The organism is Sphingomonas daechungensis (assembly GCF_039543105.1).
GTDB lineage: Bacteria > Pseudomonadota > Alphaproteobacteria > Sphingomonadales > Sphingomonadaceae > Sphingomicrobium > Sphingomicrobium daechungense.
The window spans coordinates 2657769-2713231 of the sequence record NZ_BAABJC010000001.1 but is presented as its reverse complement, the minus strand read 5'-3'; the positions used below and the strand labels follow the sequence as shown (position 1 = coordinate 2713231).

Genomic DNA, 55463 nt, shown 5'->3' with positions numbered 1-55463 from the left:
TCGCCTCGCATTACGCGGACCCGCTGCAGCGGTCGGTCACCATCAATGCCCCCCTACGTCTTTCGCCGTCTGAGGGAGCGGAGGAAATTGCGGAGCTGGAACCGGAGGATTCGTTCAGCCTGCTGGACGACACTTTGGGCTGGGCCTGGGGCTACGCCGGCCGCGACCGCCTTGTCGGCTATGTGCGCTCGGACGCGTTGAGCGCCTGATCACATCTCGCCGCGTTGGCGGCGGATTTCGTACCATTTCTTCACATTGGCCTGGTGCTGCTCGAGCGTGTCCGCGAAGACGTGCCCGCCAGTTCCATCGGCGACGAAATAGAGCGCATTGGTCTTCGCGGGATTAAGCACCGCGGCAATGCTTTCCTTGCCCGGATTTGCGATCGGGCCTGCCGGCAGGCCGGGCTCCCGGTAGGTATTGTAGCCCGTGATTGCGTTCAGCTCCGACCGCTTGATCCGGCGGCCAAGCGGCTTGCCCTTGGTGATCGGGTAAATGACGGTCGGGTCTGCATCCAGCTTCATGCCGATCCGAAGGCGATTGCAGTAAACCCCTGCAACCATTGGCCGTTCGGACGCCTTGCCGGTTTCCTTCTCCACGATCGAAGCCAAAGTGAGAACGTCCTGCCGGGACGATACGGGGCAGTTGCCGCCTGGCGTCTTCAAAGCCTGGTCAAGCGTCTTGGTCATCGCGGCCTGCATCCGCGCAACAACGGAGGCGCGGGTTTCACCGCGTTCATAGCCATAGCTGTCGGGAAGCACTGACCCCTCGGGTATCGACGGGGTTGTACCCGTCAGGAAGTTGTTCGCGGACAGCTTCTCCTCGACGATGATCGAGGGCATGCCTTCGGTAACGGTGATGAGGCGTTGCATGGGTTTGCCGTGCTGCAACAGGTCGAGGATCGCCGCACCGCTAGCGCCCTTCGGAATCTCGAATTCGCCGGCCTGGACCGGATCGCCACTGCCCATGAAGCGTGCGCCAAGCTTGAAACGGTCGACAGAAGCAACCAGCCCCGCCTTGTAAAGCTGTCCCGCCACGGCGGACACGCTGGAACCCTCCTCGACCGTGAACGTCTGCGCCTTTGTGCTCGGGCCGGGCCCATACCATCCGTAGAGGACCGTCGCCGCGGCGACGCCAACCGCAACTGCCGCCCCCAGCGCCAGCAGGCGCCAGAGAGAGCGCACTAGACGGCCTTCATGATGATCGAGGCGTTCGTGCCACCGAAGCCGAAGCTGTTATTCAGCGCGGCGCGAACGGGCCGCTTCTTCGCCTTGTGTGGAACGAGGTCGACGCCTTCCGTACCTTCGTCCGGATCGTCGAGATTGAGCGTTGGCGGAACAATCTGGTCACGGATCGCCAGGATGCAGAAGATCGCCTCGACCGCTCCGGCACCGCCGAGCAAGTGGCCGATGGCCGACTTCGTGCTGCTCATCGACGCACCGTGGAGGTCATCTCCCAGGACTCGCTTCACTGCTGCCAGCTCGATCGTGTCGGCCATGGTCGAAGTCCCGTGCGCGTTGACGTAATCGATGTCCTCCGGCTGGAGGCCCGCCTTTTTCAGAGCCATGCGCATCGCCAGTTCCGCGCCCCGGCCCTCGGGGTGCGGCGCGGTCACGTGATAGGCGTCGCCCGACAGGCCATAGCCCGCGATCTCGGCATAGATCTTGGCGCCGCGCGCCTTGGCGTGCTCATATTCCTCGAGGACAACGACACCCGCTCCCTCGCCCATGACGAAGCCGTCGCGGCCCTTGTCGTAAGGACGGCTCGCTTGCTCGGGACGGTCGTTGAAGCTCATGTTCAGAGCGCGCGCCTGGGCGAAGCCTGCAACGCCGAGCGGGTTGATCGTGCTCTCGGCCCCACCGGCCAGCATGATGTCCGCGTCGCCGTCCTTGATCATGCGTGCAGCATCACCGATCGAGTGTGCGCCGGTGGAGCATGCGGTCACGACCGAGTGGTTGGGTCCCATCAGTCCATACTTGATAGAAACCTGACCGGACGTGAGATTGATCAGCCGTCCGTGCACGAAGTGCGGACTGACCCGCCCGGGCCCTTTTTCCGCCAGGACCAGGGATTCACTCTCGATGCCCGGAAGACCGCCGATACCGGACCCGATCGAAACGCCTGCGCGCTCCTTCGTTTCGTCGTCCATCTCCGTGAGACCAGCATCCTCCAGCGCCTGGCCGGCGGCATCGATCGCATAGACGATGAAAGGATCCACCTGACGCTGGACCTTGTGGTCGACACGCTTGTCGGGATCGAAGCCGTAGGGGTGATCCTTCGGCTTCACCTCGCCGGCGATCTTCGCCTTCTGGTCCGACGTATCGAAGCGGGTAATCGGAGCGATCCCGCTTTTGCCGGCAATAAGGTTCTGCCAAGTCGTCTCGACATCGCCTCCAAGCGGCGTCACGAGACCAAGACCCGTCACCACGACACGGCGCATCAGTTCACTCCACGATAGTCTTCAAAAGCAAACGGCCTCCCACAGGCTGCGGGAAGCCGTTCGTGCCGCCAGAATACATCCTGCCGGCGGCAGAATTCGGACCCCTTAGCCCTTGTTCTGCTCGATATAGTCGATCGCGTCCTTGACGGTGCTGATCTTCTCGGCGGCGTCGTCCGGAATCTCGACCCCGAACTCTTCCTCAAAGGCCATGACCAGCTCGACGATGTCGAGGCTGTCGGCTCCGAGATCGTCGATGAAGCTCGCGTCCTCGGTGACCTTGTCCTGCTCGACACCAAGATGTTCGACGACGATCTTCTTCACCCGATCGGCAGTCTCGCTCATGGAACCTTCCTCCGTTTTGTCTAATTTTGGCCAGCCCTAGCCCCGCAGTCTTATTCCGGCAAGTAGCGCAAATCGGGGTTCCGCTATCGGCCGTGAACGCTACGTAAAGCCAAGATTGAGGTCCTGAACGCGTGAATGCTCCAAATGCCTCACGTCCCCTGACGAATGGCGAGGTCAAGCTCGCGCGTTCGATCTTCGGCGATGCCATTGATTATGCGGCGGTTCGCCTGATTCGGCGCAAGTGGTGGCCATTGCAGCCGAGGAGCGTCGTCATGGCTCCTACCGGGAACATTCACTTCCACCCGGATGGCGACTTGTGGTCGGAGGACTTCAGTAAGGAGCCCCTGCACCGACAGGGCCTGTTCGTTCACGAACTGACACACGTCTGGCAGGCACAGAAGCGAGGCCGGTTCTACCTGCCGCTGATGCGCCATCCCTTCTGCCGATACCGCTATGAAATCGAACTGGGCCGCCGGTTCGAGGACTATGGACTGGAACAACAGGCGGAGATCGTCCGCCATCGCTTTCTGGCCGACCGAGGGTGGGTCGCGCCCGTCTGTCCGCCTGTCGAATTGCTTCCGTTTTCGGGAGAAATCGGTCTGTAGCGCGAGAGCAACACCAGCGTGACAAAGCTGGAGCGAAAGCATGGGCGCGCTTCCAATGACGCCCGTTCAGAATAATCATTACGCGTTCAGTACAGTTTCGCGCGACCAAAGGGGGCTTTCATGCGCAACACCGCTCTTTTGCTGCTCGGCACCGCCGTCGCAGCTCTTTCGACACCTTCGTTCGCCCAATCGACGGAGGAGCAGACCGCCCAGTCTGCAAATCAGCCTGAAGCGGCGCCAGCGAGCGGGGACGAGATCATCGTGACCGCAACGAAGCGCGCGTCGCGTGTGCAGGACGTCCCGTTCTCGATCAACGCGCAGACCCAGGAAGACATTCAGCGCGCCAACGCGCAGTCGATTGAGGACATCAGCCGCAACGTCGCGGGCCTAACGGTCCAGAACCTCGGGCCTGGCCAGAGCCAGGTGTCCGTCCGCGGCGTTTCTGCAGGTCAGATCGCTCGCGACCAGCCGGGCGTGAAGGAGCAGGTCGGAATCTATCTCGACGAGACGATCACGTCCCTCTCGCTCTTCACTCCTGATTTCGACCTGTATGATTTGAACCGCGTGGAGACCCTCCGCGGACCGCAGGGCACCCTGTTCGGAGCCGGCAGCGTCGGCGGCACGATCCGCTACATTACCAATCAGCCAACCGTTGACCGCATCGAAGGCTCCATTGAAAGCGACGTGAACGTCCTGAAGGGCGGCGACTTCGGCTATGGTCTCAAGGGTGCAGTGAACCTTCCGCTCGGTGATACCGCGGCGGTCCGCGTGGTCGGCTACGGTACGCACTTCGGCGGCTTCATCGATTCCGTCGGTCCGTACAGCAAGGACAACGTCAACGACGGCGACCGCGTCGGCGGCCGAGTGTCGGTGCTCTTCCAGCCGGCCCCGGAACTGAAGATCACGCCGCGCATCGCGTACCAGAAGGTCGAGGCCGGCGGCTTCAACCGCGAGGATCACTACATCCTCTTCGACAACCAGTTCACCACGACGGGCGGCGACCTGATCGGAAAGCGCACGCAATATCTGAACTTCCGCGAGAAGTTCCGCGACAAGACGCTGCTCGCTGACCTCGTCGCAAGCTACGATTTCGGCCCTGCCGAACTGACGTCCGTGACCAGTTACGTCCATCGCGACATCCTGGTGAGCCGCGACGCTTCCGCGCTCACGGACTCGGTCACCATCAACCCGTTCGTCCTTGCCCTAGGAATGAACCCAGCGGCCATTCCGCTCTTCTCGAACCTTCGGGATACGACGAAGCTGAAGCAGTTTACCCAGGAATTGCGCATCGCTTCGACAGGGGCGGGACCGTTCCAATGGGTGTTCGGCGGCTTCTATTCCAAGGTCGACCGCAAGTATGCCCAGCGTCTCCCGACCCCGGGATATGACGCGTATGTCGATGCAGCGTTGGGCACGGGAACCTCGGCTGCCGTTGCGAACGGCTTCCCGGCGGACTCGCCTTACAACGCCGACATTCCTTACGACATCAAGCAGCGCGCGCTGTTCGGCGAAGTCAGCTATGACTTCGGTCAGTTCAAGCTGACCGGCGGCGGCCGCTACTACAACTTCAAGGAAGAGCGCGACTTTGTTTCCGGCGGCATCTTTTCGGACGTCAACACCAACCTTGGTGATCGCACGAAATCGGACGGTTTCTCCCCGCGGGTGATTGCGACCTGGGAACCGACGAACAATTTCAGCGTGAACATCCAGGCCGCGAAGGGCTTCCGCCTGGGCGGCATCAATGACCCGATCAACGTTCCGCTCTGCTCACCTGCCGACCTTGCCACGTTCGGCGGGCTTGGCGCTTATGACGATGAGACGCTTTGGAATTACGAAGCCGGCGTCAAATATTCGAAGAACGGCATCACCTTTAATTCGGCCATCTTCCACAACGAGATCCGCGATCTGCAGGTGACGCTGACTGCAGGAAGCTGCTCGTCTCGCGTGGTCTTCAACGTTCCGAAGGCCCACTCGACCGGCATCGAAGCGGAGTTCTCCGCGAACCCGCTTCCGGGCCTCGAGTTCTCGATCAACGGTAACTACCAGAACGCAGAATTCGATTCGACCGTGGTGGGCGGAAGTCCGGTTGCTCCGATCGGCGGGATCGAAAAGGGCAACCGCCTGCCGACGGTCCCCAAATTCCAGATCGCGGCATCGGCGACCTACGGCCTGCCGATCAGCGATACGATGGACTGGTCGATCACCGGCAGCGTGCAGCACATCGGCAACCGCTTCGGCGAGCCTGGCGACCAGGTTTCCGGTGCCGGCCTTGTCGGCAATGCCTTGTTCTATGATCCGGTCACCGGCGCTTACGGCACCGGCGTCAACGACATCGGCTCCCTGCGCTTGCCGTCGTACACAATCGCCAACCTGTCGATGAACCTGAACCTGGCCAGCGGGCTCGAATTCACGGTCTATGCGAAGAACCTGTTCGACGAAAATCCGAAGCTTTCGATCGACCGCGAGCGCGGTCTTCGCGCGCGCTTCGGATATTTGATCGGCCAGCCTCGAACGATCGGACTGACGGCGCGGTACAAGTTCCGCCAGGTCGACGCACCACCGCCCCCTCCGCCGCCCCCACCCCCGCCGCCTCCGCCGCCGCCGGCGACGCAGACTTGCGCGGATGGGTCGGTCATCCTGGCGACGGACGCTTGCCCGGTTCCGCCGCCGCCTCCGCCGCCGCCGCCGCCGGCGCCGGAACGCGGTTGATCGCAGTATGAGTAGCGGCAAGTCGAAAGCCTCGCCGCACTTGCATGTCACGCGCCGCTCGCTCCTAAAGGGGGCGGGCGGCGCTGCCGTTCTGGCTGCGGGGAGCTCGTCGATGGCAAAGGGGAAAAGCGAGCGCGTAATCGTCCTCGGCGCCGGCGTGTTCGGGGCCTGGACGGCGCATCACCTCCAGAATGCGGGCCACAAGGTGACCCTGATCGACGCCTGGGGCGCCTCCCATAGCCGCGCGTCGTCGGGCGGGGAGTCGCGGCTGACCCGGGCGGGCTACGGCAAGGATGCCATCTACACGCGGTTCGCGACCGAGAGCCTCGGGCAGTGGCAAGCATTGAGCGCAGTCTCGGGCCTGCCGATCCTGATCCCCTGCGGCGTCGTCTTCTTCTCCGCTGTGGAGGACGATTACTTCCGCAGCAGTATCGAGGTTCACAAACAGCTCGGCCTGCCCATCGAGCAGATGGACCGCGCCGCGATGCAGCGCCGATTCCCGATGATTGATTTCGAAGGAATCGAGATCGGCCTGTTCGAGCCGAAATTCGGAGCGCTAATGGCCCGCCGCTCGGTCCAGACCCTGGTCGACCGGTTCGTGCGCGCTGGGGGCGAATATCGTCTAGGGCAGGCAAAGCCCATTCAGGGTGATGAGACGCTAAAGACGGTAAAGCTGCAGTCAGGCGAGGATCTGTCCGCCGACCGCTTCGTTTTCGCGCTCGGGCCGTGGTTGCCGAAGATCTTTCCGGACGTGCTTGGAAAGAAGATCTTCGCGACGCGGCAGGAGGTATTCTATTTCGCCAAGCCGGCGGGAGACAAAAGCTATTCGCCCGAAGCAATGCCGGGCTGGGCGGATTTCAATGCCGGTGACATCTTCTACGGCTTCCCCGACCTAGAGAACCGCGGGGTCAAGTTCGCGCATGACCAGCATGGCGTCCTGATCGACCCGGATACGCAGGACCGGCGGCCGACACAGGCGGCGCTGAACGAAGTCGTTGCCTTCCGTGATCGCCGCTTTCCGGGCCTACGCGGCGCTCCGCTGACTGGTGCGGAGGTCTGCCAGTACGAGAACAGCTCCAACGGCGACTTCTTGATCGACATGCACCCCAGCATGCCGAACGTGCTGCTGGTGGGCGGCGGCTCAGGCCACGGGTTCAAGCACGGGCCGGAAGTCGGCCGCTATGCCGCTGCCCGCCTGTTCGGAGCCGTGAAGGAAGAACCGCGCTTCAGCCTCGCCACCAAGGGCGAAACCCAGCACCGCGAGGTTCATTAGTCCGGCTTCTTCGCCACCCCCACGAGCGCAGGCCGAAGCAATCGGTCCTTGAGCATGTAGCCGGGCTGCATCTCCTGGACGATCGACCCCGGCTCTGCATCGGCGCTGGGGATTTCCATCATCGCCTGATGCTTGTTCGGGTCGAGCGGCTCGCCCATCGCCTCTATGCGGGTCACGCCGTGACGGGTGAACACCTGGTCCAGCTCTCGCGCAGTCGACTCAATGCCCGCGAGGAAATTGCTCGCCACCTTGTCGTTGCGCAGCTCTTCGGAGACTGCGTTCAGCGCGCGCTCCAAATGATCCTTGATCGCCAGCATGTCGCGGGCGAATTGGGTGGTTGCATAAAGACCAGCCTGCTGCTTCTCGGTCTCCAGTCGCCGGCGAACGTTCTGGATTTCCGCGGCAGCATAGAGCGCCTTGCTGTTGGCCTCCTCAAGTTGCCTTTCGAACTCCGCCACGCGGTCATGCTCGGCAACTTCGGGAGCGCCTTGAGCGGTTTCGCGACGAATGTCCTCCGCCTCGTTTTCGTACCTGTCTTCGTTCTCAATCATGCCATCAATCTCGTAAGGGCCTTGGCCGTGAAGTCTACCATTGGGATGACTCGGGCATAGTTCAAGCGCGTGGGCCCGATGACTCCGACAACGCCAACGACGTCACCCTGGCTCCCGCGATAGGGGGCGGCGATGACGGAAGAGCCTGACAAAGCGAACATCCTGTTTTCGCTTCCGATGAAGATCCGGCAACCTGGAGCATCGCGTGCACCTTCCAGCACCCGAGCAATTTCCTGCCTGTTCTCAAGCTCTTCCAGCAAGCTGCGGACGCGTTCGAGGTCGGCGGCTGCTTCATCGTCGATCAGGTTGGCCTGCCCGCGAACGATCAGCACGGGCCGACGCTGATGATCCTCGCTCCACGCCGCCAGCCCCGAAGCAATGAGTGACGCAGCGGCATGGTCGAGCGCTTCCCGCCGATCGCGGATTTCCGCCAGCAAGCGCGCTTGCGCCTCCGCGAGCGTCATTCCCGCCAGGTTAGCATTGACGAAGTTAGTGACCTCGTTGAGCGCATCGGCGCTGGTCGCTCCGTCGAGATTGACGACGCGGTTCTCGATATTGCCGTCCGCGCCGACGAGAACCGCAAGGGCGCGGTCCGGCCCAAGCGGCACGAGGCCAAGCTGCTTCAACCGCATCTCGCTTTTGGGTGCGAGCACGACGCCCGCGGCCTGAGAAAGGCCGGACAGCGCTGCGGAAGCAGCCGCAAGCGCATCCTCGATTGGCTGGTCACGAACGATCTGACGTTCGATCTCGCGCCGCTCGCGAGGATCGGGTGCAGCGACCTGCATGATGCCATCGACGAACAGCCGAAGGCCGATTTCCGTCGGGATTCGTCCGGCGGAGGTGTGCGGATGCGTCAGCAGGCCCCGTTCCTCCAGGTCCTGCATCACGCCACGGATCGACGCCGGCGAGAGGTTGACGGTCCCGGTCAGCGCCTTGGAGCCGACCGGAATACCGCGCTCGAGATAGGCCTCGACCACGTGGCCGAAGATCTCGCGCATGCGATTGCTGAGATCGCCGATATGCTCTGCCATAGGCGCCGATGTATGAAGCCGGCGCGCCGACCTCAACGTTCTTGTGTCGCAGGGCGCGTTTCGACGGGCGCCACAGCCTTGGCAGCATCCTCAACGATCCGGTCGGCGGCAAAGACGGCTGCGCCGAGTTCGGCATCGCGGCCCTTCTCGCAATTGCCGTCGAACGGGAGTGACTGCTCGCCCGACCCGTCATTCCACCGGAACGTGCCGTAAGGACCGTCGGTGCGGCGCAGATCGCAGTGTTCGGGCTGGGCGAGCACTTCCCGGATGCGGACGACCGCAGCGGCCAGTTCCTCTCTTGCGGCCGGTGTCAGCGTCAGCCGACGAAACTCGATCGTCGTATTTGCCGGGTCCTTGCCCGGTTGTCCTCCAGACGAGAATTCGACCCGACCGTCGGCGTCCACGCTCCAGCTCCGCAGGGTCACCCCCCACGATTTCACATCGGCGGCAACCGATTGGAGTTTGTGCGGCGTCGAACTGCTTTCGGCGGAGGGCGTCGGCGCACACGACACCAGAAATGCACTTCCGAGATAAATGAGCGAGCGCATGGCTTGTCCCCCGGTTGAATGATTCCTCTGGCATCCATATGGCCGCCGCAAATCCAAGACGAGAGGAATCACATGCGCCCAAGCGGCCGCGCACCCGACCAGATGCGAGCACTGAGCTTCGAACCCGGCTTCACGCGTCATGCGGAGGGCTCGTGCCTCGTCTCGTTCGGCGACACCCGCGTGCTGGTTACGGCATCGGTCGAGGACAAGGTTCCACCCTTCCTTCGCGGCAAGGGCCAAGGCTGGGTCACGGCCGAATATGGGATGCTCCCGCGCGCGACCCATACCCGCGGCAATCGAGAGGCCGCCAAGGGCAAGCAGTCGGGGCGCACGCAGGAGATCCAGCGCCTGATCGGTCGTTCGCTGCGGGCAGTGGTCGACCTGAAGGCGCTCGGCGAGCGGCAGATCATCGTCGACTGTGACGTGATCCAGGCGGACGGAGGAACGCGGACGGCATCCATTTCGGGTGCTTGGGTCGCGCTTCGGATTGCGGTCGACAAGTTGCTCGCATCGAAGGCGATCGAGAAAGATCCAATCCGTATGCAGGTCGCAGCAGTGAGCTGCGGCATCCACCAGGGCAACGCGGTGCTGGACCTCGACTATGAGGAAGACAGCTCGGCCGGGTCGGACGGCAATTTCGTCCTGACGTCCGACGGCTCGATCGTCGAAGCACAGGTGACGGCCGAGGGCGAAACCTACGACGAAGAGGGATTGCTGAGACTGCTACGGCTCGCACGCATAGGCTGCGGGGATATCTTCGAGGCGCAGCGCAAGGCGACGGGCAAGTGAGGCCGATCGGCGACAAGCTCGTCATCGCCACTCATAATGCGGGCAAACTGCGCGAGATTGCGGCGCTGATCGAGCCGCTCGGCATCCAATGCTTCAGCGCGAAAGAGCTCGACCTGCCGGAGCCGGAAGAGATCGGGAATACCTTCGCCGACAATGCCGACCTGAAGGCGCGTGAGGCGGCAGACCTGTCGGGCCTTCCGGCGTTGGCGGACGACAGCGGGTTGTGCGTCGATGCGCTTCATGGCGCTCCTGGCATCTTTTCAGCACGCTGGGCTGAGGACGAAGAGGGCAACCGCGACTGGATGCGTGCGATGGACCGAGTCTGGCGGGAGTGCGAGGCGACCGAGCCCGACGCTGCTCCGGCAGCGCATTTCGTCTGCGCGCTGGCAATCGCCTGGCCGAACGATGGACAGGCCGAGAATTTCGAGGGTCGTGTCGACGGGACGCTGACCTGGCCACCACGGGGAGAAAAGGGCTTCGGCTACGACCCGATCTTCGTGCCAGCGGGACACGAACTGACGTTCGGCGAGATGGAGCCCGACGACAAGCACCGCATGAGCCATCGCGCGGAAGCCTTCCGAAAGCTGGTAGAAGCGTTGCAGTGACTGCCGAGCCACTGGCTCTCTACGTCCACTGGCCGTTCTGCGTCAGCAAATGCCCTTACTGCGATTTCAACAGTCACGTCCGATCGGGCGTCGACCAGAATGAGTGGCGTGAAGCACTCCTCGCCGACCTCGCACATGAAGCGCGGCTGCTGCCCGGCAGGACGCTGACGTCGATCTTCTTCGGTGGCGGTACCCCCTCCCTAATGGAACCGAAGACGGTCGGAGACATCATCCGCAGCGCGCGCCAGAACTGGGATGCATCCGACGACATCGAAATCACTCTCGAAGCGAACCCGAACTCCGTCGAAGCAGACCGCTTCGCAGATCTCGCCTCCGCGGGCGTCAATCGTCTGTCGCTGGGATTGCAGAGCTTCGAAGATGAGAAGCTCGCCTTTCTCGGGCGTGCACACTCGGCGGCCGAAGGGCAGCGGGCGCTCGACCTTGCCCAAGAGCATTTCGAGCGAGTGAGCTTCGACCTGATCTACGCCCTGCCCGGCGAGACCCAGGCAGACTGGTCCGCCACCCTCGACCGAGCACTCTCGAGGGGCACGTCGCATCTGTCGCTCTATCAGCTGACGATTGAGCCCGGGACGCGCTTCGCGTCGATGGTTGCGAAATCAGAATTTAAGCCGCTGGATTCCGATGAGGCCGCCGAACTCTACGAGGTCACCGCATCGCGAACGCAGGCGGCCGGCATCCCGAGCTACGAAGTCAGCAATTACGCTCGCGCCGGGCACGAGAGCCGGCATAATCTCACCTACTGGCGCTATGGCGACTACGCGGGGATCGGGCCCGGAGCGCATGGGCGGCGCTTGGGCCAGCGCACTGCCCGTCATCGAAAGCCGGAAAACTTCCTGTCGGGATTGAAGCGGAACGGCCACGGCATCGTCGAAGAGGAACCGCTGGAGCCTTCCGAGGCGGCCGACGAGGCGCTGGTCATGGGGCTTCGACTATCGGAGGGCATCGAGCCCGAAAGACTGTCTCTCCGCTTCGGCAGACTGGTGTTCGATCATCGCGCCGTCGAGCGACTTATCGAGAGCGGTCACCTGGAGCAGCACGGTGCGCGTTTGCGTGCCACCCCCGCGGGGCGGCTCGTGCTCGATCGCGTTCTCGCGGAGATTGCGGCTACGTGACCTATTTCGGCGCGTCTGCCGCGTAGTGATCGGAAGCCGTCGCGACAAAGTCCTCCACCTGCGCTTCGGCGTTGGACTCCGACTCCTTTTTCGACATCTTGTTCTTGGAATCGAAGGCCCAGATCGCGGACTTAAATCCGGATTCCTGCGCCGAGCATTTCTGCCGTGCGAAGGCTGAAAATGCGTCCGTGGCCACCTTCTGGTCCTTGGCCTCGGCCGACGCTTGCTTGAGGCAAGCGCGGAACGCGGTGCGTGCATCATTGGCCGCTGCGGTCTGGAACGCCGCCGCCCAGATTGCGGACGACACGAACAAAACGATCATGACCCTCTCCCCAGAGCCTTAAGAGATCGGAGGATGACTCTTTTCCTTCGCCTTTGGAAGTGACTTGCTTGAAGGGTTGCCGGGTTGGCACATCGGGTGCCATTCACGACTGCGAATGACCGAAGATCGCCTTCCGCCCGGCCTCTATATCGTCGCGACCCCCATTGGGAATTTGGGAGACCTCTCGCCGCGAGCAGCGAACACGCTTCGGGGCGCGGATCTGGTGCTCGCGGAAGACAAGAGGGTGACCGCGAAATTACTGTCGCACACGGGCGCCAGGACACGACTCGCAAATTACAACGATCACACGAGCGAGGCGGAGCGGAATGCGATCGTCGCGCGGCTTGGATCGGAGGCGATCGCGCTCGTCAGTGATGCCGGGACCCCGCTCATTTCAGACCCCGGCTACAAGCTCGTTCGCGCTGCCCGGGAGGCCGGTCATGACGTGCACACCGTTCCTGGCCCGTCTGCGGTGATCGCAGCACTCACCCTCGCTGGGCTGCCGACCGACCGGTTCCTGTTCGCAGGCTTTCTCCCGTCCAAGGCGAAGGCGCGCACCGACGCGATCGAGGAAGTTTCCACCATTCGCGCAACCTTGGTCTTCTTCGAAAGCGGTCCGCGCCTGGCCGACGCAATCGCCGCCCTGCGTGAAGGGCTGGGAGATCGCGAGGCCGCCGTCGTGCGCGAAATCAGCAAGCTCCACGAGGAAACGGTCACCGGCTCCCTTGCGGACCTTGTTGAGCGTTACGCAGACAAACCTCCGAAGGGCGAGATCGTTATCGTCGTGGGTCCCCCACCCGAGCGCTCCGAAGCAAGCGATGAAGAACTCGATCTCGCCCTCGACGAAGCTCTCAGGACTCAATCGCCATCGCGCGCGGCCGCCGAAGTCGCTTCATTGCTGAATGTCCCCAAGAAGCGCGCCTACGCACGCGCCCTCGAACGCTCGAAGTGAATCGCGAAGCGGCCGAGAAACGTGGCCGCAGTGCCGAGACGATTGCCTGCTGGTGGCTGCGCCTCCGTGGCTGGCGAATCCTCGCGCGAAGGGCCCGCGTGCCCGGCGGCGAGGTCGACATCATCGCGCGGCGTGGGCGGACGCTGGCGTTCGTCGAGGTCAAAGCTCGAGCGACCGAGCAGGCCGCAGCAATGTCGCTCGATCCCTGGCGAATTCGTCGCGTCGTCGTTGCCGCCGAGCGGCTGGCGCCTCGCTTCCAAAAGCCCGGTGACGACATTCGGATCGACGCGATCTACGTCGTGCCGGGCCGCCTGCCGCGCCATGCCCCGAACATTTGGCAAGGGTGACAAAGGCCTGAGCCTCGCCTAGTCGGCGGCAATGTCGCTGCGCGTCGCCGTTCAGATGGACCCGCTGGAGAGCATCAATATCTCCGGCGATTCGACGTTCGCGATCATGCTTGGAGCGCAGCAGCGCGGGCACACGCTTTACCACTACCTCGCCGAAGACCTGACCTGGCAGGACGGCCGCCTGTACGCCGGCGCGCACGAAGTCACAGTGCAGCCGGTCGCTGGTGCTCACTTCAAGCGCGGCGAGTTCGTGATCCTCGACCTCGGCCGGGACGTGGACGTAGTTCTGATGCGGCAGGATCCGCCCTTCGACCTTGGCTACATCACCGCGACCCATCTGCTTGAGCGGATCAAGGACGAGACCTTGGTGGTCAACGATCCGACCGCCGTCCGGAATTCTCCCGAAAAGGTCTGGGTTCTCGACTTCGCCCGGTTCATGCCGCCGACAATGGTGACGCGCTCGATCGGCGCCGCTCGCGAGTTCCTGAAGACGCATGGCGACATCGTGGTGAAGCCGCTCCACGGCTTTGCCGGCGGCTCCGTCTTCCGCATCGGAGCCGATGGTCGCAACCTCGCCTCGCTGATGGAGCTGTTCAACCGCACCTACCGCGAGCCGCACGTCGTCCAGAAATTTCTCCCGGAGATCTCCGAGGGCGACAAGAGAATCGTCATTGTCGACGGCGAAGTGGCCGGCGCGGTCAACCGCGTGCCCGGCGCCGGTGAAATCCGTTCCAACCTCGCGGTCGGCGGCAAGGGACAAAAAACGGAACTGACAGCTGAGGAACTCGAAATCTGCGCCGTGCTCGGCCCGGAGCTCAAGCGGCGCGGTCTCCTTTTCGTCGGGATCGATGTCATTGGCGGCAAGTGGCTGACGGAGATCAACGTCACATCGCCCACCGGCATCGTCGCAATCGACAAGTTTAACGGTACCGATACCCCTGCGCGCATATGGGATGCGATCGAGGCACGTCTCGAGGCACGGCGGAGCGCGTGATCCTATGAATGACTGGGTCATCCGCCTGATCGAGCAATCGGGCTACCTCGGAGTCGGCTTCCTGATGTTCCTGGAAACCGTTTTCCCTCCGATCCCTTCGGAAGTGATCATGCCGGTCGCGGGGATGGCTGCTGCCGAGGGCACGCTGAGCTATTGGCTGGTCGTCGCCAGCGGCACCGCGGGCGCGATGCTTGGAAACATTGTCTGGTACCTGGCCGCTCGCGCGCTTGGCGTGAACCGCCTGGAGCCGATCATCCGCAAGCACGGACGTTGGGTGACGATGACCTGGCCCGAAGTCGAGAGGGCCCAGGTCTGGTTTCGCCGCAACGGCGTCTTCTTCGTCTTCCTCGGGCGGCTGCTTCCGACGGTCCGCTCGCTAGTCTCGGTTCCGGCCGGCCTCCTGAAGATGCGGTTCAAGACCTTCTTCATCGCCTCTACACTGGGGACGGCGGGCTGGACTGCCCTGCTCGCGACGGCTGGTTACAAGCTGAAAGAGAATTTCAGCGAGATCGACCAATATGTTGGCACCGCGTCCAACGCGATCCTTGCCGTTCTCGTCGTCGGCTACCTCTGGCGGCTGTGGAATCATCGCCATGCGGAATCCGGCGAATAGGCGTTGCAAGTCGCACCGCCGCTCGCCAGCCTAAGGGGGTGAGCGGCAAGACCGTCCTGATCCTCGGTTCCTACGCGCCATCGCTGGTGCATTTTAGAGGCGAACTGATCGCGGCGATCGCGCAGCGAGGCCACAGAGTCGTCGCCGCGGCACCGCAGATTTCGGCCGAAATCGCCGAGCAGCTTCGGGACCGCGGAGCGGAGCCGCGGGAACTTTCGCTAGTCAACGCCAGCCTCAATCCGTTCGCCATGTTGCAATCCTTCCGAGATGTGCGGCGCCTGATCCGCGATGTCGGACCGGATGTCTTGATCGCATATACGATCAACTTCCCAATCAGCCCGTAACGCCCGGTTCCAGCAACCGTTCGACAAAGGGAGACAGGCATGGGCAAGGGCGAAATCACGAAGGCACTCATAGGAGCGATGCTCCTCGCCGCGCCCGCGACCGGCTTTACGCAGACCGGCTGGGTGCCTGGCGCAGAGATCACCGGGCAGTCGGTCCAGGTCGAAACCAACGGAGTCACCAACACCGTCTTCTTCGACCCCGGCGGAGTAGCGCGGATCCAGACTCCTCGCGGCATCATGGTCCCCGGGAGCTGGGCCACCGCAAACGGGCAACTTTGCCTGACGACGGGCGGAGCGCAGGAATGCTGGCCCTACGCGCAGCCTTTCAAGGCCGGTCAGCAAGTCACGCTGACCAGCAGCTGCAACGCGGCATCGCGCTGGACTGCACTCGGCACAAACCAGGCAGCTCCCGAGCAGGCACGCGCCGGCGAGCGCGGTTAAGACTGCGCTAGTTTACGGGCGCGAGTAGCGCGAATTTCGGGATGTCGACATCGAACGCCCCGCCATCCTCATCGACCATCCGATAAGACCCCGCCATCGACCCCGTCGGCGTATCCAGCGGGCATCCGGAAACATAATCAAAGCTCCCGTCGGGAGCGATCAGCGGCATTTCTCCGACGACGCCTTCGCCGTGGACCTCGTGAACGCCGCCGCGGCCGTCCGTGATCGTCCAGCTGCGCGAAAGGAGCTGGACGGAGCGGCTGCCGCCGTTCTCGATGCGGACGTGATAGGACCAGAACCAGCGGTTGATCGAAGGATCCGACTGCTCGGCGAGGAAGCTGACCGCGACGCGCACTGTGATGCCGTTCGTCGTCGCGACGTTCGAAAACAGCATCGCGAGTGTGTCGAGACCGGTCACACGCTTGAGCTAATGCAGCTTGGCCGGGCAAACAACGCCTAGATCCCGCCGGCGCGAAGAATTCGCCCGACCAGTCTCGATCGCGCTTCCCCCAGACCCGAAACACGGCCCGTAAGGATGTCGCGGGACAGGAAATGACCGCTAAGCACAAGCCCGTCGCGGATGTCCTCCCAGCTCGCCGGACCGCCTTCACGAACAAATCTTGGCAAGATGAGCAGCTTGCCCGCATACGGCTCTGCCTCGGCCGCGCTGACCGCCCGCCCCGAACCTGGACTGACCGCGACGAGGCCGTCGTTCGACCCGGTTACCGCGCAAGTCTCAAGATCGAGGCCGAACCCCAATTCCGCCAGCAAGAGCAGCTCGTAGCGGACCAGCAGACTTGACCAGCCAAGCGCGGAAGGAGCGGCTTCGATCAGCGCAAGAAGGGCGTCCAGCGCATCGTAGAGGCGCGGATAGGGCTGTCCCTCGGGAAGCGCGGCTGCGGTCAGCGCCGTAACCCAGTCGATCGCCGCCGCCGGAAGCGGTTCGGTGATCAGTGGTGCGCGGCTGTGTTCCAATTCCACTTCGGCATGGGCGAGCTGTTCCTCGGTCCGCGACCGCAGCCGCGCCTGTACCAGGTTCCCGGGCACCAGCACCGGCCGCATCCGCCGGCCGCGAGCGCCGCGCACGTATGCTGCCTGCAATCCATCCTTCGGCGTCATCAGCCGAACGACCGCGCCATGCTCCGCATGCGTTCTCAATGCGCAGACGATGGCAGGCGTATCGATGTTCACGCGTCAGCCGGCCGGATGAAAATAATCGTAGAGCTGCCGCGCCATTGTCCTGCTGATGCCGGGTGCGCGCTCGAGGTCCTCCAGCGCAGCCCCCTTGACCGCTCGGGCGGTGCCGAAGTGCATGAGCAAGGCGCGTTTGCGGCTCGGGCCGATGCCAGGGACATCATCCAGCGTCGACGTCGTCAGGCTCTTCGCACGCTTCGCGCGATGCGTGCCGATGGCGAACCGATGCGCCTCGTCCCGCAGGCGCTGGATGTAGAACAGCAGGGCCGAGTTCGGGGGCAAGGTGATCTCACGCCCACCTGGGAAGTGAAATACCTCGCGGCCCTCGCGCCCGTGATGCGGGCCTTTGGCGACACCGACGACAGGCACGTCGTGAACGCCGGCATCCTCCATGACTTCACAGACTGCGGATAGCTGTCCCTTGCCGCCGTCGATCAAGAGCAGGTCGGGCCATTCGCCGCTCTGCCGGTCAGGATCCTCCTTCTCCAGCCGGGCGAAGCGCCGCTCCAGCACTTCACGCATCATCGCATAGTCGTCGCCCGGCTGCGTCTCGGCCCGCTTGATGTTGAACTTGCGGTAGCTGTTCTTGCGGAACCCTTCCGGCCCGGCGACGATCATCGCACCGGTCGCGTTGGTGCCCATGATGTGGCTGTTGTCGTAAACTTCGATGCGCTTGGGGATGTCGGCCAGCTCGAACGTGTCGGCAAGCTCGCGCAGGATTTTGCCCTGCGTCGTGGTCTCCGCGAGCCGGCGATCCAGGGCTTCCTCGGCGTTGCGACGGGCTTGGTCGAGTAGCTTCTTGCGGTCGCCGCGCTTGGGAATTTCGATGGCAATGCGGCGCCCTGCCCGCTCCGACAGCGCTTCTTCCAGCACTTCGAAGTCGGCCAGCTCGCGATCGACCAGGATGCGCTTGGGTGGCGGCATGTCCTCGTAGAACTGGACCAGGAAACTCGACATGACCTCCTCTTCCGGGACGTCGCTGGTGTGCGCCGGAAAGAAAGCGCGGTGTCCCCAATTCTGGCCGCCACGGATGAAAAAGCCCTGGATCGACACGGTTCCCGCCTTGCAGGCCAGCGCGAACACGTCCGCATCGCCGAGACCCTCCGCGTGCACGGTCTGTGAGCCCTGGATGTAAGTCAGCGCCCGCAGCCGGTCGCGGTAAACGGCGGCCAGTTCATAATCCTGCTTCTCGGCGGCTGCCGCCATCTGCTTCGAAAGGCGCGCCTGGACGCCCGTCGACTTGCCGGAGAGAAAGTTCTTCGCGTCCTCGACCAGCTCACCATAGTCGGTTTCGCTGATCCGGCCGACGCAAGGCGCCGAGCAGCGCTTGATCTGATAGAGCAAGCACGGCCTGGATCGATTCTCGAAATAGCTGTCCGAGCAGCTCCGCAGCAGAAACAGTTTCTGCAACGCGTTGAGCGTTCGGGTGACGGATCCGGCGCTGGCGAACGGTCCGAAATACTGACCCTTCGTCCGCCTAGCGCCGCGATGCTTCTGGACCCGGGGGAACGCGTGATCCTCACGGAGCAGGATGAAGGGGAAGCTTTTGTCATCGCGAAGAAGGACGTTGTAGGCGGGCCGGAAACGCTTGATCAGCTGCGCCTCCAGCAGCAGCGCCTCGGCCTCGGTTCGTGTCGTGACAATGGTCATCGACCGCGTCTGCGCGACCATCCGCTGCAGCCGTTTCGGAAGGCGAGCCACCTGCGTGTAGTTCGTGACCCGGTTCCGTAGCGCGCGCGCCTTGCCGACGTAGAGCACGTCGCCCCGAGCATCCTGCATCCGGTAGACGCCTGGTCGGACCGGGAGGGTCTTCAAAACCTCGCGGATTGCTGCGACGCCTTTTTCGAGGTCCGGCTGGTCAGCTCCTCGAACGGCATACGTCGCCTGGTCCTCATTGAAGCGTTCGGCCGCGCCGGGATGCTCAGGTCGATCGGCGGGCGTGCGATTCATGTTTCCGACTTAGTGCGTGACCTCTCCGCTTGCGAGGGCATCGTTGGCGGACGCGGTGGCAAGCCCTTGCACCGACAGCCTGCGGTTCGGCGCGGCCTCGAGCGCTCTGCTGAACGCCGCTGCGGCCTCGGCTTTCCTGCCGTCGGCGAGGAGCTCCTCTCCGAGCATTTCGGCGCTTGGCTTGGCAAGTACTGGCGGCCCGAACGGAACCGGCAATCGGGATTCGGCAGCAGCGGCTTCGCGTAGGAGCCGCAGACCTTTCTCGCGCTCGCCTCGCGAGAGCGCGACGGCGGCCTCGCCTTGGGCGATTGCGCGGTCGAACCACGGTAGCGATTCGTCGTCGTCGGGCCATTCTGTCTTGATCGCGGCGGCGATGGACTCTCGCTGGGCCTTCATTTTTCCCAGCGCAGTTTCGGCCCGAGCAGGCGATCTTCTTGCAGCAAGCAGGTCCGCATAGGCCAGCGTGAACCGTGCAACCGCCAGTTTATCGCCGACTGGCAAAGCGGTAGCTGGCCAGCGACCGGTATCCACACCGTGGCGCGTGGCGATCTGCGCCCAGTTGGTGATCAGGTTCCGAGAACCACCTAGAACCGACTTGTCGGCGACGGACGACTGATCGCCCAACGCTTCCGCCTTGCACGCATCGACCAGCGTCTGGCTGTCCTTACCCTGCTGGTCGAGCGCGTAGGCGAGCCATTCATTGTAGTGCCCGCACGACGTCGCGGGCTTCCCTTGCGCCGCGCGCTGGCCGTTGACGACCGCCATCGCCTGCCGGTTGGCAAGTTCGACTTGCGGCCAACGTCCAAGGGCCAAATAGATGTGCGACACCATGTGCTGGGCATGACCTGCATCGGGCGCAACGAGCGCATATCGGCTGGCCGCACGTTCTCCGAGCGGCGCATGGGCCGGGTCATCGTACGTGTGGATCAGGTAATGAACGACGCCGGGGTGATCGGGGTGAGCTGGAAAGGCCTCCTCGAGCAAGGCCGCGGCCTGCATATAGAGCCCGATGTCGCGCCCGTTATGGGCCGTGCCCATGATCGACAAAGCGTAGAAGGATCGCGCGTCGATGTCGTTCGGGTCGGCGTCGAACACGACCTTCATCCTGTCGGCGTAGGCGAAGTCCCGCTCGTATTTGGAACCGTTGCCGTACAAGGCCTCGACCGCGTCGAGCCACTGCGCTTCGCGAGGGCTCCTCGCCTTTGCCTTGCGAGCGGCGGGCGTTGGACCAAGGCGCGTGAGTACCGCGCGCGCCGCCGCCGCATCCTGTTCGGCCCAGAGCGGGTGGTTGTAAGTCATCGCTTCGCCCCAATAGGCGAGCACGAAATCAGGATCGGCAGCCTGGGCCGCGCGAAATGCTTCCTCCGCGGACGAATACTCAAAGTTGTGGAGCAGCGCGAGGCCGCGGAGAAAAGGCGCCTGCGCAGCGGCATTGCCCTCGTTTTTCATCTTCACCGAGCCGACTCTTGCGGAATTCGTCGAGGACGCCGCGTGCTCGTGCTGAGCAAGACCAGGAGACGCGGCAATAAGCAATGCCGCGCCTGCAAGCAGAATTATTCGCATCGGCGCCCCCTTTAGATCGCAGGCTAGTTGCCGACCGACCGAAGGGCAAATCGCCTAAGCGGCGGCGCGCGCTTGCTCCGCTTCCTCGAGCATCCATTCGACCGCCGCACGGGCGTGAATGGCAGCGGTGTCGTAGACCGGAAGGACGTTGGCGCGCGTGTCGACGGCGAGCGCCAGCTCGGTGCAGCCGAGGACGACGGCCTGAGCCTTGTGCTTGGCGAGCTCGGTCATCAGCGTCTTGAGCTTGCGCTGACTGTCGCGGACCACGCGTCCTCGGGCAAGTTCCTCAAAGATAATCCGGTCAACTTCGGCGATCCACGCGGGATCGATCGTAACGAGATCGATGCCGCGCGATTCAAGGCGACTGCGGACGTATGGCTCTGTCATGGTGAAGCGCGTGCCGAGCAAGGCGACGCGCCCGATGCGATCCGCCGCGAGCCTATCGCCGGTCGGATCGGCGATGTGCAACACCGGAATGTCGACGTTTGCGGCGACGGCGTCATAAACCTTGTGTGTCGTGTTGCAGGCCATCAGCATGCCCTCGGCGCCGGCTGCCTGGAGGCGTTGTGCAGCGTCGATGTTGAGCTTGGCGACGCCGTCCCAATCGTTAGCATCCTCGAGCGCGATCAGGTCCGCAAAGTCGACGCTTTCAAGCACCAGCCTCGCACTGTGGAAGCCGCCGAGCCGCTGGGCGACCGCGCGGTTGATGTGATTGTAATATAATGCGGTCGACGACCAGCTCGTCCCGCCGATGATTCCCAGCTTGCGCAAAGCCGCTGCCCCTTCCCCACTATCTTGAATGGAGCAGACGCGACACCTGGCTCCCGTTGACGATTTGCCGTCGGAAAACCAAGCTTGGCAAGACGTAAATTACTGATTTACCGGAAAATTAATCGGGGGTGCGGCCAGCAGTTCTTGCCGCGAGTCAGCCGATGTTCTTGACGATCTCTTCCACCATCTTCTTGGCGTCGGCGAGCAGCATCATCGTGTTGTCGCGGTAGAACAGCTCATTGTCGACGCCGGCATAACCGACGCCGCCCATCGAGCGCTTCACGAACAGTACCGTGCGGGCCTTTTCCACGTCGAGAACCGGCATGCCGTAGATCGGCGAGCTCTTATCCGTCTTCGCCGCCGGATTGGTGACGTCGTTGGCGCCGATAACGAAGGCGACATCGGTCTGGGCGAACTCGCTGTTGATGTCCTCCAATTCGAACACCTCGTCGTAAGGCACGTTGGCCTCGGCCAGCAGAACGTTCATGTGGCCGGGCATACGGCCCGCGACCGGGTGGATGGCGTATTTGACGCGAACACCCTGCTCCTTGAGCAGGTCCGCCATCTCACGGAGCGCATGCTGCGCCTGGCTGACGGCCATGCCGTAGCCCGGAACGATGATGACCTGGTCGGCCTGGCTCATCAGGAAAGCCGCGTCCTCGGCCGAACCCCGCTTGTACGGACGGTCGATGACTTCGCCGCCGCCAGCCGCCGCAGAATCCCCGCCGAAGCCGCCGGCGATGACCGAGATGAAGCTGCGGTTCATCGCACGGCACATGATGTAGCTGAGAATCGCGCCCGAACTGCCGACGAGCGCACCGGTGATGATCATCGCACTGTTGTGGAGCGTGAAGCCCATCGCCGCCGCGGCCCAACCCGAATAGCTGTTCAGCATCGAGATCACGACGGGCATATCGGCGCCGCCGATGGGAACGATCAGAAGGAAACCGATGGCGAAGGCAAGCGCCATCACCAGCCAGAAATCCATCGGCGATTGCGAATGCCAGAAGCCAAACGAGAAGAAGGCAATCGCCACGACGATGGCGAGATTGATCCAGTGCCGCGCGGGAAGGAGGATCGGCTTCCCGCTCATATTTCCATTGAGCTTGAGGAAGGCGATCACCGAGCCGGAGAAGGTGATGGCGCCAATGGCCACGCCGAGGATCATCTCGATACGACTTGGCCCGAGGATGGCACCCGCAGAATCAACGATGCCGAATGCTGAAGGGTTCAGGAATGCCGCGGCACCGACGAGCACTGCCGCCATGCCGACAAGGCTGTGAAACGCCGCCACCAACTGCGGCATCGCCGTCATCTGGATCTTCCGGGCGGTTACGAGACCGATCGCGCCCCCTACCATCACAGCCGCAAGAATCTGGCCTGCGACGGCCCAATCGACGTTTAGATTGTGCAGATACTCGTCAGGAGCTGTACCGCTTATGCGGGGCGCATGAACGACAATCGTCGTGACCACCGCGATCAGCATGCCGATCATTCCTGCGCGATTACCTCTGCGGCTGCTTTCCGGGCTCGACAGCCCTCTTAGCGCGAGGATGAAGCAAACGCCGGAGATGAGATAGGCGAGAAGCACCCAGGCGGGAGTGGCGTGTGCGGCCTCCACGCTCTAACGCTCCTTCTTCTTGTACATCGCGAGCATTCTCGCGGTGACTGCGAAGCCACCGAAGATGTTCACGCTGGCGAGCGCAACCGCGACTAGGCCCAACCACTTCGATGAAGCGCTGCCCGCGGCCGCGGCTGCGATCAGAGCACCGACGATGATCACTGAGGAAATCGCGTTCGTGACGCTCATCAGCGGCGTGTGGAGCGCGGGGGTGACCGACCAGACCACATAATAGCCGACAAAACAGGCCAGCACGAAAATCGACAGGATCGAGATAAAGTCCATCAGCGCCTCGGCTCGAATGTTCCCAATGTTCGCACTAACGCACGTGGTTTGGCCACAGCGCCAGTGTTCATCGCCGAGCGCACAATGCACAATTCAGGGCTGTAGGACAGTCACAAAGCGAGCGAGATTTTCCGCTGTTAACCGCGTTACGGTTTCCGATTTGATAACCTTTATGCGGCAAACCGGCAGCACCAAGGCTGAAGGAAAAGTGCTCGGTGCGCTTGCGAAGGTCTCAGAAGGGAGAAGGATCCCACTGGAAACTGCTGTTGTGGACAGCGGTGGCCTCGCTCGTGTTCGGCCTGATCAGCTTCGGCGAACCGGTCGAGCATATCCTCCGGGTCGCCCGCAATCGCCTTCACACACATGACGCCAGCGGAGATATCGTGCTCGTCGCCATCGACGAGCGCTCCATCCGGAAGGTCGGCCGTTGGCCCTGGCCGCGGAGCCAGCATGCAAACCTCACCAACCGACTGGCCGAAGCGGGCGCAAAACGAATTTTCTTTGACATTCAGTTCAATGGGCAAAGCAATCCCGCGGACGACGTGCAGTTCACCAAGGCACTTGCGAAGGCCGGCAACGTCACCATTCCGGTAAGTGCAAAGTCGAATGTGGGCTATGCCGACAAGGAGTTCCTGACGCCAACGATCGCCAGCAAGCATGCGGACCTTGGGCTGATCGGCGTTGAATATGATTATCAGAATACCGTCTGGAGCCTGGACTACGCGAGGACAATCGCGGGCCGTGACATCGAAACTTACGCAGCCAAGCTGGCGAATGCCAAGGGACCGGTCGGGAAGACTTTCACCCCGGATTATTCGATCGACCCGAAAAGCATTCCGCTGATTTCCGCCGCGGATCTCCTGGCGGGGCGTACGAAGCCCGAGGCGATCAAGGGCAAGGATGTCGTCATTGGAACAACGGCCGAGGGCATCGACCAGTATTACATCCCTGGCGCCGCGAAGATGGGTGGCGCCTATGTCCAGATCATTGGCGCCGAGACGCTGAAATCCGGCAATCCCGTTTCCTACGGGTGGATCCCTGCCCTGCTTCTGGCCCTGGCAGCTGCCTGGGCCGCAGCCACCCGCCGGTCAGCAATTCAATCGAACCTGATCCTTGTGGCGGCGACTTCGGCATTCCTCTCGGTACCTGCCGTTCTCGAGACTTACCTCATTACGGTCGAGATAACGCCCGGACTGTTCTCCCTGATGATCGTCGCCACGGCCTTGACTTGGCAGCGTTGGCGCCAGCGCGGTCTGGTCAACACGGTCTCCGGTCTTCCGAATCTGAGCGCCCTGCGCGCGAACAAAGCCGGCCGCGAGCAAGCCCTGATTGCAGCGAGGGTCCTGAACTACGCCGAAATCTCTGCGGCGTTGCCGCCAGAACAGGAGCGACTGCTCGTCGATCAGATCGTTTCGCGGCTACGCGTCGGCTCACCGCAGCGCACGCTCTACGAGGGTGATGGCGGCATCTTCGCCTGGTTCGAAGATTCGCAGGCGCCGTTCGCAAATCACATTGAGGCGCTTCACACACTTTTCCGCAATCCGGCGCGGGTCGATGGTATGTCCATCGACCTTGCGGTCAGCTTCGGGATCGAGCTCGGAAGCGGACGTTCGCTGACCAATCGCCTGGCGAGCGCGCTCGTCGCTGCCGACGAAGCCGCGCACGATGGCCTCAAGTGGAAGTACCACGATCCCGAGACGCTCGAGGACGCGTCCTGGAAGCTGTCCATGCTCAGCCAGCTCGACGACGCCGTCGACAAGGGCGAGGTTTGGGTCGCCTACCAACCGAAGTTCGACCTGCGCACGCGCAAGGTCGTTGGAGCGGAAGCGCTGGCGCGCTGGACGCACCCCGAAAAGGGTCCGATCTCAGCCACCGAATTCGTGTCCGCGGCCGAACAGCACGACCGCATCGGCAAGCTTACCGACTTCATCCTGGAGCAATCGATTTCCGCCGCCGCGAACGTGAACCGAAAGCATCCTGGCTTCGGCATCGCCGTCAATCTTTCCGCGCGCCTGCTGAGTGACAAAGGACTTGTTCTTCGACTTGGGGCCATGCTTGCACGGCACAAGCTGCCGGCCGAGTTGCTGACGCTGGAGCTGACAGAGACCGCCGAGCTTGGAAGCAGCGGTCCGGCGCTCGACATGCTGGCCTCGCTGCGTGACCTCGGCATCACCATTGCAATCGACGACTACGGCACCGGGCTGTCGACGCTCGAATACTTGAAGAAGATCCCTGCAAGCGAGATCAAGATCGATCAAAGCTTCGTGAAGTCGATGCTCGATAACCGCAGTGACCTCGTGATGGTTCAGTCGACCATCGCCCTTGCCCACTCACTCGGTCGCAAGGTGGTCGCGGAAGGCGTGGAGCATCAGACGGTACTCGACGCACTGGTCGACATGGGCTGCGATGTTGCCCAGGGATATATCATCGGCAGGCCGATGAGCATGGACAGCCTCGTCAAGAGACTGTCGAACGACCGCCGCTCCAGCGTAGCCTGAACCACTCCAGATTCGAATAGTTTGCAGGGTGCCAAGTTGCGCCCAAGTAACGCGTGCGCGTTAATAAAGGTTAACGAGTTGCTAACCATTTCTATTAAGGTTAATGTCCTCCTCATCTGCCGAATCAAAGTTCGAAGCACAGGGGTAGGATATGAAGAAGGCAACTCAGACCAAGGTCGGTTTCTGGACCTGGCTCCTTGGTGGCGGCACCGGCAACACGGGCGCCCAGGGCTAACAGTTAACGGTCGCCTCTGGCGGCCGTTTTCTTTTGTGAATTCAAGAGCATGCTAAGCGCCTGCATGATTGCGGGTGCTTTCGTGCGTCTGGTTCCCGTACCGCTTTGGATCTCGGGTAAGGGTTCTCGGCGCATGCCGATTCCGAGGTGTTTGGGGGCTGTGAGCCGGGGCGCGAATCGGCCGTAAGCCTTAACCATTCCGAGTCGCTGGAATCCGGTAGATTGCCGGATTAGACGCGCTTCATGCTTCGACAGTCACTTGGCGCACTCCATGTCATCGCTCCTCTCCCGGGCCTTCACGACATCAGCAAGGACGTGGAATCCTGGGTTCGCGAGCAGTCGATTGGCGATGGATTGCTGACCCTCTTCTGCCGTCACACGTCTGCTTCGCTGCTGATCCAGGAAAATGCCGCGCCTGCCGCCAGACGCGATCTAGAAGCCTATTTCGCGCGCATCGCTCCCGAAGATCACTCGCTATACACGCACAATGACGAGGGCTCCGACGACATGCCCGCGCATTTGCGCGCAGCTTTGACCTCAACCCAGCTGTCGATCCCGGTCCGTGGCCGCCGAACGGCGCTCGGCACCTGGCAGGGCATCTATCTGTTCGAGCATCGCCGCGAGCCCTCCCGCCGCGAGATCGCGCTTCACCTGGTGGGCGAATGAGCCTGGAGTCCGTCCGCGCCTGGCTCGCGCAACATGCGCCCGAGCTTCCGCTGATCGGGGTCGAGGAGAGCACGGCGACGGTGGACACGGCGGCCAAGGCACTGGGCGTCGAACCCGGCCGGATTGCGAAGACGCTTGCGGTCCGGGCTGGCGAGCAGACGTTCCTTCTGGTCGCGAGGGGGAATGCGCGCCTCGACAATGCGAAGTCCAAGGCCGAGTTCGGCGCCCGCCCGCGGATGCTCGGCGTCGAGGAAACGTTCGCGCTGACCGGGCATCCAGTCGGCGGGGTGTGTCCGTTCGGCCTTGCGACGGATCTGCCGGTCTATCTCGATCTGTCGCTGAAGGCGTTCGACGTGGTGTATCCGGCCGGAGGCTCGCTCAACACGTCGGTGCGGGTGGAGACGGAGCGGCTTTTCGAGCTGGTCGGCGACAGGTGGGTCGACCTGACCCGCCTATCCGAGGAAACGGACGGGACTTAGCTCATCGGGCGTGACAGCTCCGATTGGCCATGGCGTCCCCGCAATCAGAGATTCCGCGACTTTGGCCATTATCGGCGATGTCTGGAGACCGTAACCGCCCTGCCCGGCCAGCCAGAAGAAGCCCTCGGAACGAGGGTCGAAGCCGGCAACGAGGTGGCGGTCGGGCGCGAAGGTCCTCAGCCCCGCCCAACGGCTGTGAATGCGGCCAACCTGCATCGTGGTCCGCTCCTCGACCCGGTGTGCCGCGAGGGCAACCTCGTATTCGTCGGGCTGAGCGTCGCAGGGCTCCGTTGGCACTTCGTCCATGGGGGAGGCGAACAGGCGGCCGGATTCGGGCGCAAAGTACAAGGCGTCCCCAACGGTCTTGGCAAAGGGCCAGCCCGCAGTGTCGACGCCCGCCGGGCCGTCGAAGGTGATGATGGTCCGGCGCAGTGGAGCCAGGCCGATCGGGTCGAGCCCTGCCGCCATGGCGAGTGTATCCGCCCAGGCGCCCGCCGCGTTGACGATCAGTGGCGCGGCAAAGGCATCGCCGCGCGCGGTCATAAGGGTCCAGTGCCCGCCATCGCGACGAAGATTCGCCGCCGGGGCGCCGAGGACCAGCTCGCCGCCATTGGCCCGAAGCGCATGGACGTGCCCCTGCAGCAGGGCGTGGGTGTCGAGCCGGATCCCGTCGTGGTCAACGAGAGCTGCAACAGCACCGCCTTCACCCGTGCGGATCGCGGGGCAGAGTTCGCCGATCCCGGTCTCGCCGACGCGTTCAAGAGCGGCGAACGGCGCAATCGCCTCGGTCAGGGCGTCGAGTTCACCCAGTTCATCTTCTCGTGCGTGGACGAGCACAGGCATTCGGTGGCCGAGCGGAGCGTCGGTGAAGCCGGGCTGCGGATCTTCGAAGAAGGTCCGGCTTGAGAGCGTCAGCGCACGAACGTGCGGATCGCCGAGTGCGTAGTGCAGCATCGTCGCGCTGCGCCCGGAAGAGTGGTAGCCGACCGCCTCCTCCGCTTCGAGAACGGTGACTTTGGCGTTTCGGGATAAAGCGGCCGCGGCCGAGAGCCCGGCAACGCCACCGCCGATGACGATGATGTCGCTCGATCTCAACTGACGCTCGTGAGCCTCTCGTTCACGACCCTGCCACCCTGTGTCAGGCGGATGGCTTTGACGATCTCGTCATCATCCGGAAGCACGAGCTTGCCCTGGTCCTTGTCCCAGAAGGCCGAGAGGAAGTTGAAAAGGTTGCGCGCGAACAGGGCCGACGAATCCGCCGCAAGGCTCCGCGCCAAGTTCGAAGCGCCGATGATCGTGACCCCATGCTTCACGACATTCTCACCCGGGACACAGCCTTCGACGTTGCCTCCGGCATCGGCGGCGAGATCGACCACGACGCTGCCCGCCCGCATGGTGGCAAGCTGAGCGTCGCTGATCAGCCGCGGCGCGGGACGACCGGGGATGAGGGCCGTTGTGATGACGATGTCCTGCTTAGCGATATGGCTTGAGACCAGCTCCGCCTGCGCCTTCTGATAGTCCTCGGACATTTCCGTGGCGTAGCCGCCGCTACCCTCGCCTTCGATACCGGCAACATTCTCAACGAAGATCGGCTTCGCGCCGAGCGACTGGATCTGCTCCCTGGTTGCGGAACGCACGTCGGTCGCGCTGACCTGGGCGCCGAGGCGGCGCGCGGTCGCGATCGCCTGAAGACCGGCCACACCGACGCCCATGACGAAGACGCGGGCGGCGCTAATCGTGCCTGCCGCCGTCATCATCATCGGAAAGGCACGGCCGTACGCCGAAGCGGCATCGACGACCGCCTTGTAACCGGCGAGGTTCGATTGAGACGAGAGGATGTCCATCGATTGGGCGCGGGTGATGCGCGGCATCCATTCCATCGCCAGTGCATCGAGGCCCGCAGACCCATAAGCATCCACGGCTTTGCGGCGGCGCAGGGGGTCGAGCGCTCCGATCAGCAAGGCGCCGGCCTTGGCCCCCTTGAGCGATGCCGCGTCCGGGCCGTTAATGCAGAGGATCGCATCGGCGCCGTCGAGGACCTTGGCACAAGTGGCGACTGTTGCACCGGCCTGCTCAAAATCCGCGTCCGAGATTGAAGCGGCTTCGCCCGCCCCCGCTTCCACAGCAAGCTGCGCGCCGAGGGCCGTCAGCTTCTTGACAGTTTCCGGCGACGCGGCGACGCGGGTTTCCCCGGGAGCGGTTTCCCGAACGACGGCGATCTTCATCCTCGCCAGCGCCCTTAGGTGATGATCTGGATGACGAGGAACGCGATAATCAGGCAAATGATCGCGCCCCACTTAAAGAGCCGGATGAATCCCTCATAGTCGCGAACGTGATGCGCCATTTCCTGGGTCGGCGGATTATCCAGAAGCGGCTCGTCGTGGGCCATGTCTCTCCCCTTTTGATGAGAATGCGTTGAGCCGTTCCATAACAAGGGCATTCGCTGGCCCCAACCCCCGAAGTCTTAAGTCGGCATTTACTCCTTTCGACGTAGGGTTGCCCTTGGAAGATCATGCGCGAACAAGAAACGAAATCCCTGCTGGTTGTGGAGGCCGATCCGGCCGAGCGCCGCCTCGTGTCCGCCGTAGCCACACGCGCGGGTTGGATCACCGTTGGCGCCGACTGCACCGAAATGGCGGTCAGCCTGCTTCAAGGGCCTCATGGCCGTGAGGTGCAGGCTGCGCTGATCGCAAACTGGGACGAAGAGAGCGGTGCGGCGAGCATTGCTGCCCTTCGCGAACGCCGTTCCAACCTGCCGGTCATCGTCGTCGCCAAGAGCGATTCCGTGGCCGAGGCCGTCGCCGCAATGCGTGCCGGAGCGACCGATTTCCTATCGCGCCCCGTGGCTCCCGAGCGGCTGGTCGAAGCGCTCGCAGCCAATGGAGACCGCCGTAAGCCTGCAGGCGAGCTGATTCCGGTTTCTGAAAAGCTGTCCCCGGAGCTGTCGCTCGAACAGTTGATTGGTGCGGCTCCCGAATATCGCGCCGCACTCGCCGTTGCCGCGAAAGCAGCGCGCAATCGGCTGCCGATTCTCATCGTCGGTGAACCCGGAACGGGCAAGGAAACTGTCGCTCGCGCGATCCATGCTGCAAGCCTCCGCTCGCGCGGGCCGTTCGTCATCGTCGATTGCAAGGCTGTGCCGGCAAATGTGGTCGACAGCGAATTGTTCGGTCACGTCAAAGGTGCGTTTCCCGGTGCGTTTTCAGAGAAGTCGGGCCGGATGCTGGAAGCGGACATGGGCACGCTGGTACTCGACGAGATTGCCGCGCTCCCCCATTCGACGCAGGAGACGCTCGATCGCGTCCTCGCGACCGGCGAAGTCCGCCCGGTGGGCTGCAACGGAAGTTCGTCGATCGACATCCGCCTAATTGCGACATCGAGCGCGCCGCTACCCGAAAGCTTCAATCAGATGCTTGGCGAGCGGGTCTGCACGACTGTCGTCAATCTGCCGCCCCTGCGGGAACGCAGCGGCGACATCCCCATGCTCGCGCGGCACCTGCTCCAGCGTTTCGCCGAGCAGGAACTGTTGCCGCCGCTGTCGATCGGCAACGACGCCTTGGCAGTGTTGATGCGCTACGGCTGGCCGGGCAACGTCCGCCAGCTTGCCAGCGTGCTGTTCCGCGCTGGGCTGCAGTGCGATCGCGGCGGACTGACGGCCGAAGATTTCCCGCACATTGCCTCGCAGTCGCGGTTCACCAATCGCAAGAGCGACTTCGCGACCAACATCAGTGCGCAATCTAGCGAAGCGGCCATGAGCGCCGGCAATGGCGTGACCCTTTTCACCAGCGAGGGGCACCTTCGGACTCTCGAAGAGATCGAAGCCGACATCATTCGCCTGGCCATCGGCCATTATCGCGGGCGGATGACCGAAGTCGCTCGCCGCCTCGGCATTGGCCGCTCCACGCTCTATCGCAAGCTCAGCGACATCGGCATCGACACCGCCGCCTGATGCTCTAGCCTCGCCGCGTGCGAGCTTTCTTTCTCTTTCTGCTGATCACGGCGTGCTCCAAGCCGGACGCTTCTACGCCTGAGGAGCAGTCAGCCTGTCATTCAAAAGTGTTCGAAGAAAGCCGCTTTACGGTGTGCGACCCTGCTGGCGGTACCATCGAGCTGGTCGCAGCCGGGCCTTCGGAGCAGCCGGTGCGCCGTCTTGCCGAGTTGGAAGCCAGCCTTGGACCGCGTGCTCGCGGCGTTGCGTTCGCGATGAATGCCGGGATGTACGACGAAGGCGGTCGCCCGATCGGATTGGCCATTGCCGATGGTGTGCAGAAGCATCCGATCAACCGGCGCAAGGGCGGAGGCAATTTTCACCTGATGCCCAACGGCGTCTTCCAGGTCTTCAACGACGGACGCTCCGCAGTCGTTGCGAGTGATCAATGGACGCCCTCACCCGCCATCCGGCTCGCGACGCAATCTGGACCGATGCTGGTTATCCACGGCAAGCTGCACCCGGCTTTCGATGCTGACGGCACGTCCCGCTATGTCCGCAACGCTGTCGGCGTCGGTGCGGACGGACGAGCGATTTTCGTCATCAGCGACGGGCCGGTATCGTTTGGCAAGCTCGCTCGCTTCTTCCGTGACGATCTGAAAACCCCGAATGCGCTCTTCCTGGACGGTGCGGTCAGCGCGCTGTGGGATCCGGCCGTCGGGCGAAGGGACCTGACCAAGCCGCTCGGTCCCATGATCGTTGTCTACAAGGCCACGTAGCGCTGCTTAGGCCATCCGCGGGGTGAGCGCCTGGTCGCGCAAGCCGCGCCAGACCCGCAGTGCCTGAATCGTCTCCGGAATGTCATGGACCCGGAGAATTTGAGCGCCCTGCTCCACCGCCTTCAGTGCGAACGCAAGACTCCCGCCGAGGCGTTCGTCAGCCGGCGCTTCGTTCGACAGGGCGCCAATCGTCCGCTTGCGGCTGGCGCCAACGACCAGCGCGCAGCCGAGCGAATGGAACAACGCGAGGCCGTTCATAAGCTCTAGGTTGTGAGCGACGGTTTTGCCGAAGCCAAAACCGGGGTCGATCAGGATGCGAGATTTCTCGATGCCGGCAGCTTCGGCCGCTGCGATGCGCTCTTCGAGCCACAGGTAAACTTCCACGAGGACGTCATCGTAGCGCGGGTCCTGTTGCATCGTTTCCGGCGGACCCAGATGGTGCATCAGGATGACGGGGGCGCCCGCGGCGCTGACCACCTCCGCGGAGCGCGGATCGAAGGTCAATGCGGAGACGTCATTCACAAGCCGTGCGCCGGCCTGCAGCGCCGCGGTCATGACCTCACTCTTGCGGGTGTCGACGGACACAGCTGAACCGCCCGCGGAAAGGCGCTCTATGACCGGACGAACGCGTTCGATCTCGTCCTGCGCCCAGACGGATTGCGCGCCGGGACGCGTAGATTCGCCGCCCACGTCGAGGATTGCAGCACCTTCGCTGGCCATTCGAACGCCGGCTTCGACTGCCGTCATCGGATCGCCGAAGCGACCGCCGTCGGAAAAGCTGTCAGGAGTGACGTTGAGGATCGCCATGACCTGCGGCTGGTCGAGCCGAACGATGCGCTCGCCCAGCTGCAGCGCGGCGCGGCTGCCGGTCAAGACGTGCCACTGCGGCGCGAGGCTGTCGTCGAGCCGAGATTCCAGCGCTTCCACCGAGAGAAGTTCGGTCGAGGCGCGGCGATTGCCGTCAATGTGAAGTAGTTCCACCGAGGCGAAGAAGGTCATGCCGCCCGCGAGGCGCGCGACCTTTCCGTCGTAGCCGAAGGGAGCGTCGACGAAACCGGTCGGGCGAATGAGGGTGCGGGTTGCCATGTCGCGGTAGTGTCCCGCGCGGTGACCTTGTTCAAGCCCCCGCCCGCGCGACGGCGTCAGAAGCTGCGATAAGCCTCATTGCCGACGAACCCGAGGCGCCTCACGTCCGCCCTCTTTGCCGCGACGAAGACATCGTTGACGACCTCGTAGCGCGCTGTCGGGTCAGGCTGGACGTGCAGCTCAGGCTGCGGATCGATGCTCGTCATACGGATGAGATTGTACTTCAGTCCATCCAGAGTGACGGGCGTTCCATTCCAGACGATCTGCCCGTCCTGGGTGATAACGACCTTGTTCTTGAGATTGTCGATCGTCCCGCAAGTCGAGCAATCCCTTGGAAGATCGAGTTTCACCGCATGGGTCTGGAGTGGAATGGTGATGATGAACATCACGAGCAGGACGAGCATGACGTCGATCAGCGGAGTCATGTTGATCTCGCCCATCGGGGCGGAGCTGGACGCAGCGGAAATGGCCATGCACACCTCCTCTTTGGATGTTACAACATCTCATACCAGATATCGGGCGTCAAGACAGCGGTCGGAAATCGCCAACGAGAAAGGGCGGCCCCGAAGGACCGCCCTTAAGAGGAATACGGATATTCCCGCTTAGAAGTTCATGTAGGCTTCGTTGCCGACGAACCCCATCTTCTCGACGTGGGCGCGCTTGGTGATCGCGAGCACTTCGTCGACGAGCTCGTAGCGGGCATCCGGTTCCGGCTGCAGGTGCAGTTCCGGGATCGGCTGGATCTGCTGCGAAAGCTCCAGGTACTGGCGCAGCTGCTGCTGGTTGACCGGGCCGCCGTTCCAGAGAATTTCACCACCTGCCGTGATGACGACCTTGTTCTTGACGGGGTCGATCGGCGGCGGCGGGGTGTTCGTCTGATCGACGGGAAGGTCGAGCTTCACCGCGTGCGTCTGGATCGGGATCGTGATGATGAACATGATGAGAAGCACGAGCATGACGTCGATCAACGGCGTCATGTTGATGTCCATCATGGGCTCGCCACTGGTGTTGTCACTGGTGGTTTGCATCGCCATGGCGATAAGCTCCTAAATTACAGGCGCGTCGTGACCTGGCCCGCCGGCGGCTCCGAAATGAAGCCGACGCGAGCGAAGCCTGCACGCTGCATCGTGAACACCGCGCCGCCAATGCAGCGGTAGGGCGTGTTGATGTCACCGCGGATATGCGCTTCCGGCATGTTCTCCTCGGTGATGTTGTCGACGCCGCCGACAGCGGTGATCGTGTCCTCAAGCTTCTTGACCGCGCGGTCCAGCAGCTCCTTTGAATCGACCTTGGTCAGGTTCCAGTAAACCTCGCACTCGCCACCGGGGCCGGCCTTGACCGAGAGGTTGACGTTCTCCGGCTTCGTCGTGGTCGCTTCGTAGCGGACCTTCGGAAGCGAGACCGGAACCGTCTGCAACACGACCGGAACCGCGATCAGGAAGATGATCAGAAGCACGAGCATGACGTCGACGAGCGGAGTCACGTTGATGTCCGACATGGGGACGTCTTCGTCGCCGTCCTGTGAAACACCCATTGCCATACGGTTTTGGCCTTCTTCAGTTCAATGTCGTCACGGATTCCGTGCCGGGGACGGATCGCCCGACACGGATTTCCGCAAACGGGTTACGCGTTCGTGGTCGGACGCGTCGGCTCCTGCGTGCGAGCAGCCGGAGCGGCAGCGCGAGCAGCGTCGGCCTTCGGAGCCGGACCGCCGATGCGCGGCTTCACGCGACCTTCGGACATCAGGTAGCCGTGGAGGTCGTTCGTGAAGGCCGCGAGGTCCTCCATGATCGACTTGTTGCGGCGAACGAGCCAGTTGTAGGCAAGCACGGCCGGAACGGCGACGACGAGGCCGAGAGCGGTCATGATGAGCGCTTCACCGACCGGGCCGGCGACGACGTCGATCGATGCCTGACCCGACGCACCGATCTTAATCAGCGCGCGGTAGATGCCGATAACGGTACCGAACAGACCGATGAACGGAGCGGTCGAACCGACGGTCGCGAGGAAGGCCAGGCCTTCGCCGAGACGGGCGCCGATCGCACCCTGGCTGCGGGCGAGGCTGTTGCCCATCCAGTCGTGGCGGTCGATGGGGTCGGTCAGCTTGTCGTGCTGCTCCTGGGCGACCAGCGCATCGTCGACGATTGCGCGATAGGCGCTGCGCGACTCCAGCTTCTGGGAAGCCTCACGAAGGTTCGGCGAGTTCCAGAAGGACGCGCGGACCTTGCGGCCCTGGGCGATGATCTTCTGCTGCTGCATCAGCTTGGTGAACAGGATGTAGAATGAGAAGATCGACATACCGACCAGGATGATGAACACCGACCATGCGATGATACCACCCTGCTCAAGGGCCTGGAAAAGGCCGTAGGGGTTTTCGCCCGCGGCTGCTGCCGGGGCCGCAGCGGCTGCCGCGGTAAGTGCGAGAATTGACATATCCGTCTACTTTCCTCTCGAAAAATTCAGTTCAGTTCGACGTTGCTGGGCTTAGCCCTCGAGACGCCAGGTAATTGTCTGCGGGAAATTATCGGTGGTCGCCTGACCGTTGCTGAGCTTTGCAGGCGTGAACCGTGCGCGGCTCTTCAGAATGCGACATGTCGCGCTGTCGAGCGAACGTGAGCCGCTGGACTTCGTAACGCTGCAGTTCGTCACACGTCCATCCGTCCCGATCGCCAAGTTCACTCGAACAGAACCCTGCTCGTCGTTACGCTGCGCGTCGGCCGGATAGTCGTCACCGCTGATCAAGCCCTGAAGGTTGCCCTTCACGCTCGACGCCTTGGTCACCACGGCTGGAGCCGGCGGCGCCGGAGGCGCCGGAGGCGCGGTCGGCGTGATCACCGGCGGCGGGGCCTGTTGAACCGTCTGCACGATCGGCGGCGGAGCAACGTTGGTGCGAACCAGCGGCGGCGGCGCAACGACCTGCGGCGGCGTTTCCGGCTGATCCGGCGGCGGGGGCGGCGGCTCCTCGGGGGGCGGCGGCTCCTCCTCGACGTCGAAGGTCTTCAGATCCTCGGCGGCTTTCTTGATGACGTTGTAGGCAAGGCCCGTAACGATCGCATAGCCGAGCGCTGCGTGAAGCAAAGCGACAATCACGATCGCGACCGTACGGTTGCCACTAAGCTCTTTGTGTTGGGCGTATGACATTAACGCGCAATTCTCCTCGACACCGCAATCCACTGGTTCAGGCCACGCGTCACCCCTGCGCAGGGCCTGAGGAAGGGAGCTACTCATGTACTATGGTTACATCAGCAGCAAGCGCGCCTCCTTATATTCGCTCCAAGTGCCGCGCAATCGATTTTGTTCCAGCCAAGTTACATTGTGGCGACATCGGGTACGCAGCCCTTGAAAGAAGCTAATTCAACGCCGACCGCTTTGGCATCGGGGTAAATATCAGGTTTTGCGGTGAGCACGCGCAACGCACGGACGCCGCGAAGGCCCGCGATTCGGTCATAAATGGCGTGAGCGAGCGATTCCTGGAGGTTGTACCGTCTCGCCTTCGCGAGCGTTTCGACCTGTTCGCGGATGAAATCATAATCCCACGCGAACGCTGGATCATCGCAGTCGGCGGGCGGAATATGGTCGAGCCAGATTTCCACCGTAACGGACAATCGTTGCGGAACACCGATTTCGAATTCGTGGAATCCAATGTCCGCCATCACGTCCAGCGAATCGAGGAATATTCGCGCGCTTCGCGGCCGCAGGTTTTCCGGGACCATTCCCGTCAGTATCGGGAGAGCGTCGCTCATTCATCCTCCAGGAATTGCACGTCACGTTGCGGCGGCGAGAAGCGCTGACCGCCGTCGATCACTATAATCTCTCCGGTCACGGAACGCGCCGACACCAGATATCGAATAGTCGAGACAACGTCTTCCGGCTCGACGCCCCGGCCGAGCGGGTTGCGGTCATGCATGCGCGCGAAATTTTGCTCGCTCTGGCCTGGCGAGCGAAGCATCAAGGCGGGCGCGATTCCGTTGACGCGGATTCCCTGCGGCGCAAGCGCCCTCGCGGCCAGATCGGTAAATCCTGCAAGCGCCTGCTTCGACAATGTGTAGCTGAGAAAATCCGGGTTGGGCGCGACCAGCTTGGAGTCGAGCACGTTGATGATCAAGCCGTCCATTCCCGAGCTATGCCGCCGCGCAAACTCTTCGGTGAGCAGGATCGGAGCACGGAGATTGACCGCCATGTGCGCATCGAGTTCGGCCTGTGAGAACGCGCCAAGACTATCGGGCGCAAAACGTGACGCATTATTTACGAGCAAGGCGACCGGAGGGAGTCTTTCGGCGATCGCGAATATTTCCTCGGCGCACGAAGCATCCTGGAGTTCGGCGACGACCTTCGTCGAGCCTGCCGGAGCATCGTCATCCACATGGTGGACGTGCGCGATTACGGACCAGCCATCCCTCAGCAGCTCGGCAGCAACTATCGCGCCAACGCGCTTGCCCGCGCCGGTAACGATCGCTGTGCGTTGAAACTCGCTCATTGGAGCCTGTTGTCATCGCGCGCGCGGGGAAGCAATGACGTCCGATGCCCGAAAGCCGTCCATCACTGGAGTTGCAAGGCGTCAGCATGTCCGATCTTCAGCGAATGATCGACGAGCGCCGTTTGCCGCCCGTAGACCAATGGGATCCGGAGCTTTGCGGTCACAGCGAGATGCGCATCGCTCGCGACGGCACCTGGTATCATCAGGGCAGCCCAATCAATCGGCCGGCCATGGTTCGGCTCTTCTCATCGGTCTTGAGGCGCGAATCGAATGGAAGTCATGTCCTTGTCACACCGGTCGAAAAGCTTGAGATCGACGTCGAAGGGACCGCTTTCAGGGCCATCGAAATGCAGAGCGACGGCACGGGAAGCGATCGGCAAATTGCCTTGAAGCTGGACAGCGGCGACGCAGTGATGCTCGGGCCGGTCCATCCTCTCACAATGGTCGATACCGTCCGCGGCCCCTCGCCCCGCGTCCTGGTCCGACATGGGCTGGAGGCCGAGCTTTCGCGGTCCATCTACTACGAGCTGGCGGGAATCGCTTTGTCCGAGGAGCATGATCCGCCGGGCGTGTGGAGCAATGGCGCATTCTTCGCTCTCGAAGTCGCCGAGGACGCGTGAACCTCGCTCACCGCCTGCGCAGGATGCTCGACGACGAGCCTGCGGGACCATTGCTGACAGGCGATCTCGTTGAGCAGGCCGGGACCGCCGATGTTCCGGCCGCCGTGCTCGTTGGCATTACCGATCGAGCTGAACCGGGACTGATCCTGACTGTGCGGCGCGAGAACATGCGTACCCACGCCGGCCAAGTGGCTTTCCCAGGGGGACGGCTCGATCCTGGCGAAGACGCCACTGCTGCGGCCCTTCGGGAGGCTTGGGAAGAGCTCGGCCTCGATCCCGCGGCAGCGGAGGTAGTGGGCGAGATCGATCCTTACCGTACGATTACTGGTTACAGGGTTTCGCCAGTGCTGGCGGTCGTCAGGCCGGACCAGGCCTTGTCGCCGCACGAGGAGGAAGTCGCCGACTGGTTCGAAGCTCCGCTTGAATTCGTTCTCGATCCGGCGAACCAGCAGCGAAAGAGCGCGCTGTTCCAAGGGCGCGAGCGCCACTACTACGAGATCCTGTGGAACGGCCGGAGAATATGGGGGGCGACCGCCGCGATGCTCGTGAATTTGTCGCGAAGGATCCAATGGAACTGAGCATCGACGCACCGAAGTGGCGCCGGCTGCGAGGCGCCGCTCGGCTGCTCGACGCTCTCGGCGCCAGCGAGGGGCAAACCCGCTATGTCGGTGGCGCGGTACGCGACCAACTGCTCGGCATCCCGGTCAACGACGTCGACCTTGCTACGAAGCTGAGGCCCGACGAGGTCATCTCGCGCCTGGAATCGGCCAAGATTCGTGCGGTCCCGACCGGAATCGAGCACGGGACGATCACCGCGATCAGCAATGGTCATGCGTTCGAGGTTACGACCTTGCGCAAGGACGTTTCCACCGACGGCCGCCGTGCGACAGTCGCCTTCACGGACGATTGGCAGGAAGATGCGGCGAGGCGAGACTTCACGATCAACGCTCTGTCAGCCGATCCGAATACCGGCCAAGTGCATGACTATTTCGGTGGCAAGGACGACCTGCTTGCGCGGCGCGTGCGTTTTATTGGCGACCCGCTCGAACGGATTGCCGAGGATCACCTGCGAATCCTGCGCTACTTTCGCTTCCACGCCCGCTTCGGCCAAGGCGAGATGGACACAGCGGCGCTTGACGCGTGCGAGACGCGCGCAAACGACCTCATGGCGTTGTCCCGCGAGCGAATTGCCGATGAGTTGCTGAAACTTCTCTCGGTTGCCGATCCGGCGCCGACGGTTGCGGTCATGCTGGATCGGTCAATCCTTCTGCCCGTCCTGCCGGAGATTCAGCCAGGCGCGATCGGTCGACTCCGTGCCCTCGTGGAGGGAGAGCGAGCCGCCGGGATCGAGGGTGATCCGCTGCGGCGGCTCGCCTCGCTCCTCCCTCGGGACGCTGCCTCCGCAGAACGGGTTGCTGCAAGGCTGAAGCTGTCGAACAAGGCGCGGAAGCGTCTTGGATTTGCGGCGGGCGGAGGCGGTGAAGAGAACGCCATGGCGCTCGCCTATTTCTCAGGGACGGAGCCCGCGGTCGACCGGCTTCTCCTGAATGGCCAGCCAGAAGCAGCAGCGGAAATCGCGGTATGGCGAGCGCCACGGCTGCCGATCAGCGGCGGCGGGCTGATCGAGCGCGGGCTGACGCCCGGTCCCGCCGTGGCAAAGGCTTTGCGAGCAATCGAGGAGCGCTGGGTTGCGAGCGGCTTTCCTAAGGACAGCGGGTTCGACACCATCGTCAATGACGCGATCCGCTCCGCACTTCCCTGATCTTGGCGTGGCGCAATTACAACACACGTGACCGAGAACGGTCGCGATGTTGAATACGGAATTAATCCGATGCATGAGCGGGATAACCGCACTTGACCAAAGAGGGGTCCTTACATGCGTAATATTCTACTTGCCGCGGTTGCTGCCGCTGCAATTGCCTCGCCGGCAGTTGCTCGCGATGGCTCCGGCTATGTGGGTGTCGAGCTCGGGCCGATGCTCGCCGAAGACACCAAGCTCGATTACGACGACGGCGTAAACAGCTTCACCGACACGGTTGCCGTCGATTACAACACCGGCTGGGACCTCGGTCTCTACGGTGGTTACGACTTCGGCATGATCCGTACGGAAGTCGATCTGTCGTACAAGCGCGCAGGTGTGAACGAGGTCGTTCTTGACGCGCCGCTCTGCTCGACGATCACGAACTGCATTCAGGACGCTGACGGACACGCCAGCGTGCTGTCCGCAATGGGCAACCTCTTGCTCGACTTCGGTGACGACAATGGTCTCGGCGGCTACGTCGGTGCCGGTGTCGGTTTCGCTAGCGTCGATCTCGATGCCACTGCAGCCGGTGGCGGATCGGTCGACGATAAGGACTCGGGCGTTGCCTGGCAGGTCCTCGCCGGCCTTAAGTTCCCGGTCAGCGCCAACATCGACGCCGGTGTGCGCTATCGGTTCATGAACACCGCACGCATGAAGTTCAGCGATGGCACGGAGTCCCTGGAAGGACGCTGGCGCTCGCACAGCCTGCTGGCGACGCTGACGTATAACTTCTATTCGCCGCCGCCGCCGCCACCCCCTCCGCCGCCGCCCCCGCCGCCTCCGCCGCCTCCGGCGACGCAGACGTGCCCGGACGGTTCGGTGATCTTGGCGACCGAAGCCTGCCCGGCTCCGCCGCCTCCGCCTCCGCCGCCGCCGCCGGCGCCAGAGCGCGGTTAATCACCGGCACACAAGAAAAGAGCCGGTCCGGGAACACCCGGGCCGGCTTTTTCTTTGCCTGCGCAGCGAATTGACGCAGCTTGCGGGGGAAGCGCCCCGCTGAGTCAGGCTAGCGTGCGGCTGCGACCGGGCTCACGTAAGACGAGGCAATCTGCGCTCCGGGCTTGTCCCAGCCGTAGATGTCCTTCGCGAACGTTAGGCTGCTACCGTCCGCGGATGGCTGGGCTGTGATGTATGTGATCACGATCGGCACACCCTGCGGCATCTGCACCGGGATCTCCGGATCGGTGCCCGGTGCAACGGGTTCACGACCAAGCAACCAGCGGCCGAAGCGCTGCGCGTCTTCCAGGCGGACACAGCCGTTGGAAACGTCGCGCGAGGCAAGCTTGAACTTCTCCTTCGCGGGAGTGTCGTGAAGGTAGATATCCTGCGAGTTCGGGAAGGTGAACTTCAGCAGCCCCATGAAATTGTCTTTGCCAGGCTTTTGCCTGATGCGCGGAGGAGGCGCCTTGCCTGTGGACACGGCTTTCCAGTCGACCGAATCTGCGGGAAGAACCGCGGAGTTCGCGGTCCAGTCCGCCATGACTTCGTACCCCATGTGATCGAAGTACTTCATTCCGCCCGCAAGCGTCTTCGTGGCAATCGGGCCCTTCACGAGGTGCACAGGCGCGTTCCACTGCGGATTGAAAGTCACGTAATACATCACGCTCGAAATCAGCGGAGTCGGCATGGTCGGCATCCCGACCACCACTTTCATCGAATCCACGGGGATGCCGTTCTCGTACATGAACAAGCGCTGCGAAGCGGAGTCCACCAGTATGAAGCGGCCCTTCGAAGGGATCGACCGGACTCGGTCCAGGTTCGCCACAACCCGGGGGTCCGGAGTAGAGCTGCCGGTCGCCTGCATCCGCTTCCATTCGGCATCCCGGATGCTCGAATAAATTGGATTCACCGCGGCGACGGAGCTGACATGCGCCTCAAGCGAGGGCGCGGACGACGCACCGAGCAGGATCTGATCGGGTCGGGTGCCCTGGGGCTTGAGCACGTCGTAAGCGTAGACCATGCCGGAGGTCGGACGCCGGATCGTCTGAACATATAGCACCCACGCCGACGACATCAGCTGCTCGGCCTGCGAAATTGCGGTCGGGTTTGTCGCGCCCGCCACTGCCGCGTCGATCTGATCGGCCAGCTGGGGACCACTGCCAAGACCGTCGAGCGGAGCACGCCGCAGAATCTGGGTCAGCTGCGTAGCTGCGACCGTTGGCGCGCCGTTCTTGAACCAGATCGGCTTGAGCTTGTACTGATTGTACAAGGCCGCGACCGAGCCGGCACTCGGCAGGCTAATCGCCTGCACACTCGCGGCGGGAACGGGCCCCTGCTCCGCTGCAACTGCCGTTGCTGGTCCGCTTAGCGCCATGACCGATGCCATGGCGATCGTCTTCAGATGATGAATGCTCACGTTGTCCCTCTACCCAGCTCTGGCTGAACAATGCCCGTACGACCGCAGAGGTTCAACCTAGGGACGACCCGTAGGGCTTCCAAGCCCGAAATGTGTGGTCGAGAACACAGTTTTCACAAGGACTTGCGTAAGGCGGGCCTTCGCGAGGCCGGTCAAAGGCGTTTGCGGGACTTCCAATACTCAAGCGCGGCTTCGGCTTCGAGCGGCTTGGCGAAGTAGAAGCCTTGACCGCTTGCACACCCGAGTGTGGCTAGCGTGGTCGCGAGCTCCACGGTCTCGATGCCCTCCGCTGTGGTGGACATTCCAAGCGCGTCGGCAAGACTGAGGACCGCCCGGACGATCGCAACGCTGTCCGGGTCGATCATCATGCCGGTCACGAAACTGCGGTCGATCTTGAGAACATCGATCGGCAGACGCTGAAGGTAGGCGAGGCTCGAATAGCCGGTCCCAAAGTCGTCCATCGCAACCGTCGCTTCGAGCGACTTCAGGGCGTCGAACACCCTCGTTGCGCGGGCCGGATCCTGGACAATCGAACTCTCGGTGAGCTCCAGGGTGAGGCGGTCGCCCGTCAAACCGCTCGACTTCAGGGCGCTCGAAACAACGGCTGCGATATCGTCGCGAGCGACCTGAATGGCGGAAAGGTTGACGCCCACGTAGCACGGCAGCGGTTCACCGGCCTTACGGTCCCATTCTGCGAGCGTGTCGGCGGCCCTGTGCATGGCCCAGCGGCCGAGCTGCAGGATGAGACCGGACTCCTCGGCAACCGGAATGAACTCGGTCGGGCTGATTTCGCCGCGATCCTCGTGTTCCCAGCGGGCGAGCGCCTCAAAGCCGGCAACTTCGCCGGATTTCAGATCGATCAGCGGCTGATAGAAGAGCTTGAGCTGGTCCTTATCGAGCGCCCGGCGAAGCTCGGTCTCAATGGAAAAACGGCGGCGGGCTTCGCTAGCCCGCTGCGGTTCGTAGACTTGAGGCTTACCCGCCTGCTTTGCCTGCTTCACTGCGAACTGGGCATTGCGGAACAGTTCTTCCGCGTCCTGCCCGCCCGTCATCAGGGCCAAGCCGATTGCGCATTCGACCCGGATTTCGAGGTCGGAAAGCTTGAATGGCGCGGCGAGCACCTCCTGGATGCGCTCGGCCGCGGCCAAAGCGTCCGTCTTGCCGCGCCGCAGGCTGACGAGGACGCCGAACTCGTTCCCGCCGGTCCGGGCCAGTACGTCGCCACCGCGGAGTGCCGACATCAGGCGGCGCGCGAAGGTGATGAGAAGCTCGTCGCCGGCAAGACTGCCCATGCTCTCGTTGATTCGCGAGAAGCGCAGCATATCGACGATGAGCACGGCGTGCTGGATGTCGCCGGATGCGCTCTGGTCCAGCTGCTCGATCTTCTCCGTGAACGACAGTCGATTGGGAAGGCCGGTCAGGCTGTCGCGAAGCATCTCCGCGCGGAGCGTGCGTTCGGCCTGCGCTTCAACCGTGCGATCGACAAGGCTCAGGAGGCAGCGCGCCATGCCCTGATCTCCGAGCGGCAACGGTGCGAGCTTCAAACGGAAGTAGCGCGCGGAGACCCCTTCGCCGTCGCGAAAATCGAGCTCGCCGTCCGGACCGGAGCCGGAGAAATAGGAATTGAGCGCGTCGGCAATCTTGCCTTCCTTCAGGCAGGCCGCGTCGTCCCAGTTAAGTGCCGTGCAGGTCGAGAGCTCGATCGTATCGCGGAAGCGTTCGTTGAAGGAGAGGACCTTGGCGCCCTCAGAAGAGCTACCGATGATCGCTGCGGCGATGGGCAGCGCGCCAAGCAAGGCTGCATCGTCGGCCATCGCAGGGCCGATATGGTCATGTGATTTTGCCCCCTGCTGAACGGAAACGTCGTTCAGCTGGCGGTTAACGGCAGCCTGCATGACGCCGGTTTACAGCCGCTAGGTTAATTCCAAGTATCTGCCACAGAGGGAAAACGGCTTAATCTTGGTTGCTATTGTCGTTTAGTCGAACTTATTCGAGCGGGGGAATCCAATCGGTGGCATGCGACCAGCGGCCCCTCGCGCGGCCCGCCAGGCAGTCAGGTCTGTTTCAGTTCTTGTTCGCCCGCTGTCGCCGCCGAGCGCCCAGCTGATCCCATCCGCAAGTCTGAAAGCCTTGGCGTCGGAGAGTCCGCCATCCCGGTAGCGCTGCAGCGTCACCCCTTGTCCGCGTGCGAGCTCTGGCAGCTCAGCGAGCGGAAAGATGAGCATCTTTCGGTTCTCGCCAACGACGCCGACAGTGTCGGCGCCCTCTTCGATCACTCGGATGACAGCAACGTGCGCGCCGGTGCGGAGATTGACGAGTTGCTTGCCCTTGCGCGTTTCAGCCAAGGTCGCCACCCCGCTTGTGACAAAGCCCTTGCCGTCGCTCGATGCGATCAGAAGCTTCGTGTCCGGCCGGACAACCATCAGGGCCACGATCTCCACTTCGGCATCGAGGTCGATGGAAAGGCGCACCGGCTCGCCGAAGCCGCGGCCGCCAGGAAGCTTGTCGCCACCCAACGTGTAGACCCTCCCATTCGCCGCAAAGAGCGCCAGCCGGTCGGTTGTCTGCGCGTGGAAAATCGTGTCGAGCGCGTCGCCCTCGCGGAATTTCAGCGTCTCGGCGTCGTCTAGTGCGACATGGCCGCGCATGGCCCGGACCCATCCGCGCTGCGAGAGGATCACCGTGATCGGCTCCTTCTCGATCATTGCCGACCAGTCGATCTCGCGGGTCGCGGCGACTTCCTCGATGCGCGTGCGGCGGTCGTCGCCGAACTGGTCCTTGATCGCCGCAAGGTCGCGCTTCATCCGCGTGCGCTGGCGCGCCGGACTCTCGATGAGCTTTTGAAGCTCGTCGCGCTCCTTCGCCAGCCTCTCCCGCTCGCGGCCGATCTCCATCTCCTCGAGCTTGCGAAGGCTGCGCAGGCGCATGTTGAGGATGGCTTCAGCCTGCCGGTCGGAGAGCTTGAATTCCTCCATGAGCACCGGCTTCGGTTCATCCTCGCCGCGGATGATCTCGATGACGCGATCGAGGTTGAGATAGGCGATCAGGAACCCGTCGAGCAGTTCGAGCCGGTCGTCGATCTTGCCGATCCGCACCTGCGATTTGCGGACGAGGACCTCGAATTGGAATTGCAGCCAGTTGCTGAGCGCCTCCTTGAGGCTCATCACCAGCGGCGTCCGGTTCGCGTCGAGGACGTTGAGGTTCAGCGGAAAGCGAACCTCGAGGGCGGTCAGGCGGAACAGGCTTTCGAGCAGCAGGTCCGGGTCGACGGTGCGGGCGCGAGGCTCGAGGACGATGCGAAGGTCTTCGGCGCTTTCGTCGCGGACGTCGGCGAGGATCGGCAGTTTCTTGTCCGCGATCAGCGTCGCGATCTGCTCGATCAATTTGCCCTTCTGGACGCCGTACGGAATCTCGCTGACCAGCAGGTGGTAGCCGCCTCCCTTTTCCTTCTCGACGCTCACCGAGGCACGAAGGCGGAAGCTGCCGCGGCCCGTGGCATAGGCGTTTGCGATGCTTTCGCGGCTGTCGACCAGCACGCCTCCCGTCGGAAAATCAGGGCCGGAGACGAAATCCATCAGCGCCGAATCTTCGGCCTTGGGATCGTCGATCAGGTGGGTGGCCGCTTCGATCAACTCGCTGACGTTGTGCGGCGGAATGCTCGTCGCCATTCCGACGGCGATGCCGCTGGCGCCATTGGCCAGCAGGTTCGGGAACAGGCCGGGAAAGACTTCCGGCTCTTCCTCCTCGCCATTGTAGGTCGGGCGAAAGTCGACCGCGCCTTCGTCGATGCCCGACATCAGCGCCATGGCTACGGGTGTCAGCTTGGCTTCGGTGTAGCGGTAGGCAGCGGCGTTATCGCCGTCGATGTTGCCGAAGTTCCCCTGCCCGTCGACCAACGGGTAACGAAGCGCGAAATCCTGGGCGAGGCGGACCATCGCGTCGTAAACCGACTGATCGCCGTGCGGGTGGTACTTGCCGATGACATCGCCCACGACGCGGGCGCTCTTCTTGTAGGCGCCGGCCGGGTCGAGCCGCAGCAGCCGCATCGCCCACAGCAGACGCCGATGAACCGGCTTCAGCCCATCGCGAACGTCCGGCAGCGATCTCGCGGTGATCGTGGACAACGCGTAGACTAGGTAACGTTCGGATAAGGCAGCGTCGAAGGGCGTGTCGATGACGGACGATTCAGTCGGATCCATGGCGCACGCTTAGCAATGCGAAAGCCCGCTCGTCACCGCCAAAAAGGCGTCCGCAGGCGCTTAGGCTATCCTTCGATCGCGGCAGGCGGCGTCGCGTCGTTGTCCGCTGTGTTCGGGCGGCCGGCTTCCTCCATCACCGCCAGCAACCATTCGCGGAAACGCTTCACCTTGGGCACCATGCGCCGCTCCGGCGGAAGGCACAGCCAATAGGCCCAGCCCCGGGCCGAGACACTCTTCGGGAAGGGAATGGCAAGGCGCCCGGCGGCAACATCCCCTTTCCACAGGAAGGGGGTCAGAAGGGCGAACCCCTGCCCGGCCATCGCCGCATGACCCTCGTTCGCCTGGTTGTCGAGGCGAACGCCGGGCCGCCGGAGGACTTCCTCGTCGGCGGCGACCCCGTTGTCGCAGAACCATTGCTGCCACCAGTCGTCGCCCGGATTGATGATGTGCAGGCTGGGCATGTCCGACTGCTCCAGCTTGCGGCCGAGCCTCCGCTCTTCGGCGGCGATGCAATCCGGGCTGGCCATCGGAGTGAATTCGGATTCAAACAGCTTGATGCACTCGAGGCCCGGCCAGTTTCCGGGTCCCGCGCGGATCGCGACGTCTGCGTCGCCTGCCTTCAGGTCGACCACGTCGTTGCTGGTCGCCATCCGCACCGCGAGTTCAGGATGCGCCATCTGAAACGCGCCCAGCCGCCAGGCGAGCCAGGTGTTGGCAAACGTGTGGGTAGTCGTCACCGTCAGCAGGCTTTCGTCCTCCTCACGATGGGTTGCGAACGCGGCCTCGATGGAGTCGAAGGCCTGGCTCAAGGTTGGAAGCAGGCGATGTCCGAGGGGCGTCAGCCGGGCACGCCCCCGCTCCCGCACGAACAGCGGGGCGCCGAGCCGCTCTTCAAGCGCCTTCACCTGGTAGGAGACGGCAGCCTGCGTCAGTCCCAGCTCCGCCGCTGCGGCGGTGAAGCTTTCGTTCCGGGCCGCGGCCTCGAAGGCACGAACGGCAGCGAGAGGAGGCAGGCGTCGCATCGTTCTACATAAGTGCAGTTTATGACCTTTGTCGAGGCTTTGATTGGCCCCGTAACGATCGAATCAGTAGATAGATCACAAGCCGCCGCCGGACAAAAATGGGATCCTCTCCCCAGCCCCCCGAACCGGCGGCGGCGAAACCAAAAGGAGGTAAACATGGCTTATGGACTAGACCCGCGCCTGTTCCTCGAGAACGGCCCGGCAAACCATGCCGCCGCAGCGCATTCGCGGAAGACCAGCGCTTCCTATCGTGCGTGGGCGGGATTGGACGCCGACCACCGGCTCGAGATGATCGAAAAGGCGCTCCGCGGCGCGGCGAACGACAGTGCTCGCCTGCCGATCGCACTCTGACACGACGAGAAAAGGGATGATCACCATGATCGATGAAATCGTCGACCGTCAGTATCAATCGGGTCGCTCGCAACTGAACGCGGGTATCGAGCAGCTGTTCAGCTCGATCGGCCGCGAACTTGGGAAGAGCCTGTCAGCTGTCCATCGTTTCGAATGGAACGCTCCCTGGGCGAACTCCAGGAAATCCATCAAGAAAGGTGCACGCCTGGCATGACGACAGGTGCCTGCACCCCTCGAGGGCGGTGACGAGAGCACGCACGCCGCCCCCGATTTCCTCCCTCAATTGCGCCTTAACTGCACCTCCCCTATAGCCGCCGCTCCCTGACCAACCACATGGAGTAGAGCGACCCAAATGGCCCGACGCCGACAGATCTACGAAGGCAAGGCCAAGATCCTCTACGAGGGTCCCGAGCCCGGAACGCTCATCCAGTATTTCAAGGACGACGCGACCGCGTTCAACGCACAGAAGCGCGGCACGATCAGCGGCAAGGGCGTCCTCAACAACCGGATTTCCGAGCATATCTTCCTCGCGCTTCAAACGATCGGGGTGCCGACGCACTTCATCCGCCGGGTGAACATGCGCGAGCAGCTGATCCGGCAGGTCGAGATCGTCCCGATCGAGGTCGTCATCCGCAACGTGGCGGCAGGATCGCTGACCAAGCGCCTCGGGATCGAGGAAGGCACGCAGCTGCCCCGAACGATCATCGAATATTATTACAAGGACGATGCACTCGGCGATCCGATGATCTCCGAAGAGCATATCGCCTGTTTCGGCTGGGCCAGCCAGGAAGAGATGAACGACATCGCCGACATGGCGATCCGCGTGAACGACTTCCTCAGCGGCATGTTTGCCGCGATCGGCATCCGGCTCGTCGACTTCAAGCTCGAGTTTGGCCGGGTTTGGGACGGCGATTACGCCCGCATCATCCTCGCCGACGAGATCAGCCCCGACGGCTGCCGCCTGTGGGACATCAAGTCGAACGAAAAGCTCGACAAAGACCGCTTCCGCCAGGACCTCGGCGGCGTCGAGGAAGCTTACCAGGAAGTCGCCAGGCGGCTCGGGCTACTCCAGGGCGACGAGGAGAATGCGGTTCTCGACTTCGACCAGCACCGCAAGAAGCGGGGCAAGTAGCCTTCAGGCCCCGAACACCTCGAAGTGCTCTACTTCGGGCTCGAGCTCGAGGAGGTAATCGGCGTCGAAGTCGTAGTATCTAGCCTTGAGAAGATCGTCTCCGGCAAAGCGGCGGATCGCGGCTTCGTCGTCCCAAAGCGTGAACATCTCCACGTGCGTGACCTCGCCGTCGGTGCGGTGCAGGCACCAGGCCCCGCGATTACCTTTTGTCGCCCGGTAATCAGCCAAACCCGACTGTTCCATCAGGCGCAGATATTCCACGGCCTTCGCAGCAGGCACTCTCCCGTGCCAGCGTCTTGCAATCATCGGACTAGTCCCCTTGTTAGAGGGCCTCGTCCCTCAGCCCGATCGAACCCTTAACCGATGAACCGCGCCCGTGTCGTCACCCTGAATGCAGCGCTTGGACCGCTCGATTATCGCGTGCCCGCGGACATGCATGTCGAGGCCGGGACGGTCCTGGTCGCCCCGCTCGGGCCGCGCCAGCTGCTTGGAGTGGCGTGGGAGCCGGAACGGCTGCCGACGGAAGAGGTCGGCGATAATCGCCTGAGGCCGATCGTCGGGACATTGGACGTGCCCCCAATCGCCGCGCCGCTCCGGCGGCTCGCCGAGTGGACGGCGGATTATTATTTGTCGCCGCTGGCCTCGGTGTTGCGAATGATCTTGCCATCCTCGAGCGCGCTCGAAGGACCGCGGCAGCTGACGGAATACCGCCCTACGGGCCAAGTTCCGGATCGGATGACTCCGCAGCGGCTGAAGGCCCTTGCAGCGATCGAAGGTCGGCAGGGAACGGTGCGCGAGCTCGCCGACTATGCGGACGTCAGCGACGCGGTGATGCGGGGCCTTGTGAATGCAGGCGCGCTTGAGGCCGTGACCGTCGAAGCCGACCGGCCCCTGCCCTGCCCCGATCCCGATTTCGCTCCGCCTGATCTTAGCGAAGAGCAGAAGGAGGCCGCGGAGAGCCTGTCGACTTCGGTTGGACGCGGGTTCGACCCCGTCCTGCTCGACGGCGTCACCGGTTCCGGCAAGACCGAAGTCTATTTCGAAGCGATCGCCGAATGCCTCCGTCAGGGGAAGCAGGCGCTGGTCCTCCTGCCGGAGATCGCGTTGACGGAGCCGTTCCTGAAGCGCTTCACCAACCGCTTCGGATGCGAGCCGACCGCCTGGCACTCCGATCTTCGATCGTCGCAGCGCCGCCGAGCCTGGCGAGCGATTGTCAGCGGTGAGGCAAAGGTCACGGTCGGCGCCCGCTCGGCGCTGTTTCTTCCATATTCGAACCTCGGCCTGATCGTCGTCGACGAGGCGCACGAGCCAAGCTTCAAGCAGGAAGAAGGCGTTCAATATCACGCACGCGACGTCGCAGTGATGCGGGCAAAGTTCGAGGACATTCCAGTCATCCTCTCCTCGGCGACGCCCGCCATAGAGACGCGGCACATGGTCGAAATCGGCCGATACCGGGAGGTCACTCTCAGCCAGCGCTTCGCCGGCGCGAGCCTGCCGGACATTCGGGCAATCAACCTGACTGAGGATCCGCCTCTCCGCGGCCGCTGGCTGGCACCAAGCCTGGTCGCCGAGCTAGAGGCCAACCTTGAGCGCGGTGAGCAGTCGCTGCTGTTCCTCAACCGTCGAGGGTTCGCCCCGCTGACATTGTGCCGTCACTGCGGGCATCGCTTTCAGTGCCCGAATTGCACAGCGTGGATGGTTGAGCATCGGCTGATGGCGCGGCTCGCCTGTCACCATTGCGGTCACGTCATGCCGCCGCCGAAGGCCTGCCCTGAATGCGGCGAGGAAGACAGCCTGGTCGCCTGCGGGCCCGGTGTCGAACGGATCGCGGACGAAGTCGCTGCACTCTTTCCCGAGGCGCGAACGGCAATCGTGACCTCGGACACGATCTGGTCCCCTGCTCGCGCCGCCGAGTTCGTCGCGCAAATGGAAGCCGGCGCAATCGACATCGTGGTCGGCACCCAGCTGGTAACAAAGGGCTATCACTTTCCGAACCTGACCTTGGTCGGCGTCGTGGATGCTGATCTCGGGCTCGCTGGCGGCGACCTCCGCGCTGCCGAGCGAAGCTTCCAGCAGATCCAGCAAGTTGCCGGCCGGGCCGGGCGCGGCGACAAGCCCGGACGCGTCCTCGTCCAGACCCACGAACCCGATGCACCGGTCATTGCGGCGCTCGTTTCGGGAGACGGGCCCGGCTTCTATTCGGCCGAAACCGATGCCCGGCGCGAGGCCGCTATGCCGCCGTTTGGAAGGCTCGCCGCCATCGTCATTTCGGCGGAAGAGTCTTCCCAGGCAGAAACGACCGCACGGCGCATTGGCAATGCTGCACCGGAGGTTGAAGGAATGGCCGTCTTCGGACCTGCCCCGGCCCCACTAGCCATGCTGCGCGGGCGCCACCGGCAACGCTTGCTGGTTCACGCCGCCCGAAGCCTCGACGTCCAGGACGTCATCCGTGAATGGTTGTCCGAGATCGAATGGAGCCCCAAGGTTCGGGTGACTGTCGACGTCGACCCTTACAGCTTCCTCTAGACTCCCGTTGCAGCAACGGTACTTTCTCCCTCGTATCGAGGGGAATCATCAATGTTTCTAAGGGTTACTGCGCTGGCGGCGCTCGTTCTCGTGCCGTCCCAGGCCTTCGCGAGATGGAGCGAAGCCAGGACCAATCACTTCATCATCTATTCGGAGCAGTCACCTGAGGTGTTGCGCAAATATGCCTCGGACCTGGAGCGGTTCGACAGCGGAGTTCGCGCTGTCCGGCAGATGAAGGACCCTCCGCCTACGTCCACCAGCCGCGTGACTCTCTTCGTGCTTCGCGACTCCGGCGTGGTTCAAAACGTCACAGGGATCGGCGGAATCGCGGGCGTCTATTTTGGTCGAGCGTCCGGCGCGACCTCGTTTGCCAGCGGCGAGCCGAAGCGCAACCGCTGGGACCTCGACGGGCGAACCGTGATCTTCCACGAATATTTGCACCATCTGATGCTGCAGGACGCTGCCAAGGCATATCCAACGTGGATGACTGAAGGATATGCCGAGTTCTTCGCGCCTGCGGAGTTCCTGGCGGACGGTTCCGTCGAGTTTGGTGAGCCGCCTGATTATCGTGGAGCCGAACTGCGCCTCCTTCGCGGGATGACGCTGCCAGACATGCTTGGCGGCATCTATCACCAGACGACGGGGCAGGAATGGGTGTCGCAGTACAGTCGCGGCTGGCTGCTTGCCCACTATCTCGCGTTCGAGCCGTCGCGTCGTGGCCAAGCGTCCAAATATATCGACCTGATCCAGAAAGGTGTCCCAGCGCTAGACGCGGCAAAGCAGGCGTTCGGCGACTTGCGGCAACTCGACAGGGAGCTCGAGAAATATCACGAGCGAGACACTCTCCCGACGCGGATTATCCCTGCGTCGATGATTAAGATCGGCCCCGTCGAAGTCCGCCCATTGCCGGAAAACGAAGAAGCCGTCGTTCCGCTCCGGATGAAGCTCGAGGCACGGATCGAAGATTCCGCCACTGCTCGTGGCGTAGTCAGCGCGGCAAGGTCAGTCGTCGCGCGCTATCCGCAAAGCGCTGCGGCAGCCGAGGTTCTTGCCCAGGCCGAGCTCCAGGCGAAGAACTATGCCGAGGCGTCGGCGGCGGCGGACAAGGTCCTGGCCATCGAGCCAAAGTCACCCAAAGCCCTGGTCTATAAAGGCCGGGCCGAGCTGGAACTCGCCAAGAAAAGCCCTCAGTCGGCGAACTGGTCCGCCATCCGCGGGTGGTTCTCGAAAGCGAACCATCTGGATCCCAGCGCGCCGCAGCCGCTGATGTATTACTACGACACCTTCGTCGATCAGGGGGTGACGCCACCGGCTCAGGCAGTCGATGGGCTGCTGTTCGCAGTAGAATTGGTCCCGCGCGGCTTCGACCTCCGCAGGACGGCCGTTCGCCAACTGCTGAAGGAAGGCGATTCGGCCAACGCGAAAGAAATCTTCGGGCCGATCGCCTACAGTCCCCACTTCCCCAAGGAAAAGCGCCGCAACCTCGAGATCATGGACAAAATCAGCACCGGCGATACGGCCGGTGCCCTGAAAATGCTCGATGAGGATGAGAAGAAGCGCCAGCGGGAAAGCTAAAGGGGGTCGAATGCGGACATTGCTGACTGCTGCCGCCCTCCTTGCGGCGGGCCTCGCTCAACCCGCGCACGCAGCATGGCAAAAGGTCAGCACGCGTCACTTCATCATTTACGCGGACGATGATCCGGAAAAGCTGACGACCTTCGCGACACGGCTCGAGAAGTTCGACAGGGCCGTTCGGCTCGCGCGCAAGATGAAGGACAGCGAAGTCGGCGATGGCAACCGGCTGACCGTCTATGTCGTCAAAGACATGGAGCAAGTGGCGAAGCTGATCCGCAACCAGAACGCGGGCGGCTTTTACATCGGGCGAGTGAACGGTCCGCTTGCCGTCGTACCGAAAAACGGCGGGTCCACGTGGGAAGTCGAGTTCTCTGCGGAGACCATATTCTTCCACGAATATGCTCACCACCTGATGTTCCAGGGGCTGAATGCACCGCTACCCGAATGGGTGATCGAGGGCTTCGCCGAGATGATGTCGACGGCAAGCTTTGAAAAGGATGGCGCAGTCTGGCTCGGTCGGGTGGCCCAGCATCGTTCGATGGGGCTGTTCTGGGGTGAGAGCATGCCGCTCGAGATGCTGCTTTCGGCCGATTACGGACAGGTCAGCGACGGCCTGAAGGAATCCGTCTACGGCCGCGGCTGGCTGCTGACCCATTATCTGACCTTCGCACCGGAACGAAAAGGTCAGCTGGAACGGTACATCAGCCTGATCGGCAGCGGGGTACGTCCGCTTGATGCCGCCAAGCAGGCATTTGGAGACTTGCGGGAGCTCGATCGCAACCTCACGGCGTATCGGTTGCAGCGGAAGGTTAGCGTCCTTCAGATCCCGCCCAGCTTCTTTCCGAAGCCGCAAATCACCATCACTCCGTTGTCACCGGGCGCGGCGGCGGTGATGCCGCTTCGCTTGCAGTCGAAGGTCGGCGTCAACCAGGACACGGCGGAGCCGCTGGCGGTCAAGGTCCGACAAATCCGGGCTCAGTTTCCCCACGATCCCCTGGTTGAGATCACTCTTGCCGAAGCGGAGCTGGATGCCGGACATTTCGATGCGTCAGAGGCGGCGGCGGACCGGGTGCTAGCGAACGACCGCGGCTCCGTCGACGGGATGATATACAAGGGACGAGCGCTCCTCGCGAAGGCGGGAGCGGACAAAAAGGTGGATCCCAAGTTGATTGCAACCGCCCGCGAGTGGTTTCTGCAGGCGAGCTCCGCCGACCCGCAGGACCCTGAGCCGTTGTTCGAGTATTTCCGCACCTATGCAGTGGCTGAAGAAGCCCCGAGCGCGAGGGCGATCGAAGCTCTCCACCGAGCATCCGTTCTCGTGCCGCAAGACGCGAGCCTGCGCCTGATGTCCGCCTATCAATATCTCCGGGACAAGGACCCGAAGATGGCGCGGCAGACGATGGCACCCGTCGCCTACGACCCGCACGCGACACGGTCGGCCGAGCTGGCCCGCAAGATGATCGAACGCATCGACGCGAATGATCTTCAGGGCGCGCTAGAGGCCGGAAAGTCGAAGAAGGACGAACAGCCCGCTGGCAGCTAGATCAACAGCGGGTCGGCTCCCTCGGCCGACAGCAACTTGCGTTTCCGGTCGAGCCCGCCGGCATAGCCTCCTAGTGAGCCATCCGACCGGATCACGCGATGACAGGGAACCAGCACTGCCACCGGGTTCGATCCGTTCGCGGTCCCGACGGCGCGAACGGCGTCCGGCTGTCCCACGGCCTTTGCGATATCCGCATAGCTCCGCGTCTCGCCGAGCGGGATCCGGCGGAGCTCGCGCCAGACAGCTTCCTGGAAGGCCGTCCCCCGAACGTCGATCGGAAGCTCCGGCGCTGAATGCGGATGCTCGATCGCTTCCAATGCCCCTTCCACCCAGGCCGAGATGGTCCCGTCGTCGGGTATGATCGTCGCGTTGGGGAAGCGGTAGGCCAGCGCGCTTTCGTCTTCGTCGAAGGTCAATCGGCAAATGCCCTTTGACGTCGCCGCGACGAGCAATGGACCCAAGGGACTTTCGGTGACGACGTATCGAATGGTTTCACCGCGCCCGCCATCGCGCCAAGCCGACGGCGTCATTCCCAGACGATCCTTCGCGTCCGCATAAAATCGGCTGGGGCCGGAATAGCCTGCCTCGTAGATCGCCTCGGTGACCTGGCTGGTCTCGGCGAGCGCGTCGGCGGCGCGCTTGGCGCGGAGGCCACGCCAATATTCCGCAGGAGACACGCCGAGGTCGCGCTTGAAGATGCGCTGGAAGTGGTGCGGCGCGTAGTCGACCGCTGCCGAAAGGGCGGTGAGGCTCGGAGCTTCTTCCGCCGC

At 63.1% G+C, this 55463-nt stretch carries 59 protein-coding genes (2 of these 59 cut by a window edge); 28 read left to right on the top strand and 31 right to left on the bottom strand.

The window, feature by feature from the left end; translation table 11 throughout:
* Nucleotides 1-209: the 3' portion of a hypothetical protein gene (locus ABD928_RS14010; protein WP_345169787.1), read on the top strand. It extends 133 nt beyond the left edge of the window; 209 of the gene's 342 nt are visible here — the last part of the coding sequence; its start codon lies off the left edge, out of view; it ends in the stop codon at nt 207-209.
* On the opposite strand, the gene mltG is transcribed toward ABD928_RS14010, so the two are convergent.
* From mltG to ABD928_RS13995, 3 genes are all read right to left on the bottom strand, one after another.
* Entirely contained in the window at nt 210-1181 is a 972-nt protein-coding gene (mltG, locus tag ABD928_RS14005; protein ID WP_223276350.1) for an endolytic transglycosylase MltG, read from the bottom strand.
* Nucleotides 1181-2437: a beta-ketoacyl-ACP synthase II gene (fabF, locus tag ABD928_RS14000; protein WP_187714784.1), complete on the bottom strand. Its 1257-nt coding sequence runs from the start codon at nt 2435-2437 to the stop codon at nt 1181-1183. Before fabF ends, mltG begins: the two co-directional genes overlap by 1 nt.
* Before the next feature lie 105 nt (nt 2438-2542).
* Entirely contained in the window at nt 2543-2779 is a 237-nt protein-coding gene (locus ABD928_RS13995; RefSeq protein ID WP_187714785.1) for an acyl carrier protein, read from the bottom strand.
* 131 nt (nt 2780-2910) lie between these two features.
* On the opposite strand from ABD928_RS13995, the gene ABD928_RS13990 reads away from it, so the two are divergent.
* The 3 genes from ABD928_RS13990 to ABD928_RS13980 all read left to right on the top strand — a co-directional run bounded on the left by ABD928_RS13990 (nt 2911) and on the right by ABD928_RS13980 (nt 7366).
* Nucleotides 2911-3384, top strand: a complete 474-nt coding sequence (locus ABD928_RS13990) for a vgr related protein (RefSeq protein ID WP_223276351.1) — start codon at nt 2911-2913, stop codon at nt 3382-3384.
* 120 nt (nt 3385-3504) lie between these two features.
* Nucleotides 3505-6093 carry a TonB-dependent receptor gene (locus ABD928_RS13985; RefSeq protein ID WP_345169782.1) on the top strand — a complete coding sequence of 863 codons (2589 nt, stop codon included), beginning with the start codon at nt 3505-3507 and terminating at the stop codon, nt 6091-6093.
* A gap of 112 nt (nt 6094-6205) precedes the next feature.
* Nucleotides 6206-7366: an FAD-dependent oxidoreductase gene (locus tag ABD928_RS13980; RefSeq protein ID WP_187714787.1), complete on the top strand. Its 1161-nt coding sequence runs from the start codon at nt 6206-6208 to the stop codon at nt 7364-7366.
* On the opposite strand, the gene grpE is transcribed toward ABD928_RS13980, so the two are convergent.
* Genes grpE through ABD928_RS13965 form a run of 3 tightly spaced genes read right to left on the bottom strand, consistent with a single transcriptional unit; the run spans nt 7363 to nt 9496 of the window.
* A complete protein-coding gene (gene grpE, locus ABD928_RS13975; protein ID WP_187714788.1) occupies nt 7363-7917 on the bottom strand; it encodes a nucleotide exchange factor GrpE in 555 nt (184 codons plus the stop codon). The genes ABD928_RS13980 and grpE overlap by 4 nt on opposite strands.
* Complete coding sequence (gene hrcA / locus ABD928_RS13970; protein WP_345169779.1) at nt 7914-8948, bottom strand: heat-inducible transcriptional repressor HrcA; 1035 nt, start codon at nt 8946-8948, stop codon at nt 7914-7916. The genes grpE and hrcA overlap by 4 nt, the downstream gene beginning before the upstream one ends.
* Nucleotides 8949-8980: 32 nt before the next feature.
* Nucleotides 8981-9496 carry a hypothetical protein gene (locus ABD928_RS13965; protein WP_345169776.1) on the bottom strand — a complete coding sequence of 172 codons (516 nt, stop codon included), beginning with the start codon at nt 9494-9496 and terminating at the stop codon, nt 8981-8983.
* 72 nt (nt 9497-9568) lie between these two features.
* Here ABD928_RS13965 and rph point away from each other — a divergent pair, with 72 nt between their 5' ends.
* From rph to hemW, 3 genes are read left to right on the top strand one after another with little or no spacing between them, the layout of a single operon-like run.
* A complete protein-coding gene (gene rph / locus ABD928_RS13960) occupies nt 9569-10285 on the top strand; it encodes a ribonuclease PH (protein ID WP_187714790.1) in 717 nt (238 codons plus the stop codon).
* Nucleotides 10282-10890, top strand: coding sequence for an RdgB/HAM1 family non-canonical purine NTP pyrophosphatase (gene rdgB / locus ABD928_RS13955; RefSeq protein WP_223276353.1), 609 nt, complete (start codon nt 10282-10284; stop codon nt 10888-10890). Before rph ends, rdgB begins: the two co-directional genes overlap by 4 nt.
* Nucleotides 10887-12023 carry a radical SAM family heme chaperone HemW gene (hemW, locus tag ABD928_RS13950; protein ID WP_345169773.1) on the top strand — a complete coding sequence of 379 codons (1137 nt, stop codon included), beginning with the start codon at nt 10887-10889 and terminating at the stop codon, nt 12021-12023. The genes rdgB and hemW overlap by 4 nt, the downstream gene beginning before the upstream one ends.
* A 1-nt stretch (nt 12024) precedes the next feature.
* On the opposite strand, the gene ABD928_RS13945 is transcribed toward hemW, so the two are convergent.
* Entirely contained in the window at nt 12025-12345 is a 321-nt protein-coding gene (locus ABD928_RS13945) for a hypothetical protein (protein ID WP_187714791.1), read from the bottom strand.
* A gap of 115 nt (nt 12346-12460) precedes the next feature.
* On the opposite strand from ABD928_RS13945, the gene rsmI reads away from it, so the two are divergent.
* From rsmI to ABD928_RS13915, 6 genes are read left to right on the top strand one after another with little or no spacing between them, the layout of a single operon-like run.
* Complete coding sequence (gene rsmI, locus ABD928_RS13940; RefSeq protein ID WP_187714792.1) at nt 12461-13297, top strand: 16S rRNA (cytidine(1402)-2'-O)-methyltransferase; 837 nt, start codon at nt 12461-12463, stop codon at nt 13295-13297.
* Nucleotides 13294-13644, top strand: a complete 351-nt coding sequence (locus ABD928_RS13935) for a YraN family protein (RefSeq protein ID WP_187714793.1) — start codon at nt 13294-13296, stop codon at nt 13642-13644. The genes rsmI and ABD928_RS13935 overlap by 4 nt, the downstream gene beginning before the upstream one ends.
* A gap of 31 nt (nt 13645-13675) precedes the next feature.
* Nucleotides 13676-14638, top strand: a complete 963-nt coding sequence (gene gshB / locus ABD928_RS13930) for a glutathione synthase (protein WP_187714794.1) — start codon at nt 13676-13678, stop codon at nt 14636-14638.
* Between the two features lie 4 nt (nt 14639-14642).
* On the top strand, nt 14643-15251 hold the full coding sequence (locus ABD928_RS13925; RefSeq protein ID WP_187714795.1) for a DedA family protein: 609 nt from the start codon (nt 14643-14645) through the stop codon (nt 15249-15251).
* A 38-nt stretch (nt 15252-15289) separates the two neighbouring features.
* Complete coding sequence (locus ABD928_RS13920) at nt 15290-15595, top strand: glycosyltransferase (protein WP_187714796.1); 306 nt, start codon at nt 15290-15292, stop codon at nt 15593-15595.
* A gap of 39 nt (nt 15596-15634) precedes the next feature.
* Nucleotides 15635-16036 carry a hypothetical protein gene (locus tag ABD928_RS13915; protein WP_187714797.1) on the top strand — a complete coding sequence of 134 codons (402 nt, stop codon included), beginning with the start codon at nt 15635-15637 and terminating at the stop codon, nt 16034-16036.
* Between the two features lie 7 nt (nt 16037-16043).
* Here the strand turns inward: ABD928_RS13915 and apaG are convergent, their stop codons facing one another.
* From apaG to ABD928_RS13880, 7 genes are all read right to left on the bottom strand, one after another.
* Complete coding sequence (apaG, locus tag ABD928_RS13910; protein WP_345170215.1) at nt 16044-16430, bottom strand: Co2+/Mg2+ efflux protein ApaG; 387 nt, start codon at nt 16428-16430, stop codon at nt 16044-16046.
* Nucleotides 16431-16492: 62 nt separating this feature from the next.
* On the bottom strand, nt 16493-17227 hold the full coding sequence (gene recO / locus ABD928_RS13905; RefSeq protein WP_187714798.1) for a DNA repair protein RecO: 735 nt from the start codon (nt 17225-17227) through the stop codon (nt 16493-16495).
* 3 nt (nt 17228-17230) lie between these two features.
* Nucleotides 17231-19180, bottom strand: a complete 1950-nt coding sequence (gene uvrC / locus ABD928_RS13900) for an excinuclease ABC subunit UvrC (protein ID WP_345169769.1) — start codon at nt 19178-19180, stop codon at nt 17231-17233.
* A 9-nt stretch (nt 19181-19189) separates the two neighbouring features.
* Nucleotides 19190-20743, bottom strand: coding sequence for a tetratricopeptide repeat protein (locus ABD928_RS13895; RefSeq protein WP_345169766.1), 1554 nt, complete (start codon nt 20741-20743; stop codon nt 19190-19192).
* A gap of 54 nt (nt 20744-20797) precedes the next feature.
* Nucleotides 20798-21514, bottom strand: coding sequence for an aspartate/glutamate racemase family protein (locus ABD928_RS13890; RefSeq protein ID WP_345169764.1), 717 nt, complete (start codon nt 21512-21514; stop codon nt 20798-20800).
* Between the two features lie 154 nt (nt 21515-21668).
* Nucleotides 21669-23135 carry an NAD(P)(+) transhydrogenase (Re/Si-specific) subunit beta gene (locus ABD928_RS13885; protein WP_345169760.1) on the bottom strand — a complete coding sequence of 489 codons (1467 nt, stop codon included), beginning with the start codon at nt 23133-23135 and terminating at the stop codon, nt 21669-21671.
* A 3-nt stretch (nt 23136-23138) separates the two neighbouring features.
* The gene (locus tag ABD928_RS13880) at nt 23139-23420 is read right to left on the bottom strand and encodes an NAD(P) transhydrogenase subunit alpha part 2 (RefSeq protein WP_187714800.1); all 282 of its coding nucleotides are present in this window, start codon (nt 23418-23420) and stop codon (nt 23139-23141) included.
* Between the two features lie 290 nt (nt 23421-23710).
* Here ABD928_RS13880 and ABD928_RS13875 point away from each other — a divergent pair, with 290 nt between their 5' ends.
* The 3 genes from ABD928_RS13875 to ABD928_RS13865 all read left to right on the top strand — a co-directional run bounded on the left by ABD928_RS13875 (nt 23711) and on the right by ABD928_RS13865 (nt 27298).
* Nucleotides 23711-25918 (top strand): EAL domain-containing protein, encoded by a 2208-nt coding sequence (locus tag ABD928_RS13875; protein WP_345169757.1) that lies wholly within the window; start codon nt 23711-23713, stop codon nt 25916-25918.
* Between the two features lie 478 nt (nt 25919-26396).
* Complete coding sequence (locus ABD928_RS13870; RefSeq protein WP_187714802.1) at nt 26397-26819, top strand: secondary thiamine-phosphate synthase enzyme YjbQ; 423 nt, start codon at nt 26397-26399, stop codon at nt 26817-26819.
* Nucleotides 26816-27298: a YbaK/EbsC family protein gene (locus ABD928_RS13865; protein WP_345169755.1), complete on the top strand. Its 483-nt coding sequence runs from the start codon at nt 26816-26818 to the stop codon at nt 27296-27298. The genes ABD928_RS13870 and ABD928_RS13865 overlap by 4 nt, the downstream gene beginning before the upstream one ends.
* On the opposite strand, the gene ABD928_RS13860 is transcribed toward ABD928_RS13865, so the two are convergent.
* Genes ABD928_RS13860 through ABD928_RS13850 form a run of 3 tightly spaced genes read right to left on the bottom strand, consistent with a single transcriptional unit; the run spans nt 27272 to nt 29687 of the window.
* Nucleotides 27272-28393 carry an NAD(P)/FAD-dependent oxidoreductase gene (locus ABD928_RS13860; protein WP_345169753.1) on the bottom strand — a complete coding sequence of 374 codons (1122 nt, stop codon included), beginning with the start codon at nt 28391-28393 and terminating at the stop codon, nt 27272-27274. The genes ABD928_RS13865 and ABD928_RS13860 overlap by 27 nt on opposite strands.
* Nucleotides 28390-29523 carry a Re/Si-specific NAD(P)(+) transhydrogenase subunit alpha gene (locus tag ABD928_RS13855; protein WP_187714803.1) on the bottom strand — a complete coding sequence of 378 codons (1134 nt, stop codon included), beginning with the start codon at nt 29521-29523 and terminating at the stop codon, nt 28390-28392. The genes ABD928_RS13860 and ABD928_RS13855 overlap by 4 nt, the downstream gene beginning before the upstream one ends.
* A gap of 14 nt (nt 29524-29537) precedes the next feature.
* The gene (locus tag ABD928_RS13850) at nt 29538-29687 is read right to left on the bottom strand and encodes an aa3-type cytochrome c oxidase subunit IV (RefSeq protein WP_223276356.1); all 150 of its coding nucleotides are present in this window, start codon (nt 29685-29687) and stop codon (nt 29538-29540) included.
* A gap of 123 nt (nt 29688-29810) precedes the next feature.
* On the opposite strand from ABD928_RS13850, the gene ABD928_RS13845 reads away from it, so the two are divergent.
* Entirely contained in the window at nt 29811-31247 is a 1437-nt protein-coding gene (locus tag ABD928_RS13845; protein WP_187714804.1) for a sigma-54-dependent transcriptional regulator, read from the top strand.
* Between the two features lie 107 nt (nt 31248-31354).
* Nucleotides 31355-32005 carry a phosphodiester glycosidase family protein gene (locus ABD928_RS13840; protein WP_345169749.1) on the top strand — a complete coding sequence of 217 codons (651 nt, stop codon included), beginning with the start codon at nt 31355-31357 and terminating at the stop codon, nt 32003-32005.
* A 6-nt stretch (nt 32006-32011) separates the two neighbouring features.
* Here the strand turns inward: ABD928_RS13840 and folP are convergent, their stop codons facing one another.
* From folP to ABD928_RS13800, 8 genes are all read right to left on the bottom strand, one after another.
* Nucleotides 32012-33091 (bottom strand): dihydropteroate synthase, encoded by a 1080-nt coding sequence (gene folP / locus ABD928_RS13835; RefSeq protein WP_187714805.1) that lies wholly within the window; start codon nt 33089-33091, stop codon nt 32012-32014.
* Nucleotides 33092-33147: 56 nt separating this feature from the next.
* Nucleotides 33148-33564, bottom strand: coding sequence for an ExbD/TolR family protein (locus ABD928_RS13830; protein WP_187714806.1), 417 nt, complete (start codon nt 33562-33564; stop codon nt 33148-33150).
* Between the two features lie 129 nt (nt 33565-33693).
* Nucleotides 33694-34125, bottom strand: a complete 432-nt coding sequence (locus ABD928_RS13825) for an ExbD/TolR family protein (protein WP_395622951.1) — start codon at nt 34123-34125, stop codon at nt 33694-33696.
* A gap of 17 nt (nt 34126-34142) precedes the next feature.
* Nucleotides 34143-34631, bottom strand: coding sequence for an ExbD/TolR family protein (locus ABD928_RS13820; RefSeq protein ID WP_345169746.1), 489 nt, complete (start codon nt 34629-34631; stop codon nt 34143-34145).
* A gap of 83 nt (nt 34632-34714) precedes the next feature.
* Entirely contained in the window at nt 34715-35524 is an 810-nt protein-coding gene (locus ABD928_RS13815) for a MotA/TolQ/ExbB proton channel family protein (RefSeq protein ID WP_187714807.1), read from the bottom strand.
* A 51-nt stretch (nt 35525-35575) separates the two neighbouring features.
* The gene (locus ABD928_RS13810; RefSeq protein ID WP_345169743.1) at nt 35576-36232 is read right to left on the bottom strand and encodes an energy transducer TonB; all 657 of its coding nucleotides are present in this window, start codon (nt 36230-36232) and stop codon (nt 35576-35578) included.
* A gap of 167 nt (nt 36233-36399) precedes the next feature.
* Nucleotides 36400-36834, bottom strand: a complete 435-nt coding sequence (locus ABD928_RS13805) for a dihydroneopterin aldolase (protein WP_187714808.1) — start codon at nt 36832-36834, stop codon at nt 36400-36402.
* Complete coding sequence (locus ABD928_RS13800; protein ID WP_187714809.1) at nt 36831-37568, bottom strand: SDR family oxidoreductase; 738 nt, start codon at nt 37566-37568, stop codon at nt 36831-36833. The genes ABD928_RS13805 and ABD928_RS13800 overlap by 4 nt, the downstream gene beginning before the upstream one ends.
* An 86-nt stretch (nt 37569-37654) precedes the next feature.
* Between ABD928_RS13800 and ABD928_RS13795 the strand changes: the two genes are divergently transcribed.
* The 4 genes from ABD928_RS13795 to ABD928_RS13780 all read left to right on the top strand — a co-directional run bounded on the left by ABD928_RS13795 (nt 37655) and on the right by ABD928_RS13780 (nt 40886).
* Nucleotides 37655-38188, top strand: a complete 534-nt coding sequence (locus ABD928_RS13795; RefSeq protein ID WP_223276358.1) for a DUF1285 domain-containing protein — start codon at nt 37655-37657, stop codon at nt 38186-38188.
* Complete coding sequence (locus ABD928_RS13790) at nt 38185-38766, top strand: CoA pyrophosphatase (RefSeq protein ID WP_223276359.1); 582 nt, start codon at nt 38185-38187, stop codon at nt 38764-38766. Before ABD928_RS13795 ends, ABD928_RS13790 begins: the two co-directional genes overlap by 4 nt.
* Nucleotides 38757-39950 carry a CCA tRNA nucleotidyltransferase gene (locus tag ABD928_RS13785; RefSeq protein ID WP_187714811.1) on the top strand — a complete coding sequence of 398 codons (1194 nt, stop codon included), beginning with the start codon at nt 38757-38759 and terminating at the stop codon, nt 39948-39950. The genes ABD928_RS13790 and ABD928_RS13785 overlap by 10 nt, the downstream gene beginning before the upstream one ends.
* Nucleotides 39951-40064: 114 nt before the next feature.
* A complete protein-coding gene (locus ABD928_RS13780) occupies nt 40065-40886 on the top strand; it encodes an outer membrane protein (RefSeq protein WP_345169737.1) in 822 nt (273 codons plus the stop codon).
* A 109-nt stretch (nt 40887-40995) separates the two neighbouring features.
* Here the strand turns inward: ABD928_RS13780 and ABD928_RS13775 are convergent, their stop codons facing one another.
* From ABD928_RS13775 to ABD928_RS13760, 4 genes are all read right to left on the bottom strand, one after another.
* Nucleotides 40996-42345, bottom strand: coding sequence for a L,D-transpeptidase family protein (locus ABD928_RS13775; RefSeq protein ID WP_345169735.1), 1350 nt, complete (start codon nt 42343-42345; stop codon nt 40996-40998).
* Nucleotides 42346-42497: 152 nt separating this feature from the next.
* Nucleotides 42498-44240 (bottom strand): putative bifunctional diguanylate cyclase/phosphodiesterase, encoded by a 1743-nt coding sequence (locus ABD928_RS13770; protein WP_345169733.1) that lies wholly within the window; start codon nt 44238-44240, stop codon nt 42498-42500.
* A gap of 81 nt (nt 44241-44321) precedes the next feature.
* Nucleotides 44322-46544, bottom strand: coding sequence for a DNA topoisomerase IV subunit A (gene parC, locus ABD928_RS13765; protein ID WP_345169731.1), 2223 nt, complete (start codon nt 46542-46544; stop codon nt 44322-44324).
* 65 nt (nt 46545-46609) lie between these two features.
* Nucleotides 46610-47566 carry a LysR substrate-binding domain-containing protein gene (locus ABD928_RS13760; RefSeq protein WP_345169728.1) on the bottom strand — a complete coding sequence of 319 codons (957 nt, stop codon included), beginning with the start codon at nt 47564-47566 and terminating at the stop codon, nt 46610-46612.
* A gap of 156 nt (nt 47567-47722) precedes the next feature.
* Here ABD928_RS13760 and ABD928_RS13755 point away from each other — a divergent pair, with 156 nt between their 5' ends.
* From ABD928_RS13755 to purC, 3 genes are all read left to right on the top strand, one after another.
* The gene (locus tag ABD928_RS13755; RefSeq protein WP_187714816.1) at nt 47723-47917 is read left to right on the top strand and encodes a hypothetical protein; all 195 of its coding nucleotides are present in this window, start codon (nt 47723-47725) and stop codon (nt 47915-47917) included.
* Between the two features lie 25 nt (nt 47918-47942).
* Nucleotides 47943-48131, top strand: coding sequence for a hypothetical protein (locus ABD928_RS13750; RefSeq protein ID WP_345169726.1), 189 nt, complete (start codon nt 47943-47945; stop codon nt 48129-48131).
* A 138-nt stretch (nt 48132-48269) separates the two neighbouring features.
* Nucleotides 48270-49049, top strand: a complete 780-nt coding sequence (purC, locus tag ABD928_RS13745) for a phosphoribosylaminoimidazolesuccinocarboxamide synthase (protein WP_345169723.1) — start codon at nt 48270-48272, stop codon at nt 49047-49049.
* 3 nt (nt 49050-49052) lie between these two features.
* On the opposite strand, the gene ABD928_RS13740 is transcribed toward purC, so the two are convergent.
* Complete coding sequence (locus ABD928_RS13740; protein WP_345169722.1) at nt 49053-49310, bottom strand: hypothetical protein; 258 nt, start codon at nt 49308-49310, stop codon at nt 49053-49055.
* A 102-nt stretch (nt 49311-49412) separates the two neighbouring features.
* On the opposite strand from ABD928_RS13740, the gene ABD928_RS13735 reads away from it, so the two are divergent.
* Genes ABD928_RS13735 through ABD928_RS13725 form a run of 3 tightly spaced genes read left to right on the top strand, consistent with a single transcriptional unit; the run spans nt 49413 to nt 54693 of the window.
* Nucleotides 49413-51575 carry a primosomal protein N' gene (locus ABD928_RS13735; protein ID WP_345169719.1) on the top strand — a complete coding sequence of 721 codons (2163 nt, stop codon included), beginning with the start codon at nt 49413-49415 and terminating at the stop codon, nt 51573-51575.
* Between the two features lie 51 nt (nt 51576-51626).
* Complete coding sequence (locus ABD928_RS13730; protein WP_345169716.1) at nt 51627-53150, top strand: hypothetical protein; 1524 nt, start codon at nt 51627-51629, stop codon at nt 53148-53150.
* 10 nt (nt 53151-53160) lie between these two features.
* Nucleotides 53161-54693 (top strand): hypothetical protein, encoded by a 1533-nt coding sequence (locus ABD928_RS13725; RefSeq protein ID WP_345169714.1) that lies wholly within the window; start codon nt 53161-53163, stop codon nt 54691-54693.
* Here the strand turns inward: ABD928_RS13725 and ABD928_RS13720 are convergent.
* Nucleotides 54690-55463, bottom strand: partial view of a bifunctional transcriptional activator/DNA repair enzyme AdaA gene (locus ABD928_RS13720; RefSeq protein WP_345169711.1) — the 3' portion only. 276 nt of this gene lie beyond the right edge of the window; only the last 774 of its 1050 coding nucleotides appear in the window; the start codon falls outside the window, past its right edge — the gene reads right to left on this strand; it ends in the stop codon at nt 54690-54692. The two genes, ABD928_RS13725 and ABD928_RS13720, sit on opposite strands and share 4 nt — an antisense overlap.

Coding starts and splice junctions, on each gene's coding strand:
- fabF (WP_187714784.1), bottom strand. CDS start 2,437: ATGCGCCGTGTCGTGGTGACGGGTCTTGGTCTCGTGACGCCGCTTGGA.
- ABD928_RS13995 (WP_187714785.1), bottom strand. CDS start 2,779: ATGAGCGAGACTGCCGATCGGGTGAAGAAGATCGTCGTCGAACATCTT.
- ABD928_RS13985 (WP_345169782.1), top strand. CDS start 3,505: ATGCGCAACACCGCTCTTTTGCTGCTCGGCACCGCCGTCGCAGCTCTT.
- ABD928_RS13980 (WP_187714787.1), top strand. CDS start 6,206: ATGGCAAAGGGGAAAAGCGAGCGCGTAATCGTCCTCGGCGCCGGCGTG.
- grpE (WP_187714788.1), bottom strand. CDS start 7,917: ATGATTGAGAACGAAGACAGGTACGAAAACGAGGCGGAGGACATTCGT.
- hrcA (WP_345169779.1), bottom strand. CDS start 8,948: ATGGCAGAGCATATCGGCGATCTCAGCAATCGCATGCGCGAGATCTTC.
- ABD928_RS13965 (WP_345169776.1), bottom strand. CDS start 9,496: ATGCGCTCGCTCATTTATCTCGGAAGTGCATTTCTGGTGTCGTGTGCG.
- rph (WP_187714790.1), top strand. CDS start 9,569: ATGCGCCCAAGCGGCCGCGCACCCGACCAGATGCGAGCACTGAGCTTC.
- ABD928_RS13945 (WP_187714791.1), bottom strand. CDS start 12,345: ATGATCGTTTTGTTCGTGTCGTCCGCAATCTGGGCGGCGGCGTTCCAG.
- rsmI (WP_187714792.1), top strand. CDS start 12,461: ATGACCGAAGATCGCCTTCCGCCCGGCCTCTATATCGTCGCGACCCCC.
- gshB (WP_187714794.1), top strand. CDS start 13,676: ATGTCGCTGCGCGTCGCCGTTCAGATGGACCCGCTGGAGAGCATCAAT.
- ABD928_RS13925 (WP_187714795.1), top strand. CDS start 14,643: ATGAATGACTGGGTCATCCGCCTGATCGAGCAATCGGGCTACCTCGGA.
- ABD928_RS13915 (WP_187714797.1), top strand. CDS start 15,635: ATGGGCAAGGGCGAAATCACGAAGGCACTCATAGGAGCGATGCTCCTC.
- apaG (WP_345170215.1), bottom strand. CDS start 16,430: ATGCTGTTTTCGAACGTCGCGACGACGAACGGCATCACAGTGCGCGTC.
- uvrC (WP_345169769.1), bottom strand. CDS start 19,180: ATGAATCGCACGCCCGCCGATCGACCTGAGCATCCCGGCGCGGCCGAA.
- ABD928_RS13895 (WP_345169766.1), bottom strand. CDS start 20,743: ATGCGAATAATTCTGCTTGCAGGCGCGGCATTGCTTATTGCCGCGTCT.
- ABD928_RS13880 (WP_187714800.1), bottom strand. CDS start 23,420: ATGGACTTTATCTCGATCCTGTCGATTTTCGTGCTGGCCTGTTTTGTC.
- ABD928_RS13870 (WP_187714802.1), top strand. CDS start 26,397: ATGCTTCGACAGTCACTTGGCGCACTCCATGTCATCGCTCCTCTCCCG.
- ABD928_RS13865 (WP_345169755.1), top strand. CDS start 26,816: ATGAGCCTGGAGTCCGTCCGCGCCTGGCTCGCGCAACATGCGCCCGAG.
- ABD928_RS13855 (WP_187714803.1), bottom strand. CDS start 29,523: ATGAAGATCGCCGTCGTTCGGGAAACCGCTCCCGGGGAAACCCGCGTC.
- ABD928_RS13850 (WP_223276356.1), bottom strand. CDS start 29,687: ATGGCCCACGACGAGCCGCTTCTGGATAATCCGCCGACCCAGGAAATG.
- ABD928_RS13845 (WP_187714804.1), top strand. CDS start 29,811: ATGCGCGAACAAGAAACGAAATCCCTGCTGGTTGTGGAGGCCGATCCG.
- folP (WP_187714805.1), bottom strand. CDS start 33,091: ATGGCAACCCGCACCCTCATTCGCCCGACCGGTTTCGTCGACGCTCCC.
- ABD928_RS13830 (WP_187714806.1), bottom strand. CDS start 33,564: ATGGCCATTTCCGCTGCGTCCAGCTCCGCCCCGATGGGCGAGATCAAC.
- ABD928_RS13825 (WP_395622951.1), bottom strand. CDS start 34,125: ATGGCGATGCAAACCACCAGTGACAACACCAGTGGCGAGCCCATGATG.
- ABD928_RS13820 (WP_345169746.1), bottom strand. CDS start 34,631: ATGGCAATGGGTGTTTCACAGGACGGCGACGAAGACGTCCCCATGTCG.
- ABD928_RS13815 (WP_187714807.1), bottom strand. CDS start 35,524: ATGTCAATTCTCGCACTTACCGCGGCAGCCGCTGCGGCCCCGGCAGCA.
- ABD928_RS13810 (WP_345169743.1), bottom strand. CDS start 36,232: ATGTCATACGCCCAACACAAAGAGCTTAGTGGCAACCGTACGGTCGCG.
- ABD928_RS13805 (WP_187714808.1), bottom strand. CDS start 36,834: ATGAGCGACGCTCTCCCGATACTGACGGGAATGGTCCCGGAAAACCTG.
- ABD928_RS13800 (WP_187714809.1), bottom strand. CDS start 37,568: ATGAGCGAGTTTCAACGCACAGCGATCGTTACCGGCGCGGGCAAGCGC.
- ABD928_RS13795 (WP_223276358.1), top strand. CDS start 37,655: ATGTCCGATCTTCAGCGAATGATCGACGAGCGCCGTTTGCCGCCCGTA.
- ABD928_RS13785 (WP_187714811.1), top strand. CDS start 38,757: ATGGAACTGAGCATCGACGCACCGAAGTGGCGCCGGCTGCGAGGCGCC.
- ABD928_RS13780 (WP_345169737.1), top strand. CDS start 40,065: ATGCGTAATATTCTACTTGCCGCGGTTGCTGCCGCTGCAATTGCCTCG.
- ABD928_RS13770 (WP_345169733.1), bottom strand. CDS start 44,240: ATGCAGGCTGCCGTTAACCGCCAGCTGAACGACGTTTCCGTTCAGCAG.
- parC (WP_345169731.1), bottom strand. CDS start 46,544: ATGGATCCGACTGAATCGTCCGTCATCGACACGCCCTTCGACGCTGCC.
- ABD928_RS13760 (WP_345169728.1), bottom strand. CDS start 47,566: ATGCGACGCCTGCCTCCTCTCGCTGCCGTTCGTGCCTTCGAGGCCGCG.
- ABD928_RS13755 (WP_187714816.1), top strand. CDS start 47,723: ATGGCTTATGGACTAGACCCGCGCCTGTTCCTCGAGAACGGCCCGGCA.
- ABD928_RS13750 (WP_345169726.1), top strand. CDS start 47,943: ATGATCGATGAAATCGTCGACCGTCAGTATCAATCGGGTCGCTCGCAA.
- purC (WP_345169723.1), top strand. CDS start 48,270: ATGGCCCGACGCCGACAGATCTACGAAGGCAAGGCCAAGATCCTCTAC.
- ABD928_RS13735 (WP_345169719.1), top strand. CDS start 49,413: ATGAACCGCGCCCGTGTCGTCACCCTGAATGCAGCGCTTGGACCGCTC.
- ABD928_RS13730 (WP_345169716.1), top strand. CDS start 51,627: ATGTTTCTAAGGGTTACTGCGCTGGCGGCGCTCGTTCTCGTGCCGTCC.
- ABD928_RS13725 (WP_345169714.1), top strand. CDS start 53,161: ATGCGGACATTGCTGACTGCTGCCGCCCTCCTTGCGGCGGGCCTCGCT.